The organism is Winogradskyella poriferorum (assembly GCF_036553625.1).
Classification (GTDB): Bacteria; Bacteroidota; Bacteroidia; order Flavobacteriales; family Flavobacteriaceae; genus Winogradskyella; species Winogradskyella poriferorum.
Genome location: NZ_JAZHOU010000002.1, coordinates 576,714 through 634,384 on the forward strand (window position 1 = coordinate 576,714; position 57,671 = coordinate 634,384).

65 protein-coding genes (1 of these 65 only partly in view) are annotated in these 57,671 nt (G+C 32.2%); 44 read left to right on the top strand and 21 right to left on the bottom strand.

From position 1 onward, the window contains the following. Window positions 1-12: 12 nt before the first annotated feature. The 11 genes from V1468_RS08760 to porX form a co-directional block, all read right to left on the bottom strand. Window positions 13-1,446 carry an MBOAT family O-acyltransferase gene (locus V1468_RS08760; RefSeq protein ID WP_331809857.1) on the bottom strand — a complete coding sequence of 478 codons (1,434 nt, stop codon included), beginning with the start codon at window positions 1,444-1,446 and terminating at the stop codon, window positions 13-15. 12 nt (window positions 1,447-1,458) lie between these two features. Further along, a complete protein-coding gene (locus tag V1468_RS08765; protein ID WP_331809861.1) occupies window positions 1,459-2,436 on the bottom strand; it encodes a hypothetical protein in 978 nt (325 codons plus the stop codon). Beyond that, window positions 2,437-3,534 (bottom strand): glycosyltransferase family 4 protein, encoded by a 1,098-nt coding sequence (locus V1468_RS08770; protein WP_331809862.1) that lies wholly within the window; start codon window positions 3,532-3,534, stop codon window positions 2,437-2,439. It lies immediately after the preceding gene. Between the two features lie 55 nt (window positions 3,535-3,589). Then, window positions 3,590-4,615 (bottom strand): acyltransferase, encoded by a 1,026-nt coding sequence (locus tag V1468_RS08775; protein ID WP_331809863.1) that lies wholly within the window; start codon window positions 4,613-4,615, stop codon window positions 3,590-3,592. Window positions 4,616-4,692: 77 nt separating this feature from the next. Beyond that, window positions 4,693-6,072 (bottom strand): nucleotide sugar dehydrogenase, encoded by a 1,380-nt coding sequence (locus V1468_RS08780; RefSeq protein ID WP_331809864.1) that lies wholly within the window; start codon window positions 6,070-6,072, stop codon window positions 4,693-4,695. Window positions 6,073-6,232: 160 nt separating this feature from the next. Further along, the gene (locus V1468_RS08785; RefSeq protein ID WP_331809865.1) at window positions 6,233-7,255 is read right to left on the bottom strand and encodes an NAD-dependent epimerase; all 1,023 of its coding nucleotides are present in this window, start codon (window positions 7,253-7,255) and stop codon (window positions 6,233-6,235) included. 81 nt (window positions 7,256-7,336) lie between these two features. Then, on the bottom strand, window positions 7,337-7,714 hold the full coding sequence (locus V1468_RS08790; protein WP_331809866.1) for a hypothetical protein: 378 nt from the start codon (window positions 7,712-7,714) through the stop codon (window positions 7,337-7,339). Window positions 7,715-7,727: 13 nt separating this feature from the next. Continuing rightward, window positions 7,728-8,927: an alanine dehydrogenase gene (locus V1468_RS08795; protein ID WP_331809867.1), complete on the bottom strand. Its 1,200-nt coding sequence runs from the start codon at window positions 8,925-8,927 to the stop codon at window positions 7,728-7,730. Window positions 8,928-9,035: 108 nt separating this feature from the next. After that, entirely contained in the window at window positions 9,036-9,590 is a 555-nt protein-coding gene (locus V1468_RS08800) for a hypothetical protein (protein WP_331809868.1), read from the bottom strand. 242 nt (window positions 9,591-9,832) lie between these two features. Then, complete coding sequence (tsaE, locus tag V1468_RS08805; protein WP_408647359.1) at window positions 9,833-10,297, bottom strand: tRNA (adenosine(37)-N6)-threonylcarbamoyltransferase complex ATPase subunit type 1 TsaE; 465 nt, start codon at window positions 10,295-10,297, stop codon at window positions 9,833-9,835. Window positions 10,298-10,394: 97 nt separating this feature from the next. Next, window positions 10,395-11,948, bottom strand: coding sequence for a T9SS response regulator signal transducer PorX (gene porX, locus V1468_RS08810; RefSeq protein ID WP_331809870.1), 1,554 nt, complete (start codon window positions 11,946-11,948; stop codon window positions 10,395-10,397). 33 nt (window positions 11,949-11,981) lie between these two features. On the opposite strand from porX, the gene V1468_RS08815 reads away from it, so the two are divergent. The 21 genes from V1468_RS08815 (at window position 11,982) to V1468_RS08915 (ending at window position 33,925) form a co-directional block, all read left to right on the top strand. Beyond that, window positions 11,982-13,211, top strand: a complete 1,230-nt coding sequence (locus V1468_RS08815) for an HD domain-containing protein (RefSeq protein ID WP_331809871.1) — start codon at window positions 11,982-11,984, stop codon at window positions 13,209-13,211. Window positions 13,212-13,262: 51 nt separating this feature from the next. Beyond that, complete coding sequence (gene lpxD, locus V1468_RS08820; protein ID WP_331809872.1) at window positions 13,263-14,291, top strand: UDP-3-O-(3-hydroxymyristoyl)glucosamine N-acyltransferase; 1,029 nt, start codon at window positions 13,263-13,265, stop codon at window positions 14,289-14,291. Continuing rightward, a complete protein-coding gene (locus V1468_RS08825) occupies window positions 14,278-15,684 on the top strand; it encodes a bifunctional UDP-3-O-[3-hydroxymyristoyl] N-acetylglucosamine deacetylase/3-hydroxyacyl-ACP dehydratase (protein ID WP_331809873.1) in 1,407 nt (468 codons plus the stop codon). The genes lpxD and V1468_RS08825 overlap by 14 nt, the downstream gene beginning before the upstream one ends. A gap of 90 nt (window positions 15,685-15,774) precedes the next feature. Further along, window positions 15,775-16,560, top strand: a complete 786-nt coding sequence (lpxA, locus tag V1468_RS08830) for an acyl-ACP--UDP-N-acetylglucosamine O-acyltransferase (protein ID WP_278005118.1) — start codon at window positions 15,775-15,777, stop codon at window positions 16,558-16,560. Window positions 16,561-16,580: 20 nt separating this feature from the next. Further along, the gene (efp, locus tag V1468_RS08835; RefSeq protein ID WP_331809874.1) at window positions 16,581-17,147 is read left to right on the top strand and encodes an elongation factor P; all 567 of its coding nucleotides are present in this window, start codon (window positions 16,581-16,583) and stop codon (window positions 17,145-17,147) included. Then, entirely contained in the window at window positions 17,148-18,083 is a 936-nt protein-coding gene (locus tag V1468_RS08840; RefSeq protein WP_331809875.1) for a UDP-3-O-(3-hydroxymyristoyl)glucosamine N-acyltransferase, read from the top strand. A 97-nt stretch (window positions 18,084-18,180) separates the two neighbouring features. Then, window positions 18,181-19,053, top strand: a complete 873-nt coding sequence (gene sucD, locus V1468_RS08845; protein WP_331809876.1) for a succinate--CoA ligase subunit alpha — start codon at window positions 18,181-18,183, stop codon at window positions 19,051-19,053. A 127-nt stretch (window positions 19,054-19,180) separates the two neighbouring features. After that, entirely contained in the window at window positions 19,181-19,927 is a 747-nt protein-coding gene (gene fabG, locus V1468_RS08850; RefSeq protein ID WP_331809877.1) for a 3-oxoacyl-[acyl-carrier-protein] reductase, read from the top strand. Between the two features lie 39 nt (window positions 19,928-19,966). After that, window positions 19,967-20,503: a hypothetical protein gene (locus V1468_RS08855; protein ID WP_331809878.1), complete on the top strand. Its 537-nt coding sequence runs from the start codon at window positions 19,967-19,969 to the stop codon at window positions 20,501-20,503. Window positions 20,504-20,513: 10 nt separating this feature from the next. Further along, window positions 20,514-22,547, top strand: coding sequence for a VWA domain-containing protein (locus V1468_RS08860; protein WP_331809879.1), 2,034 nt, complete (start codon window positions 20,514-20,516; stop codon window positions 22,545-22,547). A 10-nt stretch (window positions 22,548-22,557) separates the two neighbouring features. Further along, window positions 22,558-23,373, top strand: coding sequence for a prohibitin family protein (locus tag V1468_RS08865; RefSeq protein ID WP_331809880.1), 816 nt, complete (start codon window positions 22,558-22,560; stop codon window positions 23,371-23,373). 263 nt (window positions 23,374-23,636) lie between these two features. After that, on the top strand, window positions 23,637-24,494 hold the full coding sequence (gene hisG / locus V1468_RS08870) for an ATP phosphoribosyltransferase (RefSeq protein ID WP_331809881.1): 858 nt from the start codon (window positions 23,637-23,639) through the stop codon (window positions 24,492-24,494). A gap of 75 nt (window positions 24,495-24,569) precedes the next feature. Further along, window positions 24,570-25,889 (top strand): histidinol dehydrogenase, encoded by a 1,320-nt coding sequence (hisD, locus tag V1468_RS08875; protein ID WP_331809882.1) that lies wholly within the window; start codon window positions 24,570-24,572, stop codon window positions 25,887-25,889. Between the two features lie 2 nt (window positions 25,890-25,891). Beyond that, window positions 25,892-26,947: a histidinol-phosphate transaminase gene (hisC, locus tag V1468_RS08880; RefSeq protein WP_331809883.1), complete on the top strand. Its 1,056-nt coding sequence runs from the start codon at window positions 25,892-25,894 to the stop codon at window positions 26,945-26,947. 84 nt (window positions 26,948-27,031) lie between these two features. Further along, a complete protein-coding gene (gene hisB, locus V1468_RS08885) occupies window positions 27,032-28,165 on the top strand; it encodes a bifunctional histidinol-phosphatase/imidazoleglycerol-phosphate dehydratase HisB (protein WP_331810013.1) in 1,134 nt (377 codons plus the stop codon). An 85-nt stretch (window positions 28,166-28,250) separates the two neighbouring features. Next, entirely contained in the window at window positions 28,251-28,832 is a 582-nt protein-coding gene (gene hisH, locus V1468_RS08890) for an imidazole glycerol phosphate synthase subunit HisH (protein ID WP_331809884.1), read from the top strand. Between the two features lie 76 nt (window positions 28,833-28,908). Continuing rightward, entirely contained in the window at window positions 28,909-29,643 is a 735-nt protein-coding gene (hisA, locus tag V1468_RS08895) for a 1-(5-phosphoribosyl)-5-[(5-phosphoribosylamino)methylideneamino]imidazole-4-carboxamide isomerase (protein ID WP_331809885.1), read from the top strand. A 91-nt stretch (window positions 29,644-29,734) separates the two neighbouring features. Next, a complete protein-coding gene (gene hisF, locus V1468_RS08900; protein WP_331809886.1) occupies window positions 29,735-30,490 on the top strand; it encodes an imidazole glycerol phosphate synthase subunit HisF in 756 nt (251 codons plus the stop codon). 42 nt (window positions 30,491-30,532) lie between these two features. Further along, a complete protein-coding gene (gene hisIE / locus V1468_RS08905; RefSeq protein ID WP_331809887.1) occupies window positions 30,533-31,132 on the top strand; it encodes a bifunctional phosphoribosyl-AMP cyclohydrolase/phosphoribosyl-ATP diphosphatase HisIE in 600 nt (199 codons plus the stop codon). 95 nt (window positions 31,133-31,227) lie between these two features. Next, window positions 31,228-33,030, top strand: a complete 1,803-nt coding sequence (locus V1468_RS08910; protein WP_331809888.1) for a zinc-dependent metalloprotease — start codon at window positions 31,228-31,230, stop codon at window positions 33,028-33,030. Window positions 33,031-33,139: 109 nt separating this feature from the next. Beyond that, window positions 33,140-33,925: a tRNA pseudouridine synthase A gene (locus V1468_RS08915; protein ID WP_331809889.1), complete on the top strand. Its 786-nt coding sequence runs from the start codon at window positions 33,140-33,142 to the stop codon at window positions 33,923-33,925. Between the two features lie 57 nt (window positions 33,926-33,982). Here V1468_RS08915 and V1468_RS08920 read toward each other — a convergent pair whose 3' ends face one another. Together V1468_RS08920 and V1468_RS08925 are read right to left on the bottom strand one after the other, a co-directional pair. Continuing rightward, window positions 33,983-34,417, bottom strand: a complete 435-nt coding sequence (locus tag V1468_RS08920) for a hypothetical protein (protein ID WP_331809890.1) — start codon at window positions 34,415-34,417, stop codon at window positions 33,983-33,985. Between the two features lie 163 nt (window positions 34,418-34,580). Continuing rightward, entirely contained in the window at window positions 34,581-34,802 is a 222-nt protein-coding gene (locus V1468_RS08925; protein WP_138434016.1) for a hypothetical protein, read from the bottom strand. A 249-nt stretch (window positions 34,803-35,051) separates the two neighbouring features. On the opposite strand from V1468_RS08925, the gene V1468_RS08930 reads away from it, so the two are divergent. The 7 genes from V1468_RS08930 (at window position 35,052) to V1468_RS08960 (ending at window position 38,543) form a co-directional block, all read left to right on the top strand. Continuing rightward, window positions 35,052-35,543: a Dps family protein gene (locus tag V1468_RS08930; protein ID WP_331809891.1), complete on the top strand. Its 492-nt coding sequence runs from the start codon at window positions 35,052-35,054 to the stop codon at window positions 35,541-35,543. Between the two features lie 55 nt (window positions 35,544-35,598). Further along, window positions 35,599-36,501, top strand: coding sequence for a mechanosensitive ion channel family protein (locus tag V1468_RS08935; protein WP_331809892.1), 903 nt, complete (start codon window positions 35,599-35,601; stop codon window positions 36,499-36,501). A gap of 109 nt (window positions 36,502-36,610) precedes the next feature. Continuing rightward, window positions 36,611-36,775, top strand: a complete 165-nt coding sequence (locus tag V1468_RS08940; protein WP_331809893.1) for a DUF1328 family protein — start codon at window positions 36,611-36,613, stop codon at window positions 36,773-36,775. A gap of 45 nt (window positions 36,776-36,820) precedes the next feature. Continuing rightward, window positions 36,821-36,991 (top strand): hypothetical protein, encoded by a 171-nt coding sequence (locus tag V1468_RS08945; protein ID WP_331809894.1) that lies wholly within the window; start codon window positions 36,821-36,823, stop codon window positions 36,989-36,991. A gap of 7 nt (window positions 36,992-36,998) precedes the next feature. Next, window positions 36,999-37,211 carry a hypothetical protein gene (locus V1468_RS08950; protein ID WP_331809895.1) on the top strand — a complete coding sequence of 71 codons (213 nt, stop codon included), beginning with the start codon at window positions 36,999-37,001 and terminating at the stop codon, window positions 37,209-37,211. A gap of 41 nt (window positions 37,212-37,252) precedes the next feature. Beyond that, window positions 37,253-37,792, top strand: a complete 540-nt coding sequence (locus V1468_RS08955; protein WP_331809896.1) for a hypothetical protein — start codon at window positions 37,253-37,255, stop codon at window positions 37,790-37,792. A gap of 73 nt (window positions 37,793-37,865) precedes the next feature. Beyond that, a complete protein-coding gene (locus V1468_RS08960; RefSeq protein ID WP_331809897.1) occupies window positions 37,866-38,543 on the top strand; it encodes a DUF2461 domain-containing protein in 678 nt (225 codons plus the stop codon). On the opposite strand, the gene V1468_RS08965 is transcribed toward V1468_RS08960, so the two are convergent. Next, complete coding sequence (locus tag V1468_RS08965) at window positions 38,538-38,984, bottom strand: hypothetical protein (RefSeq protein ID WP_331809898.1); 447 nt, start codon at window positions 38,982-38,984, stop codon at window positions 38,538-38,540. The genes V1468_RS08960 and V1468_RS08965 overlap by 6 nt on opposite strands. 7 nt (window positions 38,985-38,991) lie before the next feature. Then, window positions 38,992-39,408, bottom strand: a complete 417-nt coding sequence (locus V1468_RS08970; RefSeq protein WP_331809899.1) for a glyoxalase — start codon at window positions 39,406-39,408, stop codon at window positions 38,992-38,994. Between the two features lie 179 nt (window positions 39,409-39,587). Between V1468_RS08970 and V1468_RS08975 the strand changes: the two genes are divergently transcribed. Together V1468_RS08975 and V1468_RS08980 are read left to right on the top strand one after the other, a co-directional pair. Beyond that, a complete protein-coding gene (locus V1468_RS08975; RefSeq protein ID WP_331809900.1) occupies window positions 39,588-40,481 on the top strand; it encodes a DUF72 domain-containing protein in 894 nt (297 codons plus the stop codon). Between the two features lie 48 nt (window positions 40,482-40,529). Continuing rightward, window positions 40,530-40,922 carry an acyl-CoA thioesterase gene (locus V1468_RS08980; RefSeq protein WP_331809901.1) on the top strand — a complete coding sequence of 131 codons (393 nt, stop codon included), beginning with the start codon at window positions 40,530-40,532 and terminating at the stop codon, window positions 40,920-40,922. On the opposite strand, the gene V1468_RS08985 is transcribed toward V1468_RS08980, so the two are convergent. Continuing rightward, window positions 40,919-42,157: a mechanosensitive ion channel family protein gene (locus tag V1468_RS08985; protein ID WP_331809902.1), complete on the bottom strand. Its 1,239-nt coding sequence runs from the start codon at window positions 42,155-42,157 to the stop codon at window positions 40,919-40,921. The genes V1468_RS08980 and V1468_RS08985 overlap by 4 nt on opposite strands. Further along, window positions 42,150-42,443, bottom strand: a complete 294-nt coding sequence (locus V1468_RS08990; RefSeq protein WP_331809903.1) for a DUF3817 domain-containing protein — start codon at window positions 42,441-42,443, stop codon at window positions 42,150-42,152. Before V1468_RS08990 ends, V1468_RS08985 begins: the two co-directional genes overlap by 8 nt. 167 nt (window positions 42,444-42,610) lie before the next feature. On the opposite strand from V1468_RS08990, the gene V1468_RS08995 reads away from it, so the two are divergent. From V1468_RS08995 to V1468_RS09010, 4 genes are all read left to right on the top strand, one after another. After that, window positions 42,611-43,066 carry a DUF4251 domain-containing protein gene (locus V1468_RS08995; RefSeq protein WP_331809904.1) on the top strand — a complete coding sequence of 152 codons (456 nt, stop codon included), beginning with the start codon at window positions 42,611-42,613 and terminating at the stop codon, window positions 43,064-43,066. A gap of 145 nt (window positions 43,067-43,211) precedes the next feature. Beyond that, on the top strand, window positions 43,212-43,772 hold the full coding sequence (locus V1468_RS09000; protein WP_331809905.1) for a fasciclin domain-containing protein: 561 nt from the start codon (window positions 43,212-43,214) through the stop codon (window positions 43,770-43,772). 119 nt (window positions 43,773-43,891) lie between these two features. Continuing rightward, window positions 43,892-44,371 (top strand): GyrI-like domain-containing protein, encoded by a 480-nt coding sequence (locus V1468_RS09005; RefSeq protein WP_331809906.1) that lies wholly within the window; start codon window positions 43,892-43,894, stop codon window positions 44,369-44,371. Beyond that, window positions 44,364-45,299, top strand: a complete 936-nt coding sequence (locus tag V1468_RS09010; protein ID WP_331809907.1) for a hypothetical protein — start codon at window positions 44,364-44,366, stop codon at window positions 45,297-45,299. Before V1468_RS09005 ends, V1468_RS09010 begins: the two co-directional genes overlap by 8 nt. A 4-nt stretch (window positions 45,300-45,303) precedes the next feature. Here V1468_RS09010 and V1468_RS09015 read toward each other — a convergent pair whose 3' ends face one another. Both V1468_RS09015 and V1468_RS09020 read right to left on the bottom strand, forming a co-directional pair. Next, window positions 45,304-47,526 (bottom strand): type IA DNA topoisomerase, encoded by a 2,223-nt coding sequence (locus tag V1468_RS09015; RefSeq protein ID WP_331809908.1) that lies wholly within the window; start codon window positions 47,524-47,526, stop codon window positions 45,304-45,306. A gap of 21 nt (window positions 47,527-47,547) precedes the next feature. Beyond that, window positions 47,548-48,480 (bottom strand): peptidoglycan DD-metalloendopeptidase family protein, encoded by a 933-nt coding sequence (locus V1468_RS09020; RefSeq protein ID WP_331809909.1) that lies wholly within the window; start codon window positions 48,478-48,480, stop codon window positions 47,548-47,550. Between the two features lie 157 nt (window positions 48,481-48,637). Between V1468_RS09020 and V1468_RS09025 the strand changes: the two genes are divergently transcribed. The 4 genes from V1468_RS09025 (at window position 48,638) to V1468_RS09040 (ending at window position 52,680) form a co-directional block, all read left to right on the top strand. After that, a complete protein-coding gene (locus V1468_RS09025; RefSeq protein WP_331809910.1) occupies window positions 48,638-50,191 on the top strand; it encodes a DEAD/DEAH box helicase in 1,554 nt (517 codons plus the stop codon). A 6-nt stretch (window positions 50,192-50,197) separates the two neighbouring features. Then, window positions 50,198-50,920 carry a hypothetical protein gene (locus tag V1468_RS09030; protein WP_331809911.1) on the top strand — a complete coding sequence of 241 codons (723 nt, stop codon included), beginning with the start codon at window positions 50,198-50,200 and terminating at the stop codon, window positions 50,918-50,920. Window positions 50,921-51,058: 138 nt separating this feature from the next. Then, window positions 51,059-51,430 (top strand): hypothetical protein, encoded by a 372-nt coding sequence (locus tag V1468_RS09035; protein ID WP_331809912.1) that lies wholly within the window; start codon window positions 51,059-51,061, stop codon window positions 51,428-51,430. A 194-nt stretch (window positions 51,431-51,624) separates the two neighbouring features. Then, on the top strand, window positions 51,625-52,680 hold the full coding sequence (locus V1468_RS09040) for an NAD(P)-dependent alcohol dehydrogenase (protein WP_331809913.1): 1,056 nt from the start codon (window positions 51,625-51,627) through the stop codon (window positions 52,678-52,680). A 53-nt stretch (window positions 52,681-52,733) separates the two neighbouring features. On the opposite strand, the gene V1468_RS09045 is transcribed toward V1468_RS09040, so the two are convergent. Next, window positions 52,734-53,177, bottom strand: coding sequence for a hypothetical protein (locus tag V1468_RS09045; RefSeq protein WP_331809914.1), 444 nt, complete (start codon window positions 53,175-53,177; stop codon window positions 52,734-52,736). Between the two features lies 1 nt (window position 53,178). Further along, the gene (locus V1468_RS09050; protein ID WP_331809915.1) at window positions 53,179-53,481 is read right to left on the bottom strand and encodes an HPF/RaiA family ribosome-associated protein; all 303 of its coding nucleotides are present in this window, start codon (window positions 53,479-53,481) and stop codon (window positions 53,179-53,181) included. Window positions 53,482-53,631: 150 nt separating this feature from the next. Between V1468_RS09050 and V1468_RS09055 the strand changes: the two genes are divergently transcribed. The 6 genes from V1468_RS09055 to V1468_RS09080 form a co-directional block, all read left to right on the top strand. Further along, complete coding sequence (locus V1468_RS09055) at window positions 53,632-54,093, top strand: DUF2452 domain-containing protein (protein ID WP_331809916.1); 462 nt, start codon at window positions 53,632-53,634, stop codon at window positions 54,091-54,093. Window positions 54,094-54,177: 84 nt separating this feature from the next. Beyond that, on the top strand, window positions 54,178-55,473 hold the full coding sequence (locus V1468_RS09060) for a GAF domain-containing sensor histidine kinase (protein ID WP_331809917.1): 1,296 nt from the start codon (window positions 54,178-54,180) through the stop codon (window positions 55,471-55,473). 69 nt (window positions 55,474-55,542) lie between these two features. Next, window positions 55,543-56,112: a DUF4251 domain-containing protein gene (locus V1468_RS09065; protein ID WP_331809918.1), complete on the top strand. Its 570-nt coding sequence runs from the start codon at window positions 55,543-55,545 to the stop codon at window positions 56,110-56,112. Window positions 56,113-56,181: 69 nt separating this feature from the next. Further along, the gene (locus tag V1468_RS09070; RefSeq protein WP_331809919.1) at window positions 56,182-57,054 is read left to right on the top strand and encodes a helix-turn-helix transcriptional regulator; all 873 of its coding nucleotides are present in this window, start codon (window positions 56,182-56,184) and stop codon (window positions 57,052-57,054) included. 92 nt (window positions 57,055-57,146) lie between these two features. Further along, window positions 57,147-57,548 carry a DUF5367 family protein gene (locus V1468_RS09075; protein WP_331809920.1) on the top strand — a complete coding sequence of 134 codons (402 nt, stop codon included), beginning with the start codon at window positions 57,147-57,149 and terminating at the stop codon, window positions 57,546-57,548. Window positions 57,549-57,551: 3 nt separating this feature from the next. After that, on the top strand, window positions 57,552-57,671 hold the beginning of the coding sequence (locus V1468_RS09080) for an anthrone oxygenase family protein (RefSeq protein WP_331809921.1). The gene runs 387 nt beyond the window's last position; only the first 120 of its 507 coding nucleotides appear in the window; its start codon is at window positions 57,552-57,554; the stop codon falls past the right edge of the window.

Sequence of the window (57,671 nt, forward strand, 5' to 3'; positions counted from 1 at the left end):
TTAAAATCAATTTTAAAATTGAAAATAAATAAACTCTTGTTGTTCACCGGTAAAGCTAAATATTAGGATTACCAGAAAAAAGTAGAAGCTCCATCGAATAGGTTTTTTCAAAAAGTCTACTTTTTGGATTGCATACTCACCAGATCTTCCTAACCATTCAATAGCTAAGAAGAAGATTAGCAGTCCTAAGATGGTCATAGGTAAAATCTCAGGTTTGGTAAATAGGTTAGCTGTAAACATGTTTTTTATATATATAAATGCATTGGTCACATTGTCTGCTCTAAAAAATATCCAAGCGATAAGGGTTATAAAAAAAGTTGTTGTCATCTGGAATAATTCTCTGAACGAAGGAAAATATTTTCCTTCAGCGACTAAATTGGTATTAACTCTATTTTTATTTAATAAAAGTAATGGTAAAAAATAAAGAGCATTCAACGCTCCCCAAACAACAAAGGTCCAATTGGCACCATGCCAAAATCCACTAACAATAAAAATAATGAAGGTGTTTCTTATCTTCATTTTAATACCTCCTCTACTGCCTCCCAAAGGGATGTATAGGTAGTCCCTAAACCAAGTTGATAGTGATATGTGCCAACGCCTCCAAAACTCAGCGATATCTCTCGAAAAATAAGGAAATGCAAAATTTCGCTTAAGGTTAAATCCAAACAAACGAGAAATACCAATAGCAATATCTGAATAACCAGAGAAATCACCATAGATTTGAAAAGCAAAGAAAAAGGCACCTATTAAAAGTGTGCTTCCTGAATAGTCATCTTGATTGTTAAAAATTGTATTGGCATAAACCGCGCAATTATCTGCAATAACGACTTTTTTGAACAACCCCCAAAGTACTTGGCGCAATCCATCTACGGCATGTTCATACACAAATTGTCTTTTTTTATGAAATTGAGGTAGTAGGTTAGTGGCTCTCTCAATTGGCCCGGCAACTAACTGGGGAAAGAAACTGACAAAAGCCATGAATCCTAAGAAATCTTTAGTAGGCTCCAATTTTTTATTGTATACATCAATAGTGTAACTTAAGGTTTGAAATGTATAAAAACTAATTCCGACCGGAAGTATTATATTAAGCGTGTTAATACTCAGTTGTCCACCAAAAAACGTAAATGATTCAACTAAGCTATCCACAAAGAAGTTATAATACTTAAAGAATCCTAAAAAGCCAAGGTTAACACAAATGCTAACCCATAAAAACACCTTGCGCTTGGATTGTTTATCTTCTGAATTGAGCTTTAGGCCAATGGTATAATCTACCAAAGAGCTAAATAGTATTAAAAATAAAAACCGCCAATCCCACCAGCCGTAGAATACATAGCTCGCAACGGCAATCAGTAAGTTTTGTTGCTTTATGCGATTATTACCAATAAGCCAATACAAAGTAAAGACAATTGGCAAAAAAATGAAAAATTCTAGTGAATTGAAAAGCATGGTTATCTTTAATTATTTTAATTGGTATTTTATAATATCAACAAGCTGTTGGCTCATTTTATTTGCGCCTTCTATATTTGCATGATGATAATCTGAAAAATCTTCATCCTTATATTTGAATAAACTTGTTTTGTAATGATTTAAATCATAGTAAGCAACATCTTTATAACTCCTCATATATTTTTTATAAAAATTTTCCTCATCATTATTATCACTTATTTTAAGTCGGGAAGGAGGATAAGGTGTTCTTAGCACTATTAGTTTAATTTTTTTAGTTTTAGTAAGATGGTATATCTTGTTAAAAAAATTTTTGAAACGTTCTTTGTTAAAGTCAGTATTACTAAAGTTTGGGGTAGGTTTTAAGTTGTTGATTTCTGTTTGAGTTATAATGGATTTTTCTTTTAGGTAACCTTTATACCAGTCTTTTTCTTGTTTTCTTTTGACCTTAGGTTTATTTGAAAAAACAGATATTAAGTCTTGCTTTATGTAATTGTTAAACTTCATTAATGGTACTAAGTAATTGGCTATTCCCTTACTACCATAACCTTTCGTAATCAAATCAAATTTATTCTGTGTGGAATTAAAAAAAGAAGCATTTGAGAAAATTTGATAATAATCATGATTATTATCTGATAAATTAAGAAAAGTTCCAAGTACGATGTACTTAGGTTTTTGATAATCTAATATCTCTCGCAGAGCGTAATATGATTCTGCAATATCTTGAGCAGAAGTCCCCATATTGAAGGACTGTATATCTAACTCTGTGTCAATAATCTTAGGATTAAATCCTGTGTAGCATCTACTAGATCCTAGAACTATCAATTCATAAGTATTTTTATTGGTATGAATACTGTTCCATTTCAAATAGTTTTTATGGGTTTTGTTTTTTATAGCTTTATAGGCAGGGTATTCGTATATTAATAATATCAAAAGGTTTATAAGCACAAAGAATAATAGACCGTAGGTAATATGTTTCAGAAATTTTTTCATTTAGAGATGTTGGTTAATTATAGTCTTCCATTTTTCTGTCACTTTTTTGCTTGTGTAATTTAAAGATGTCTCAATAGCATTTTTTTCAAAACTCTTTTTTAAGTCGTCATCCTTAATGAGCTCATCAATTTTTTGAACTAAAATATCCTGATTGTTTACGGGGACTAAAAATCCGTCTTTCCCGTTTGTAATTAAATCAGAAGGACCATAGTTACAGTCAGTAGAGATGCATGGTAAACCAAAATGCATGGCCTCTAATAGAGCATTAGGAAAACCCTCAGCTTTTGAAGTGAAAACAAATATTGAGGCTCTCAAATAATAATCATGAATGTTCTTAATATCAGATAAAATTTCTATTTTATTTGACAAATTAAGATTTTTAATAAGATTATTTAACTTCTTTTTATTTGGGCCTTTTCCTATAATTATAACTTTCCAATCTTCTAGATTAAGTGAATAAATAGCTCTAATTAATTTATCTTGTCTTTTATCGTTATTAAGTCTACCAACAGTTAGGATTATTTTTTCTCGTTTTATTTCATTTTTTCTTAGCTCAGATAGATCTGAAGAAATAGGGTTAGGTAAAACCACTATGTTTTTATGCCTGAGCATATTAGAATATATAGTTTTTACTTTTTCCGTCTGTACTATTAAACTATCTGATTTAGGGTAAACAAATTTTCTTAACATTACCCAAAAACGAGGAATATCTTTTTTTAAAGGGTCATTTCTTTCACTAATTAAACTTGGAATATCATTTTTTAGAGCAGCTAAAGTGGCAATTATATTGGCTGAAGTTATAAAGCCTATCAGTAGATCTATTTGTTCATTTTTTACAACTGAACTAACCTTTTTAAAGATGGTATAGTTTAGTTTTATAGACCCAAATATCGAGGTAGGTTTATTAATTTGTTCAAAACAAGAGATAACCTTAACTCTTTCATCTAGTCTATAAAAGGGATTTGATTTTTTAAATGTAATTATTGCAACATCAAAGTCTTTTACCAATCCATTACTTAGGGTAGATATGACTCTCTCAGCTCCTCCTGGTGTTAAAGCTCCGATAACAAACGCTATTTTCTTTTTTTTATTTGTCATAAATCTCTGTAGAATTATTTCTATTGAGAATTTTTAATAACTTAATTAAAAGTACCTATTTAGAGCCTATCAATTCTCTTCCTGCTTTACTTTTTAATATAATTTTTGCTAGAAATATTGATATACTAATAGATACTATAAATGCTAATGGTATCCCTATAATTGGTGAAAATTTCTGTACAAAAAGAAATGTAAAATATACCTTCAATATTGGTTGATGAATTAGATATATGTAATAACTTGTATTATTTATTAACCTTATGCTAGGATTAATTTTTGAAAGAAAACCTCGATATTTTTGAACAAAAAAATCTAAAAATCCATAAACAAAACACAACGCTAGCAAACTTAAAATTAATAGCATTTGTTTATTGGCTATTAGTAAATATTTGTTTTCCAAAACATTACTTAAATAAAAGTATGTGCTAAATAATAGCAAATGAATTGAAAAGATATAAAAAACTTTGCCTTTGAGTAATTTTAAAATAGTTAAAGAGTTTTTACTAAAATAATTTCCTAAAAGAAAGAATATGAAATATCTACTAACTCTGCCGATAGGCTGAAAATTATATGCTATTAAAGGCGTAGATATTATGTACAGAAAAGCTCCTATAAGAATCCCTATAATAATATTATTGTTTATTAAGAAATTCTCAAATTTGTAATACAAGAGGAACATTATGTACATCATTAATAAAAACCATAAATGACCACTGTCAGTCCAGAGGTGCGCCAAAAATGTTTTCAATGATTCGAAATCTAAAAAAAAGTAAATATAAATAGGCGCAAGTATGATATAAGGGACTATTAATCTTCTAGACTTTTTTTTGAATAAAATTTTATAATTTGAATATTTACCCAAATAGGCCTTAAGAAAATAATAGATATAACCAGAAATAAATACAAACAAAGGCATAGAAATTGTTGATATATAGCTTCCTATATAATCAACAGTAAGACTATAGTCATAAAACTTGCTAACATCCCAGCTACCTCTGTAAGGTGAAAAAGAATGTCGTAGGACAACTAAAGATATTCCAACAGCTCTTAAAACGTCCATATGGTTCAAATCTTTTTTCAAATCAGAGAATAGTAGTTTAGAGGTTAGTAATAGAACTAACCTTATTTTTTGTATTTATTTCAATATAGATGTATTATTTACTTTCCAATAGAAGAATATTCAAATCCTATATTAGCCATTTCATCTTTGTTAAGTATGTTTCTACCATCAAAAATAAAAGCTGGCTTTTTCATTAGATTAAAAATCTTTTTCCAATCGTAAGTTTTAAACTCATCCCATTCTGTCATTATAGCAATAGCATGTGAATCTTTTACAGCATCATAAGGATCGTCAAAAGTTTCTACTAAATCTTTATTCTCTTTTTCAGTACGTGTTTGTAAGTAATCTAAATCACCGTAAACTTTTTTACTTGGTACTTTTGGGTCATACACTGCAATATTAGCTTGCTCACTTAATAAATGATCAGCTACATAGATTGCTGCAGACTCTCTTGTGTCATTTGTATCCTTCTTAAATGCCCAACCAAGCATAGCAATTTTCTTACCAGATACAGTATTATATAATGTACTGATTAAATTATCAGAAAATCTTCTTTTTTGATGATCATTAAGTATAATTACTTGTTCCCAGTAGTCAGCAACTTCATTTAACCCGTAGCTTCTAGCGATGTACACTAGGTTTAATATGTCTTTCTGAAAACAAGATCCACCAAAACCAATAGAAGCGTTTAAGAATTTAGAACCAATTCTAGAATCCATTCCAATAGCTCTTGCTACTTCGCTTACATCAGCTTCTGTTCTTTCACAAAGTTCAGAAATAGCATTAATTGAAGAGATACGTTGTGCTAAAAACGCGTTTGCAGTTAATTTAGATAACTCAGAAGACCATACATTAGTCCTTAAAATTTGATCTTGAGGTACCCAACTACCATAAATATTTGCTAAAGCCTCAATAGCTTCTTCTGACTCACCACCAATTAAAACTCTATCAGGATTTAATAAATCTTGAATAGCAGTACCTTCAGCTAAAAACTCAGGATTTGATAAAATATCAAACTTTACATCACTTCCTGTATTGTGTAAAATACTTTTTATGGCCTGAGCTGTCCTAACAGGAAGCGTAGATTTCTCAACTACTATCTTATCTGTTTTAGCTACATCTGCAATGTTTCTGGCACAAAGTTCTACATATTTTAAGTCTGCTGCCATTCCTTTTCCTTTACCATAAGTTTTGGTTGGAGTATTAACTGAAATGAATATCATTTCAGACTCATCAATGGCTTTATTTATTTCTGTTGAAAAGAATAAATTTTTTCCTCTGGTTTCTGCAACTATTTCGGCTAATCCAGGCTCATATATTGGTAATTTTGAAACATCTTCATCATTCCATGCAGCAATTCTTTCTTCATTAATGTCTACGATAGTAACTTGAATGTTTGGATTCATTTTAGCGATTACAGCCATTGTAGGTCCACCTACATATCCAGCTCCAATACAGCAAATTTTTGAAATTTTCATTTTAAATTTATGTGTTTGACTCGGGTTAATTTATTTAGCTTAACAAAAGTGTGGGAATTATTTAATTATCTGCAAATTAATATATCAACGACTAGTTTTTACGATAAACTTCATTCAATGTATATAGAAGTGTTTATAATATTGTTATAAGTCATTAATATTATTTGCTATAATATGACTTATACCAGTTTACAAACGACTTAACTCCTTCTTTTATAGAGGTATTAGGTCTATAATCATAGTCTTTTATGAGTTGGTCTACATCTGCCCAAGTTTTTTCTACATCACCTGGTTGTATTGGCATCATATTCTTATCTGCTTCTTTACCAAGATTAAACTCTATTTCTTTGATAAAGTCTAAAAGTTTAACAGAGTTATTATTTCCAATATTGTAAACTTTATATAGTGCTTTTGTATCTAATCGCTCTTGTGTTGACTTCTCACAAATACGAACAACACCTTCAACAATATCATCAATATAAGTAAAGTCCCGCTCCATTTTACCATGATTAAAGACTTTAATAGGTCTGTCATTTACAATGGCATCTGTAAATAAAAACATGGCCATATCAGGTCGTCCCCATGGGCCGTAAACGGTAAAAAATCGTAAACCAGTAGTTGGTATATTGAATAAGTGACTGTATGTATGCGCCATTAATTCATTGCTCTTCTTTGTAGCAGCATACAAGCTGATAGGATGGTCTACATTATCATCTGTAGAAAAAGGAATCTTTTCATTTAAACCATAAACACTAGAACTACTTGCGTATACTAAATGTTTAATATTGTTATGTCTACAACACTCAAGAATATTCAAAAATCCAACTAAGTTAGAGTCTATATATGTTTCTGGGTTTTCAAGGCTGTATCTAACGCCTGCTTGCGCAGCAAGGTTACAAACAACATCAAATTTTTCTTGTTCAAAAAGTTTTGGTAATGCTTCTCGGTCTTCAAGATTCATTCTTACAAATGAAAAGTTGTCATTTGTACTTTTACATAAATTATTGAAGTTTTCAGCGTCCCTTTTGTTAATCCCTAATTCCCCTAATCTTGAAAATTTAAGGTTAACATCGTAATAGTCATTAATATTGTCTAGGCCTACAACTTCATGTCCTTTTTCTAGTAGTACTTTTGATGTGAAAAAGCCAATGAATCCTGCAGCACCAGTTACAAGTATTTTCATTTTTTTGGTAGATTTAAGTTTAGAATCCAAATATTACAATTAAATATTTAGATTGGATATTTATACTATGAAACTATAATTTTATTCGTTAATGTAACTCATAGCTAATATTTTAGCTATAGAATCACAATTTTCAATACGCAGAAGGATGTCTTTATCTTTATATAAATTATCTATATGATAAATCTTACAAGAATCTAGTTTAGTGTTACTCTTCGAAAAATCTACATTTCCATATTTAATAAGGTTTATAACCGTTGATGAATCAATGGAATTATTAATTACAAAATTTGAAACCTCATTAGAGTAATTAATAGTCTTTGAGCTTATATTTTTTACTGTTCTTGCGTTAGGGCCATAATCACAAGAGGCATCTTTACCATTTAGAAAAAACATTAATATAATTAGACCTATTGAGAAGCCGCCTAGATAATAGGCTAAACGTTGAGTGAATTTCATGTATTTTACTTAATTAGAAAATTAATAAGTTGACATCATTATAATCTAACCCAAACCATTCAGCAACAGATTTGTTAGTTAAGATACCGTGGTAAAAATACAATCCATTTTTTAATCCTCTATCAAAACGCAAGGCATTTTCTAAACCTCCATGTTCACCAATTTCCAGAAGATAAGGTGTGAAAATATTGCTAATAGATACAGAAGCAGTCCTGGAATATCTTGCGGGAATATTTGGAACACAATAGTGTATAACTCCATTATATTCAAAAGTAGGATGGTCGTGTGTAGTAACTTCACTAGTTTCAAAACAACCTCCCATGTCTATACTAACGTCGATGATTACCGAACCTGGTTTCATGTGCTCTACCATAGTCTCAGTTACAACTACTGGTGCGCGATTACTTCCTCTAACAGCACCAATAGCAACATCACATCTTTTTAATGCTTTAAGTAAGTTTTTTGGTTGCATGGTAGATGTATATACGGATCTACCCAGATTATTCTGAATACAACGCAGTTTAGTTATAGAACTATCAAATATTTTAATATTAGCACCAAGTCCAATAGCAGATCTGGCTGCAAACTCACCAACAGTTCCTGCTCCAAGTATAAGAACTTCTGTTGGTGGTACTCCATTAATATTACCCATCATTAATCCGTTACCACCATTAACGTTAGAAAGCAACTCTGAAGCAATTAATATAGATGCTGTGCCTGCTATTTCACTAAGAGAGCGAACTGCAGGATAAGCACCATCTTCATCTTTAATATATTCAAAAGCTAGAGCGGTAATTCGTTTTTTAGCTAATGCTTCAAAATAGGCTTTACTTTGCGTTTTTATTTGTAATGCCGAAATTAATATAGTTTGTGGATTAATAAGTGATATCTCATCTAATGATGGTGGTTCAACTTTTAGTACCATAGGGCAGGAGTATACCTTTGCGGTATCTTTGGTAACTTCTGCACCAGCATCACTATAATCTTTGTCTTTAAAATTGGCACCTTCGCCAGCTCCAGACTCAAATAGAACACGATGACCATTAGCTGTTAACGCAGAAACTGCATCTGGTGTAAGACAAACTCTACTTTCTTGAAAATGGGTTTCTTTAGGAATACCAATAAATAATTCCCCTTTTTGCTTAAAAATTTCTAAAGTCTCTTCTTGTGGGAGTAATTGAGCTTTAGTAAATGGTGATAACGATTTACTCATTAAGTTAGTAATTGACTTAGTTATTGCAAGATAATAAAACACAATCTTGCATTACTAATTTATCTAACTTTTAAATTACAAATTAAATTTTAATGAATAAAATATAAGCTAAAAATACTGCTTCACCTTACCCCAAAATGTTTTTGGTTTAATCATAAACTCTTCCTCGAGCTCCTCCATGGTTTTGTCTGCATCGTTTATTTGATCAAACATTTTAGCTCTTATAAGATAAATTGAAGGAAAAACGATAGCCATTATTGGTAGTAAATAGATTATATGGAATTCATCCATAAATCTAATGTCATCATTTAAAGCACCAATACATTGAAATGAAAACATTACAATTGGAATGATTAGAACATGATACCACCAATGGCGACAGGTAAAGAACCAAATTAAAGAAAGTAATAATGGGATAACTTTAGTCATTAAGACCCATATACCAGTTTTAACACTTTCATATTCTAGGCTTGTGTATGTGCCAAAAATTGTATCCCAACTAGGTTCTTCAGGTACATACTCATATAAATAAAATAAAAAAGGAGTACCAGCTATTATTGTAGCAATGATACTCCCAGTAATAATCTTACGACTATAGGTTTTCTTATCCGTGTGTAGGGATTTTGATTTTTCTTTTGTCAACTTTTGTTGTTGTTTGTCCATCTAAGTCGATAATGTTAGTTGCTTGAGCAGTGAATAACACTCCGCCGAAGATTGCAATTGCTAGTACTAGTTTTTTAGCTTTCATAATTTAAGGGATTTAATTAATTAATTTATTACAAATTTAGAGTGATAGTATTCCCTGTAAAAATCAATTAATGTTAAAATCCATCAAATTATAAGATTGTGTTTACGGTTTTTCCGTAATCACATTATTCTTCGGTAGGATGTAAGTTGAAATTTGGTTAGAATTTCGGTTCTGTCATAGCTTTATTTTCGGTTAAAAGTTTATTGTTTATGGTTAATTTGAGGGATCTTTTGTTATTGTCTATCTTAGTAATGGTAATAGTTTGGGTGTTTTCTGGTAATAATTCTTCTATACGATCTGGCCATTCAATAAATAACCAATGATTACTGTATAAGTAATCTTCTACTCCAAAGTTATAAGCTTCTTCAATAGATTCTATTCTATAGAAATCAAAATGATAAATTTTGTCATTTGGTAACTTATACTCATTAACAATAGAAAATGTAGGGCTGGTTGCAACATCATCACTTTTCATTGCTTTTAACAAAGCATTAATTAATGTTGTTTTTCCGGCACCCATCTCTCCGTTAAACAAAATCACTTTAGACTCTAAAAGATTAAGCACTTTTAAAGCTGTTGCGTTAATTTCATTTAAATGGTATGTTAATTCAATATTATGCACACTCACCTATTACTAATTATGATACAATGTTAGTAATTAAATATTGAAAATCCTAGTAAAAAGTGTATTTCGTCGGATTTTTATGCTTTTTACGGATTTATTTAGGGTCCAAAACCACAAATGGAATTATCATTTCTTCTAATGAAACGCCACCATGTTGATAGGTGTTTCTGTAATAACTTACATAGTGATTATAGTTGTTTGGATAAGCTAAGAATAAGTCTCCTTTAGCAAATATAAATGAGCTACTCATAGTTAATGAAGGTAAATGAACAGACTTTGGATTTTTGATAGCCAATACATCTTTATCTTGATAGGTAAGACTACGACCTGTTTTATACCTTAAATTAAGACTTGTATCTCTGTCTCCAATAACTTTAGATGGTGCTTTTACATTTATAGTTCCATGATCTGTGGTTAAAATTAATTTAAAACCTAGTTGTTGAGAAAGTTGAATCATTTCTAATAAAGGAGAGTTTTTAAACCAGCTCTGCGTCAAAGATCTATATGCTTTATCATTAGAAGCTAATTCTTTAACAACTTCCATCTCGGTTTTAGAGTGGGAAAGCATATCAACAAAATTGTATACAATAACACTTAAATCGTTGTTTTTTAGACTCTTGAAGTTGTCTACGAGTTTTTTGCCAGATTTTAAGTTAGTGATTTTATGGTACTCGTATTTAATATGGTTTAAACCTAATCGCTTTAATTGTTCTCTCAAAAAATCATCTTCGTGCAAATTTTTACCACCTTCATCTGTATCGTTTTTCCAATACTTAGGAAATAATTTTTCCATATCAGCAGGCATTAATCCTGAGAATATAGCATTTCTGGCGTATTGCGTTGCTGTCGGTAAAATACTATAAAATGACAATTCAGATGCTTTCTTGTAGTAGTTATTTACAATAGGTTCAAAAGCTTTCCACTGATCATAACGCAGATTATCTATCACAACCATAATTGTAGGTTGTTTATCGCTTAATTCAGGCACAACCTTTTCCTTAAATAGCGTGTGAGACATTATAGGAGCATCAGAATTGGGTTGAAACCAGTCTTCGTAATTTTTCTCAATAAACTTTCCGAATTGTAAATTTGCTTCTGTTTTTTGAGATTCAAGAATATCTGTCATTCCAACATCTTCAATATCTTCGAGTTGAAGCTCCCAGTAAATGAGTTTTTGGTATAAATCAGCCCATTCTTCATAAGAATTAACCATAGACAAATCCATAGCAATTTTTCTAAACTCCTGTTGATAATTGGATGTTGTTTTTTCAGATACTAAGCGCGAATGATCTAAATTCTTTTTTAAGCTTAATAGAATTTGATTTGGATTAACTGGTTTTATAAGATAATCGGCTATTTTACTTCCAATAGCTTCTTCCATAATATATTCTTCTTCACTTTTTGTAATCATTACCACAGGAAGATTAGGACGACGCTCTTTAATTTCGTTTAATGTTTCTAGACCAGTGAGGCCAGGCATATTTTCATCTAAAAAAACGATATCAAAATTGGTATCATTAATAATCTCTAAAGCTTCTGTACCGCTTTGACATTTAGTTACCTTATATTGTTTTTGTTCTAAAAAGAGAATATGTGGCTTTAATAAATCAATTTCGTCGTCTACCCAAAGAATATTTATGTTGTTCATGTATATTTGTTTTCTAATTAATGAATTTTCAATTTGAAGTCTAATAATAAACTCAAAATATTTAACGATCCAATTTACGGATTTATTACGATTCCTAATTCGTTAATTTTCGACCTTATTCAGCATAAATACTTTCAGAGACTACGTAGAATTACGCAAATGGGATTATCTTATTTAGTATATCCAGGCGCACATCATACGCGTTTCCATCATGCATTGGGAAGTATGCATTTAATGCAAAAAGCTATCAATGTCCTTCGTTTTAAGGGAGTTTCGATTTCTAATGAAGAAGAAAGTGGATTACTAATTGCAATTTTATTGCATGATATTGGACATGGTCCTTTTTCTCATGCGATGGAACATAGTATTGTAAATGATATTTCTCACGAAGAAATTTCGCTTCAATTTATGGAAAAACTCAATGAAGAGTTTAACGGAAGTTTAACGTTAGCGATTGCAATTTTCAAAAAAGAGTATCCACGTAAGTTTATGTGTCAGCTTATATCTAGTCAGCTAGACATGGATAGAGCAGATTACCTGAAGCGAGATAGTTTTTACACAGGTGTTGCTGAAGGTAATATTAACAGCGAACGTTTAATTACAATGCTTAATGTGGTTAATGATGAGTTGGTTGTAGAGGAGAAAGGTATTTATAGTGTCGAAAAGTTTTTGGTCGCAAGACGTTTTATGTATTGGCAAGTATATTTACATAAAACAGGAATAGCAGCAGAACAATTACTAACTAGAATCTTAAAAAGAGCAAAAGAATTGGTTCAGCAAGGAGAGCGATTAAATTGCAGCGAACCTTTAAATTTCTTTTTAACATCCGAAGTTAATTTTAGAAGTTTTGATAATGATACTTTGGCAATATTTGCAAAACTTGATGATTATGATATTGTTGCTGCCATGAAATTATGGAGAAATCATACAGATTTTGTGCTTAGTAATCTTTGTCAAATGATTCTTGATAGAGATTTATTAAAAATAAAAATTAAGAATAAGCCGATTAAAATTTCAGATTTAGAAACGCATCATAAAGTATTGATGAATAAATACAGTATTTCTAAAGAAGAAGCAGATTATTTTGTCTTTAGTGGTGAAATAACCAATGTGGCATATCAGAGTAAAAAACAGCATATTAACATTCAATTAAAGTCTGGTAAAATAAAAGATATTGTAAAAGCATCGGATCAACTCAACCTAAAAGCACTCAGTAAACCTGTTACCAAATACTATATGTGTTATCCTAAAAAGAAAATGTGATACATTTTTTCTATTTTTGCGGAAACCAACTATGATCATAAAATCAAATAATTGAAGTTTACAGCAGAACAAATAGCAGGTATTTTAGAAGGTACAGTCGTTGGTGATCCAAATATTGAAGTTTCTAAACTTGCTAAAATAGAAGAGGGAACAGAAGGGTCTTTAACCTTTTTGGCTAATCCTAAATATAAGTCTTATATATATACCACAAAATCATCTATTACAATAGTTAATTCAGATTTTGAGCCAGAGGAAGACTTAACCACAACACTTATTAAAGTAGATGATGCTTATGGAGCATTTACAAAACTCTTAGAGTATTATAACCAAATAAAACTCAATAAATCAGGTGTAGAACAACCTAGTTTTATATCAGATTCAGCAAAAATTGGTGAGGATATATACATAGGAGCATTTACATATATAGGTGATAATGTAAAACTAGGAAAAAACGTAAAGATATTTCCAAACTCATATATAGGAGATAATGTTACAATAGGTGATAATACTATAATTTTTTCTGGAGGTAAAGTTTACTCAGATTGTGTTATAGGAAATAATTGTGTTGTCAATTCAGGTGCTATTATAGGCGCAGATGGTTTTGGTTTTGCACCAAATGAAAAAGGTGAATATTCTAAAGTGCCTCAAATCGGAAATGTAATTCTAGAAGATTTTGTTGATATAGGAGCGGGTACTACAATAGATAGAGCTACTCTAGGTTCTACAATTATTAGAAGAGGAGTAAAGCTAGACAATCAAATACAAATAGCACACAACGTAGAAATAGGAAAAAATACTGTAATTGCAGCGCAAACAGGTGTTGCTGGTTCTACCAAAATAGGCGAAAATTGCCAGATAGGTGGACAAGTTGGTATTGTTGGGCATATTTCTATAGGAAATAATGTGAAAATCCAAGCACAATCGGGTATTGGTAGACATGTTAAAGATAATGAGGTTTTGCAAGGATCTCCAGCATTAACATATGGCGACTTTAATAAATCTTATGTGTATTTTAAGAATTTACCTAAGATTGTAAAAAATATAAATGAAATTGAAAAAAAAGTAGATGGCAATAATTAAAACAGAAATAAGACAGAAGACCATTGAAAAAGAAGTGAAACTTCATGGAGTAGGGCTTCATACAGGTGCTGATGTAACATTAGTATTTAAACCTGGTGCTGAAAATTCTGGTTATTTATTTGAGCGTATAGATTTAGAAGGAAACCCAAAGATTGAAGCTGATGCAAATTATGTAACCAATACGCAACGTGGCACATGTTTAGAAAAAAATGGTGTAACCATACAAACATGTGAGCATGTATTAGCGGCATTAGTTGGTTTAGATATAGATAATGCAGTTATAGAATTAAACGCATCAGAGCCACCAATAATGGATGGATCTTCTAAGTTTTTTGTCGAAGCTATTGAAAAGGCTGGTATTGTAGAGCAAAATGCTTTTAGAGAAGAATACGTTGTAAAAGATGTAGTTTCTTATGCAGACGAATCTACAGGTAGTGAGATTATTCTTATGCCGTCAGATACGTATAAGATAACAACTATGGTGGATTTTGGGACTAAAGTATTAGGTACTCAAAATGCTACTATGAATTCTGTATCAGATTTTAAAGATGAGATTTCAGATTCAAGAACATTTAGTTTTTTACATGAGCTCGAAATGTTATTAGAGCATGGTTTAATTAAAGGAGGTGATTTAAATAATGCAATAGTTTATGTAGATAAAGAATTATCTGAAGAAACTATGGATAAACTCCGTAAAGCCTTTGATAAAGAGAGTATTGCAGTAAAACCAAACGGAATCTTAGATAACTTAACGTTACATCATCCTAATGAAGCTGCACGTCACAAACTATTAGACGTTGTTGGTGATTTAGCATTAATAGGAACACGTATACGAGGTAAGGTTATCGCAAATAAACCAGGGCACTTTGTAAACACACAGTTTGCTAAAAAGATGTCTAAAATTATAAAGAACGAAAGACGTAATAATGTTCCACAAATAGATTTGAATTCTGCACCATTGATGGATGTAAATCAAATTATGAACATGTTACCTCATAGACAGCCTTTCCTATTATTGGATAAAGTTTATGAGCTTACAGAGAACCATGTAATTGGTATGAAAAATGTTACTATGAATGAAGAATTTTTCAAAGGACATTTTCCAGGAGCGCCAGTTATGCCAGGAGTACTCATAGTAGAAGCTATGGCTCAAACAGGTGGTATATTAGTTTTAAGCACAGTTCCAGACCCTGAAAACTATTTAACGTTTTTCATGAAAATGGATAATGTAAAGTTCAAACAAAAAGTAGTTCCTGGTGACACACTAATATTTAAGTGCGAACTTATAACACCTATAAGACGTGGTATATGTCACATGCAAGGTTATGCTTATGCTAATGGTAAGCTTTGTGCAGAAGCCGAGTTAATGGCGCAAATAACAAAAGTTAAGTAATGAACCGAGCGAATAATAATTTCAAATCGTTCATAATATGTTAATAGGCGAACATATTTTCACCTATTTATAAAAAATTAAATTCAGAAAATGAATCAACCTTTAGCATACGTACATCCTGGTGCAAAAATTGCAAAGAATGTAGTAATAGAACCTTTTACAACTATACACAACAATGTGAAAATCGGTGAAGGTACATGGATTGGGAGTAATGTTACTATCATGGAAGGTGCCCGAATTGGTAAAAATTGTAATATTTTTCCTGGTGCTGTTATTTCTGCAATTCCTCAAGATTTAAAGTACAATGACGAAGACACAACTGTAGAAATCGGTGATAATGTAACCATTAGAGAGTGTGTTACCATTAACAGAGGTACTTCAGATAAAATGAAAACTGTAATTGGCAACAATTGTTTAATCATGGCTTATAGTCATATTGCACACGATTGTATAGTAGGTAATTATTGTATTTTTTCGAATAACACGACGTTAGCAGGCCATGTTACTATTGGAGACAATGTAGTATTGGCAGGTATGGTTGCAGTACATCAGTTTGCATCGGTTGGTAATCATGCTTTTGTTACAGGTGGTTCTTTGGTAAGAAAAGACGTGCCTCCTTATGTTAAGGCAGCAAGAGAGCCATTGTCTTATGTAGGCATCAATTCCGTAGGATTAAGAAGAAGAGGATTTACAACCGAAAAAATTAGAGAGATTCAAGATGTTTACAGAATTCTCTATCAAAAAAATTATAATAACACACAAGCTTCAGAAATTATTGAAGCAGAAATGGAAGCCACACCAGAACGTGATGAAATTCTTCAGTTTATAAAGAATTCTCATCGTGGAATTATGAAAGGCTATTTTAAATCAAATTAATAAAGAAAATAAACTAAGTAATGGCAAATACATCAGATATTCGCAACGGATTATGTATTAGATACAATCACGATATTTATAAAATTATAGAATTTTTACATGTAAAACCTGGTAAAGGTCCTGCATTTGTAAGAACAAAACTAAAAAGTGTTACTACCGGAAAAGTAATTGATAATACTTTTTCTGCAGGTCATAAAATTGATGATGTAAGAGTAGAGACACATAAGTTTCAATATTTATACAATGATGGTGAATACTATCATTTTATGAACGAAGCAGATTACACTCAAATTCAACTAACCGAAGGTGCTTTAGATAGACCAGATTTATTAAAAGAAGGAGAGATAGTAACCATTCAAATTAATACAGAGGATAACATGCCGTTGTCAGTAGATATGCCTGCAACTGTTATTTTAGAGGTTACCCATACTGAGCCAGGAGTAAAAGGTAATACTGCTACTAATGCGACTAAACCTGCAACAGTTGAGACTGGTGCTGAAGTTAATGTCCCTTTGTTTATTAATGAAGGTGATAAAATTAAAGTAGAAACTGAAAAAGGTACATACAAAGAACGCGTTAAGGAATAAATGAAATTTCCAAAGCCACACACTCTAAAAGAAATTGCCAATTTAATCGATACAGATTATGTTGGTTCTGATGATTTTCCTGTTTTAGGAATGAATGAAATTCATGTTGTAGAACCTGGAGATATCGTTTTTGTAGATCATCCTAAATACTATGATAAAGCATTGCAGTCTGCTGCTACAATTGTCTTAATCAATAAAGAGGTAGAGTGTCCTGAAGGTAAAGCGTTATTAATTTCTGATGATCCTTTTAGAGATTTCAATAAGTTAACACTTCATTTTAAGCCATTTAAATCATCTAATGTTTCTATTGCTGAGGATGCTAAAATAGGTGAAGGAACAATTTTACAACCTAATTGCTTTGTTGGAAATAATGTGTATATCGGAAAAAACTGCGTGATTCATTCTAATGTAAGTATATATGATGATACCGTCATTGGTGATAACGTTAACATACATGCAAATACAGTTTTGGGTGGAAGCGCATTTTATTACAAAAAGAGGCCTGAAGGTTTTGACCCTTTAATTTCTGGCGGTCGAGTTGTCATAGAAAATAATGTTGATATAGGTGCTGGTTGTACCATAGATAAAGGTGTAACTGGCGATACAACCATAAAAGAAGGGACCAAAATTGATAACCAAGTTCAAATAGGTCATGATACTGTGATTGGCAAAAAATGCTTAATTGCTTCTCATGTAGGCATTGCTGGTTGTACAGTAGTAGAAGACGAAGTTACAATTTGGGGACAAGTAGGTATTACTAGCGGAGTAACTATTGGTACCAAGGCTGTGATTTCTGCAAAAGCTGGTGTAAGCAAGTCTTTAGAAGGTCATAAAAATTATTTTGGTATTCCTGCAGATGATTTTAGGTCTAAATACAAAGAGATTGCATCGATTAAAAAAATACCCGAAATTCTTCAAAAATTAAAAGATTTATAATTCCCAACAGAAAAAATAAAAAGGGCTCGTAAATACGTTTCAAAAGACTTATTTTTGTCCAACTAAATTTATAAAAACTTAAAAATAACAATATCAAATGAGCGTTTTAGTAAATAAAGATTCTAACATCATTGTTCAAGGTTTTACAGGTAGTGAAGGTACGTTTCATGCTGGTCAGATGATCGAGTATGGTACAAATGTAGTTGGTGGTGTAACACCAGGAAAAGGTGGGCAAGAGCACTTAGGAAAGCCAGTTTTTAATACAGTTGCTGAAGCTGTGGAAAAAGCAGGAGCAGATACAACTATTATTTTTGTGCCACCAGCATTTGCTGCTGATGCAATAATGGAAGCGGCTGATGCAGGAATCAAAGTTATTATTACGATTACTGAAGGAATTCCTGTAGCTGATATGGTAAAAGCTGCAGATTATATTAAAGACAAAGACTGCAGGTTAGTTGGTCCTAACTGTCCAGGTGTTATTACTCCCGGTGAAGCTAAAGTTGGTATTATGCCAGGATTTGTATTTAAATCTGGTAAGGTTGGTATCGTTTCAAAATCTGGTACATTAACTTACGAAGCTGCAGACCAAGTTGTAAAACAAGGATTAGGTATTACAACTGCAATTGGTATTGGTGGTGATCCAATAATTGGAACAACTACTAAAGAGGCTGTTGAACTTTTAATTAACGATCCAGATACAGAAGCTGTTGTAATGATTGGTGAAATTGGAGGGCAGTTAGAAGCTGATGCGGCTAATTGGTACAAAGCAAGTGGAAGCAAAAAACCTATCGTAGGATTTATAGCTGGTGAAACGGCACCTGCAGGACGTACAATGGGTCATGCTGGAGCTATAGTGGGTGGTAGTGATGATACTGCGCAAGCAAAAAAGAAAATTATGAGAGAATGTGGAATTCACGTTGTAGATTCTCCTGCTGAAATAGGTAAGAAAGTAGCTGAAGTTTTAGGCTAATAACTTTCTTACAAACTGTTAAAAACCTTACAAAATCTTGTAAGGTTTTTTTATTTGGTGCAATTTGTAATTATTATATTTGAATGACATCCAAGAAAGTAAACATAACTAATCAACAATATTAAAAATGAAATTATTAGAAGGTAAAACAGCTATTATTACAGGTGCTAGTAGAGGTATAGGTAAAGGTATAGCTGAAATTTTCGCTGACCATGGTGCTAATGTTGCATTCACATACAGTTCTTCTGTTGAAGCTGCTAATGAACTAGAAAAAGAGCTTAATGGTAAAGGCGTAAAAGCAAAAGGTTATCAAAGTAACGCTGCAAGTTTTGATGAAGCGCAAAAACTTGCAGATGATGTTGTCGCAGAGTTTGGTTCAATAGACATTTTAGTAAATAATGCAGGTATTACTAAGGACAACTTATTAATGCGAATGGGTGAAGAGGATTTTGATAAAGTTATTGAAGTAAATCTTAAGTCTGTATTCAATATGACTAAGGCTGTTCAACGTACTATGCTTAAGCAGCGTAAAGGTTCAATCATTAACATGAGTTCTGTAGTTGGAGTAAAGGGTAATGCAGGTCAAACAAACTACGCTGCTTCAAAAGCTGGTATTATTGGTTTTTCTAAGTCTGTTGCTTTAGAATTAGGTTCCCGAAATATAAGAAGTAATGTAATTGCTCCAGGTTTCATAGAGACTGAAATGACCGCAAAATTAGATGAAGACACAGTTAAAGGTTGGAGAGCTTCTATTCCTTTAAAACGAGGCGGAACTCCTGAAGATATTGCAAATGCTTGTGTTTTTCTTGCAAGTGATATGAGTGCGTATGTTACAGGTCAAACTTTAAATGTGGATGGAGGAATGCTAACTTAATTTTTAAACAAGAGGATATTAACCATTAAATTTTATACTATGAAACTATTTATAACGTCCATCTTTTTGTTTGTTTTTGCTTCTACATTAACGGCTCAAAATTGGGAAAAATATAAATCTGAAGAACTTACTTTTATAGCTGAATTTCCAGGAACACCAGAAAAATCCGTACAGCAGATACAGACGGCTATAGGTGAATTAGATATGCATATGGTTATGTATTCTCCTTCATCTGGTGATGACAACGCTGTATATTCCGTAATTCGCTCAGATTATCCAGAGGCACAGTTTGAAAATGCTGACGAGTCATACAATAATCAAGTGCTTAATGGAGCAGTTCAAGGTGCGGTTTCTAATGTACAAGGGACTTTGCTTTATGATAATAAAGTTAAATTCAATGGTTATCCTAGCAGAGATGTTAAAATTGAAATAACTGGAGGTTTTATATATATTAAGGCATATTTAGTAGAAAACATAATATTCATCACCCAAGTTATTTGCACTGAGGATAAGGATGGTAATGAAAGTATTAAACGTTTTCAAGATTCTTTTGATATTATAAACGTGAAACAATAAAAATAAATCGTTGACGGAGAGTAGTATAATTTATATTATCCTGGCATTTATAACAGCGCTTTTATTGGCGCTGTTTCAATATATTTACAAGTCTAAACTTAATACCAAGTTAAAAATAGTATTAACCGTATTAAGAACAGTTTCAGTATTTGGTATACTTCTGTTACTCATCAATCCTAAATTTGAATCAAAAACTTTTTATGATGAAAAACCTACACTAGTTATTGCTGTAGATAATTCAGAATCGGTTTCATACCTTGAGCAAGACCAAAATGCAAAGAAAACATATCAATTATTAAATGGTAATTCTGAAATTCAAAAACGATTTAATGTAAAAACATTTAGCTTCGGGAAAGCCTTAACAACACTCGATTCTTTAAACTTTTCAGAACAACAATCCAATATTTCTAGCGCACTAAAACAAATAGGAGAAGTGTACTCTAATCAAGTAGCTCCAATAATTTTATTGAGTGATGGTAACCAAACTTATGGCGCAGATTATAGCTTTATAAGTAATGCTGTAAAACAACCGATTTACCCTGTAATTTTGGGAGATTCTACAATCTATACAGATGTTAGCATTAAACAACTCAACGTTAATAGATATGTGTTTTTAAAAAACAGATTTCCTGTTGAAGTAATTGCCAATTACAGTGGTAATGAAGCAGTAAATACCGAACTAAAAATATGGTTTGGTAACAGTTTAGTTTTTAGAAAACCTATTCAATTTAGCGCAGAAAAAACATCTGAAATAGTTTCAACAACTTTACTCGCAAACTCAGTTGGAGTAAAAACATATAGAGTAGAATTAACACCGTTGAATCAAGAAAAAAATACAGTAAACAATACTAAAAATTTTGGAGTAGAAGTTATAGATCAGAAAACAAATATTGCTTTAGTATCTGATATTTTGCATCCAGATCTAGGTGCTTTAAAAAAGTCAATAGAGAGTAATGAGCAACGAAGTGTTTCTATTTTAAAACCTAATGATTACCTTGGTAAAATAAATGATTTTCAATTAGTTGTAATTTATCAACCAAACAATAGATTTAATGAGGTTTTAAGTAGCATCTCTGATGAAAACTTAAATAGTTTTATTATCACAGGTAATACCACCAACTTTAGTTTGCTCAATAATTTACAAGCGGCTTTTAGGCAAACGGTAACAAATCAATCTGAAGATTATCAACCACAATTAAACCGAAATTATAGTACCTTTATCATTGATAATTTAACTTTTGAAGATTATCCACCATTACAATCAGAATTTGGAGAAATTGAATTCTCTGTACCTAATGATGTTATTTTATCTAAATCTGTAAACGGTATAGGTACTAATCAGCCGATGTTATCAACCTTTGAAGTAGGTGGAGCAAAGCATGCTCTATTATCTGGTGAAGGCATATGGAGATGGAGAGCACAATCCTTCTTAGAGTCTGAGAGTTTTAATGATTTTGATAATTTTATTGGTAAATTGATACAATACCTAAGTACCAATAAAAAGAGAAGTCGACTCAATATTGATTATAAATCGTTTTACAACGGAAATGACGATGTTATTATATCTGCGCAGTACTTCAACAAAAATTATGAATTCGATAATTCTGCAGCGCTTACTATAGTATTAAAGAATGAAGAAAATAATAGCGCTAGAGAAGTTCCACTTCTGTTAAATAACGGTAGTTATAGTGTTGATCTAAGCGGAATCTCTTCTGGTTCTTATAGTTTTACAATAAAGCACAATACAGAATCCGTTGCAGCTTCAGGTAGTTTTGAAGTTTTAGAATATAATGTTGAGCAACAGTTTCTAAATGCAGATATAGAAAAGCTTCAATCGTTAGCTAAAAATAGTGATGGAAATGCAGTTTTCAATACAGAAATAGAAAATCTAATTTCAGAATTATTGACAGATTCCAGATACGCTGCCATTCAAAAAAGCACTAAAAAAATTGTACCTTTGATAGACTGGAAATATCTTCTTGGTCTTATAGCCTTGAGCTTATTTGCAGAGTGGTTTATTAGAAAATATAACGGTTTAATTTAAATGTACTCAAATGGAAAAATTACCAAAAATCGGTTTGCCGATCTTAATAGGAATTGTGCTATTAATAATAATTGTAGCTAAATCTGCTGTAACGATAGGTTCTGGTGAAGCAGGTGTTTTATATAAAACTTTTGGAGGTGGTGTAGTTACCGACGAGCCTCCTTTAGGTGAAGGATTTCATATAGTGGCACCATGGAACAAAGTATACGTTTACGAGGTGCGTAGACAAGAAATTTTTGAAAAAATGAAGGTTTTATCATCTAATGGATTAGATATTCAATTAGACGCTTCTGCTTGGTATAAACCAGATGTTAAGAATTTAGGAAAGTTACACCAAGAAATAGGTGATAACTATTTACAACGTATTATCTTGCCAACTATAAGATCAGCTGCACGTAGTGTCGTGGGGCGTTATACGCCAGAACAGTTATATTCTAGTAAAAGAGATGCTATTCAACGTGAAATCTTTGAAGAGACCAAAAAAATTGTTGATGACCAATACATTGTTTTAGATGAGATTTTGGTGCGTGATGTGACATTACCACCAACTATTAAAGATGCTATTGAGCGTAAACTTAAACAGGAACAAGAATCTTTAGAATATGAGTTTAGATTGGTCACTGCAGAAAAAGAGGCCGAACGACAAATCATTGAAGCAGAAGGTAAAGCTCAAGCTAATAAAATTTTAAGCGCTTCTTTAACAGATAAAATTCTTCAAGATAAGGGTATTGAAGCCACTAATAAATTAGCAGAATCACCTAATAGTAAAGTAGTTATAATTGGTTCTGGTGAAAGCGGAATGCCTATAATTTTAGGTAACCAATAATAATTAAATTAATTTTAACATTTCACTATTTGGAATTGTAAATATTAATTTACAATCTTTGTACAGAACAAAACTAGACATGACTTTTATTCAATTACATCATCATCATTTTCATACTTGCACTCAAGCGAGCTAGAAATGTATTGAATAAAACCAAAATATTTTTAAAACCGTTTGAGTAAATCAAGCGGTTTTTTTATTCCTGTAAAAACAGGAATCTTACCCAAAAAGATTTACTCAAACACTTTAACAAAAAAAGAAAAATGAGTAAACTAAAAATTGCAATTCAAAAATCAGGACGATTAAACGAGGATTCTATGAAAATCCTTAAAGATGTTGGTATTTCTATCGATAACGGTAAAGACCAACTTAAAGCATCAGCTAAAAACTTTCCTCTAGAAGTTTTTTATTTGCGTAATGGAGACATTCCTCAGTACTTAAAAGATGGTGTTGTAGACGTCGCTATTATCGGTGAAAATGTCTTGGTAGAAAAAGGACAAGACATCACTATTGCAGAGAAATTAGGTTTTTCAAGTTGTAAAGTGTCTGTAGCGATTCCAAAAGGAAAAAGCTACAATTCCATTAAAGATTTGGATGGAAAACGAATCGCGACGTCGTATCCAAACACAGTCAATCAGTTTTTAAAAGACAACAACGTTAACGCCAATTTACACATCATTAATGGCTCTGTTGAAATTGCGCCAAATATCGGTTTAGCAGATGCGATTGTAGACATCGTTTCTAGCGGAAGCACCTTATTTAAAAACAATCTTAAAGAAGTTGAAGTCATTTTAAAATCAGAAGCTATATTAGCTGTTTCACCTCAAATTTCTTCTGAAAATCAAGCGATTTTAAACAAGTTACAGTTTAGATTACAATCGGTTTTAAAAGCTAGAAACTCACGCTACGTGTTACTAAACGCGCCAAATAACAAAGTGGATGATATTATAAATATTTTACCAGGAATGAAAAGTCCAACCGTTTTACCATTAGCTGAAGAAGGTTGGAGTTCACTACACTCGGTAATCAATAAAAACGATTTCTGGGAAATTATAGACGAATTAAAAGCGAATGGCGCAGAAGGTATATTAGTTTGTCCAATTGAAAATATGGTGCTCTAAATTCCTGCACAAGGGATCTAATATTTAAAATTAATGTCTGGCTGAGCGCAGTCGAAGCCTAATTAAGGAGAAAAAATGAAAACAATAAAATACCCAAATAAAAACACGTGGTCAGAAATTTTAAAACGACCAACACAAACCGTTAACGATATAGAAAGTACAGTTAATCAAATTTTTGAAGACGTACAACGCAATGGTGATGCAGCAATAAAAAAGTATACTAGCTTATTTGATGGCGCAGATTTACAATATATTCTTGTAACTGAGCAAGAAATTAAAGACGCATCTGCAGAATTATCTACAGAATTAAAATCTGCGATTAACCAAGCAAAGTCAAATATTGAAACATTTCACAAAGCACAAAAAACAGAAAGGGTAAGCGTAGAAACATCTGTTGGAATTACTTGTTGGCAAGAAAAACGTGCCATTCAAAAAGTTGGAATTTATATTCCTGCTGGTACAGCACCTTTATTTTCAACAGTTTTAATGTTGGCAATTCCTGCAAATATCGCTGGTTGTAAAGAAGTTGTGTTATGTTCGCCACCAAATAAAGACGGTAAAATTGCTAACGAAATTTTATATGCAGCTCAACTTTGTGGTGTGACTAAAATTGTAAAAGTTGGTGGCATTCAAGCGATTGCAGGATTAACATTTGGAACAGAAACTATTCCGCAAGTCTATAAGATTTTTGGTCCAGGAAACCAATTTGTAACTGTTGCTAAGCAATTAGCAACAAAATATGGTGTCGCTATCGATATGCCTGCAGGACCAAGCGAATTGTTGGTTGTTGCAGATGATAGCGCCAATGCAAGTTATGTAGCTTCAGATTTATTAAGTCAAGCAGAACATGGAACAGATAGTCAAGTCATTTTAGTATCAACGTCTGAAAATTTGATAAATGAAGTTGAAACTGAAATCAACACACAAATCAAAGCATTACCAAGACAAGACATTGCACAACAAGCTATCAATAATTCAAAATCTATTTTAGTAAAAACTAATGAAGAAGCATTAGATTTAATCAATGATTATGGACCAGAACACTTTATTGTAACGACTAATAATAACGATTTTTATGTTGATGGTATTCAAAATGCAGGTTCTGTATTTATAGGTAATTACACACCAGAAAGTGCTGGAGATTATGCATCTGGTACCAATCACACCTTACCAACCAATGGGTTTAGTAAAGCGTATTCTGGCGTAAATTTAGATAGTTTTACAAAAGCAATTACATTTCAAAACATCACAAAAGAAGGTTTGAAAAATATAGGAAACACCATAGAACTAATGGCAGAAGCTGAAGGTTTACAAGCGCACAAAAACGCAGTTTCAATTAGATTAAAAGATATCATTCCTGCGCAGGCAGGAATCTCAACCTCGAAAACAGAATAATAATGAGAAGTAAAGATTTTGATTTATTGAAACTGGTTAGACCAAACATCGCAGCCTTAAAACCGTATTCTTCGGCGAGAGATGAGTTTAAAGATGCGACATCAAACCAAATGATTTTCTTAGATGCAAATGAAAATCCGTTTGAAAATGGTGTAAATCGTTATCCAGATCCTCAACAAAAAGATGTAAAATCGATGTTGTCAAACATAAAAAACATTCCAACCGAAAATATCCTATTAGGTAACGGAAGTGATGAAGTGTTAGACTTAATCTTTAGAGCCTTTTGTGAGCCAAATCAAGATAATGTTATCACATTACCGCCAACTTACGGTATGTACGACGTATTAGCAAATACAAATGCTATCGACGTTTTAAAGGTTGAATTGGATACAAATTTTCAACCAAAAGTAGACGACATTTTAAACACACAAAATAGCAACACCAAACTATTGTTTTTATGCTCGCCAAACAATCCAACAGCGAATAGTTTTGAAGCATCAAAAATTGAAAAATTATTAACTAATTTCAATGGAATTGTAGTAATTGATGAGGCATATATCGATTTTTCAGAAGACGAAAGTTGGATATCAAAATTATCAGATTTTCCAAATTTAATAGTTACACAAACGCTATCTAAAGCTTACGGAATGGCAGGGATCAGACTAGGGATTTGTTATGCATCTACCGAAATTATTTCAATTTTAAATAAAATAAAACCACCATATAACGTCAATCAACTAACGCAGCAAAAGGCAATTCAACGTTTAGAAAAGCAACAAGAGGTTCAAAACGAAATTCAGAATATAATTTCAGAAAGAAGCTTGTTAATTAAAGCCTTAAAGTCGATTACTTGGATTGATATTATATATCCAACACAAGCCAATTTTGTGTTAGTAAAAGTTGATGATGCGACTAAAAGATACAATCAGTTAGTAGAAAAAGGCATTGTTGTTCGTAATAGAACCAATCAACCACTTTGCAACAACTGTTTGCGTTTTACTGTTGGCACAAGTGAAGAGAATGAGAAATTGATTGCAGTATTAAAGAAATTAAACTAAGGTTGTCATTCCGCACTTGTTGCGGAATCCACATTGAACATAAATTAATAAAAGATTCCTGCCTGCGCAGGAACGACAAAGATGATGAAAAAAGTACTATTTATAGACCGTGACGGCACGTTAATTAAAGAACCAGCAGATGAGCAAATCGATAGTTTTGAGAAGTTGGTATTTTACCCAAAAGTCTTCACGTATTTAAGTAAAATCGCTAAAGAATTAGATTTTGAAATCGTAATGATTACCAATCAAGATGGACTGGGAACAGATGTTTATCCTGAAAACACATTTTGGCCTGTTCATAATTTTGTGCTTCAATCTTTTGAAAACGAAGGTGTTATTTTTGAAGAACAATTTATCGACAGAACTTTTGCTAAGGATAACGCACCAACTCGAAAACCAAATACAGGTCTGTTAACCAAGTATTTTAGCGAAGATTACGATTTAGAAAATTCGTTTGTCATTGGTGACCGTTTAACCGATGTTGAATTAGCTAAAAATCTGGGTTCGAAGGGTATTTTTATTAACGATAATACCAATTTAGGAACGGACGAAATTACGGTAAAACGAGACGCTTTAGAACAATTTATCGCTTTAGAGAGTAACGATTGGGAAGAAATTTATAAATTCTTAAAAGCTAAAGAACGCTCAGGAAGCATCGAGCGAAACACCAATGAAACCAAGATTAAAATCGATTTAAACCTTGACGGAACAGGACAAAGTAATATAGATACTGGCATTGCTTTTTTTGACCATATGTTGGACCAAATTGCACGTCACGGACAATTAGATTTAAACATCAAGGTTGACGGTGATTTAGAAGTAGACGAGCATCACACGATTGAAGATACAGCAATTGCTTTAGGTGAAGTGTTTGCAACGACTTTAGGAAACAAATTAGGTATAGAACGTTACGGTTTTAGCCTACCAATGGACGATTGTTTTGCGCAGGCTGCAATAGATTTTGGTGGTAGAAACTGGTTGGTTTGGGAAGCCGATTTTAAACGTGAAATGATTGGTAAAATGCCAACCGAAATGTTTTTTCACTTCTTTAAATCCTTTACAGATGGTGCAAAATGCAACCTAAACATTAAAGCAGAAGGTACAAACGAGCATCACAAAATTGAAGCGATTTTTAAAGCATTTGCAAAAGCAATAAAAATGGCTGTAAAACGCGATGTTGAAAAAATGATTTTACCAAGTACAAAAGGAATGTTGTAGTACTTGTCATTCCGTACTTGATCCGGAATCTAAAAAAAATGAACAATAATTAATAATATTCCTGCCTTCGCAGGAATGACAATAAATGAAAATAGTCATCATAAATTACGGTGCAGGAAACATCAAAAGCATTCAGTTTGCTTTTAAACGCTTAGGTTTTGAAGCGTTGTTAACTAATAATCCTGATGAAATTAAAGCTGCAGATAAAGTGATTTTTCCTGGTGTAGGCGAGGCGAGTAGTGCTATGCAAAAGCTAAAAGAATCAGGATTGGATCGTTTAATTCCACAGTTAAAACAACCTGTTCTAGGGATTTGTTTAGGTATGCAGCTAATGTGTAAATCTACAGAAGAAGGACATACAAAAGGCTTAGGTATTTTTGATGTAGATGTAAAACGCTTTTCAAACACAGTAAAAGTGCCACAAATGGGTTGGAATACGATTAATAATCTTCAATCAGATTTGTTTAAAGATATTAAAACAAATGAGTTTATGTATTTGGTGCATAGCTTTTATGCAGAACAATGCCAAGAAGCAATTGCAACAACAACTTATGAAGTAGAATACGCTTCAGCTTTACAAAAAGATAATTTTTACGGTGTGCAATTTCATCCAGAAAAATCATCTTTAGCAGGTGAACAAATTTTGAGAAATTTCATCAATTTATAAAATAAAAATGTCAGGCTGAGCGCAGTCGAAGCCTATATATTAACTAAAAAGATTCCTGCCTACGCAGGAAATAATTATGAGAATAATACCAGCAATAGATATAATAGAAGGAAAGTGCGTAAGATTAACTAAAGGCGATTACAGCACCACAAAAATGTACAATGAAAATCCGCTAGAAGTAGCCAAGCAATTTGAAGATGCAGGTATAGAATACTTGCATATGGTAGATTTAGAAGGCGCTAAAGCAGACCACGTAGTCAATTATAAAGTGTTAGAAAAGGTTGCGACAAAAACCAATTTAAAAATCGATTTTGGTGGCGGACTTAAATCCGACGACGATGTATTTATAGCATTTAATTCTGGTGCTAAACAAATTACAGGTGGTAGTATAGCTGTAAAAAACACCGACACTTTTTTACGATGGATTAATAAATACGGTACCCAAAAAATTATCCTTGGTGCCGATTGTAAAAACGAAAAAATCGCTATTTCTGGTTGGTTAGAAGAAAGTAGTTTAGAGGTTGTTCCGTTTATTCAGGAATATCAAAAAAATGGTATTCAGTATGTGGTTTGTACAGATATTTCAAAAGACGGAATGCTTCAAGGTCCATCCGTAGATTTGTATAAAAAAATAATTAACCAATGTACTAATGGTAGCTCAGATCAATCTATAAAGCTAATCGCTTCTGGTGGAGTAACAACTATTGAAGATGTTGAAGTTTTATCTGAAATTGGATGCGATGGTGTAATAATTGGTAAAGCCATTTACGAAAACAGAATAAGTTTAAAAGAATTAGAACGCTTTTTATAATAAAAAATTAATGTCATTGCGAGCGTAAGCGTGGCAATCTCATTCTTTGTAAAAGATTGCTTCACTATGTTCGCAATGACGAATAGAATTTATGCTAACAAAACGAATCATACCTTGTCTAGATATCAAAAACGGTCGTACCGTTAAAGGCGTTAATTTTGTTAATTTAAGGGACGCAGGCGATCCTGTAGAATTAGCAAAACAGTATGCGGTAAAAGGTGCAGACGAATTGGTGTTTTTAGATATATCTGCAACTTTAGAAGGTAGAAAAACAATGATAGAAATGGTGCTTAAAGTCGCCGAACAAGTCAATATTCCATTTACCGTTGGTGGCGGAATTTCAAGTGTTGAAGATGTAGATGTACTTTTAAAATCTGGTGCAGATAAAATATCTGTCAATTCATCTGCTGTAAAACGACCAGAATTGGTAAACGAATTGTCAAGTAAATTTGGTAGTCAATGTGTTGTGGTTGCTATAGATGCCAAACAAGTTAATGGACAATGGAAAGTGCATTTAGCTGGTGGAAGTATTCCAACCGAATTAGATTTATTTGATTGGGCAAAAGAAGTTGAAACAAGAGGCGCAGGCGAAATCCTGTTTACCTCTATGAATAACGACGGAACAAAAAACGGATTTGCAAATCAAGCTTTGGCTAAACTATCAGAGACTGTAAATATCCCGATAATTGCTTCTGGTGGCGCAGGAACTATTCAGCATTTTACAGATACCTTTAAAGTAGGAAATGCAGATGCTGCTTTGGCTGCAAGTGTATTTCATTTTGGTGAAATAGAAATAAAAGACTTAAAAGAAGAATTAAAACAGGAAGGTGTTTCTGTAAGAATATAACCTATCATTTCGCACTTGATGCGGAATCCCAAAAACAACATTATGAACATAAATTTCAATAAAAATAACGACGGATTAGTTCCTGCAATCATTCAAGATGCAACAACTAAAAATGTGTTGATGCTTGGCTATATGAATGAAGAAGCGTTTAAAAAGACACAAGATACGAAGTTAGTGACCTTTTTTAGTCGTACCAAAAACCGACTTTGGACTAAAGGTGAAGAAAGTGGTAACGTTTTAAACTTAGTAGATATTAAATTAGATTGCGATAAAGATACTTTGTTAGTAACTGTAAATCCAAAAGGACCAACGTGTCACAAAGGAAGTGATACCTGTTGGGATGAAGCTAACACCGAATCTTACGGATTTTTAACCCAATTAGAAAACACCATACAAAGTAGAGTAGAAGCTGGTAACACAAAAAAATCTTATGTAGCTTCATTATTTGCAAAAGGTATCAATAAAGTGGCTCAAAAAGTTGGTGAAGAAGCTGTAGAAGTTGTTATCGAAGCTAAAGACAATAATGACAACTTATTTTTAAATGAAAGTGCTGATTTGTTGTTTCACTATTTAATGTTACTGCAAGCTAAAGGGTTTAGGTTGAAAGAAGTTGTATCTGCTCTTAGAGAAAGACATAAATGATTACTTTTATCGATTAAACGTAAATATTTACGATAAAATGTTGTTTTTTGTTGAAAATGTGTATATTGCAACACTTAATTTTAACCAAAATCTCAATGAAAAACTTTACAATTTGTACTGTAATGGTATTCTTTTCTTTATTTACTTATTCTGTTTTCGCGCAGCAATGTGCGTTCGATAAACAACGAAAAGAACTACTACAAAACCCTAATTATGTTCAGCAAGAGCAATTGGCTGAGCAAAAGATTCAAAACTTTATTTCAAATAATGAATTAGCTCAACGAAATGGTACTATTTACACCATACCTGTTGTTGTACATGTGCTGCATTTAGGTGAAGCAGAAGGATCAGGATCGAATATTTCTGATGCTCAAATTCAAAGTAGTATCGATAATCTTAATGATTTTTATAGAGGTCTAACTCCTGGTAGTTCAGTTGATTTTGAGATTGAATTTGTCTTAGCTCAAAGAGACCCTAATTGTGCAGCTACTACAGGAATAAATAGAATTGACGCCTCTGGAATACCAGGTTATGCTAGTAATGGTGTTAATGTGGCGGATTCAGGTGGTGCTGATTATGAAACTATAAGAGATTATATAAGTTGGCCTTCTACAGATTATTTAAATTTTTGGATTGTTACTGAATTAGATAATAATGGTGGTGGTTTTGGTTATCAAGGTTACGCTTATTTTTATAATGAATTTAGCAATTACTATGGCTCTGTAATGATGACTTCCGTTTTTGGTTACGATCCAGGAAACACTAATGGTTGGGGCTTAAATTCTAACGGAGATAATAGTACTGTAGTTCATGAAGTTGGTCATTTCTTACATTTATATCATACATTCCAAGGTGATGACACCAACAATGATGGTGTTGCGGATACGTGCCCAGCAGATGCAACAGTAGGTACTGATAGTGATGGTTGTGCAGATACTGTACCACATCAAAGAGAAACAAGTACTTGTCCTGCAAATAATACCTGTACAGGAAATCCATGGGTAGATAATAATACAATTAATAATGTAATGAGTTATTACTTTTGTACTGATAGATTAACAGAGGATCAGAAAACAAGATCAAGAGCTGCCATGACTGGTACCAAAATAATAGACTCTAAAGGAGGCGAATCACCAGTAGCTGGTTTTGTTGCTCCTACTGCTGTTTGTTCTGCAAATTCACCAGCAGGTACTAATGTCGCTGGTATACTGAGTGTAGAACTAAATAATACTACATTAGTTTCATCTACAACAGATGATGATGGTGGTAACTTAGATAGAAGTGTTAATTGTAGTGGTCTTTTTAATATTGATACAGATAATCCATATACAATGAATGTTGAAATTACTACAGGTAATTTTCATCAATTAGCTGTTTGGATAGATTGGAATAACGATGGTGATTTTGATGATGATGCAGAAGTGCAGCATTATTCTGAAGATATTCCAGGAAACACAATAGTTCCTGTGGCCTTAACATACCCTACAACTATACCTTATGATAGCTATGTAAGAATTAGATTGATGACAGATGTTGATAATAGATACGGAGGTGTAAATACTATAAATTCACCTTGCTACACGTCATTAGCTTATGGTCAGTCGGAAGACTATGCGTTATATATTGAGCCAGGCACATTATCTATTGAAGATGTTGATGCCAGTAAGTTAAGTATTTTTTCAGATGATTCTAATAATCAGTTAGTTGTTAAGGGGCAATTACTAGAAACTTCAACAGCCAACTTATACGATATACAAGGTAGATTGGTTAAGAGTGAATTATTAAATAGTTCTTCTACAAGAAACATTTTAGATGTATCAGGACTAAGTAGTGGAATTTATATTGTGAAAGTTTCAAACAGTATTCAGTCAAAAGTTAAGAAAGTTGTTTTAGATTAAATAAATAGTTAGTTAGTAATGCTTAAAAGGCTGTCAATATTTTAGTTGACAGCCTTTTTTGTTTATCTTAAATCTTTGGATTCTTCAATAAAATAACGTTCTTGCTACAATGTTTAACAAACGTTATTATTACCTCATAAAAATTCAATATTTAGGCTATCGATTTCACGGTTGGCAAAAACAACCAGATGTAAAGACATTGCACCTAATGATCGATAGAACCTTAAAATATATTCTAGGAGACGTAAGATTTAAAACACTTGGTGCTGGTAGAACAGATGCTATGGTTTCTGCTAATGAAGCGGCATTAGAATTATTTATTTATAATGATCCTATTACTGACTTTGATGAATTCTTATTACTGTTTAATCACAATTTACCACAAGATATAAGAGCTTTGTCTATTGAAGAAGTAGATAAGGATTTCAATATTATTCAAGATTCTAAAATAAAGGAATACCACTATGTGTTTTCGCATGGGCAAAAAAACCATCCATTTTGTGCGCCTATTTTAACGACTATTTTAGAACCTCTTAACATAGATTTAATGAAAGAAGGAGCTAAGTTGTTTCAAGGTTTTCACAACTTTAAAACCTATTGCTACAAAGCCACAAATAAAGGTGAATATAAGAGAACGATAGAATATTGTGAAATCATAGATAATAATATATATAAAGCTAATTTCTTTCCACAAGAATCTTATGTTTTTATTATAAGAGGAAAAGGTTTTATGCGAAACCAAATTCGTTTAATGATGGGTTGTCTTATTAAGTTAGGGCGCGGTGAGATTACACTAGATTATATTAAAGAGACACTCAAGGAAGATAGTAATGAAAAAATGGATTATATAGCACCAGCATCTGGACTTATACTACATCAATTAAAATTTGAATAAAAAAAGGAACTAACAAACGCTAATCCCTTTTTTACTTTTGGTTGGTTATTCATTAAATTAATGTATCCAGCCTTTTTTAGCAGAATGGCTTGAAAACCACACTAAAAATAATGCAAATACAATAATCATGTATGCCATAATTTCATTGGCACTAAAATCTACACCCTTTAAATCTGCAATAAACAAGAAATAAACCATTTGTATAGTTGCAGCAATAAAAGATAAAATAAGTAGCAATTTCGCAGCTCTTTTTCTTAATAACAAAAGTATACAGCCTATTGCGCCAGAAAAAACAGCAGTAGCAAATAATGCTGTGTACCATGCAGGAAGTGTAGACATCACTTCTAATTGATCTTTCGTGTAGGCGTCAGTGTAAGCAGATAATTCGTAAGCCTGGCTTATATAACCATGCACTCCAAGGGCATTCCAAACAAGAGCAATCACGCTCACAATCCAAAACCAAATAGGTGGTTTTTGTAATAAATTCGTCATAATAAATTGATTTAATTAGTTAGTTTTTAAACAGGGATAATCTGTTATTCAATTAACAATTTATAAAAAAAATCATAGACTTAAACCTCAGACTATAATTTAAGACAAATAAAAAAGGGTGAAATTTATAAATTTCACCCTTTTTAATCTTTGTATATTTTAGTTATTCTACTACATGTAATTTCGGTTCTTTCTCAACAAATTTTCCGTTTACGGATTCACCTAAAATAAGTACTTCTTTAGAACGTTCGTACATTTTTATTGCTCGGTGCATTTGTAATTTAGTGCCACTATATAGTTTAACACCCGATTTAGAACCTTTGTTTCTGATTTCAATATAGAAACCATCTTTAAGCTTTGTTGGTCTTGTTGCTGGTCTACCCATAAAATTAGTGTATGTTTTTTAAAAGTACCGCATTATACTGAAAATTATAGCAACTCACAAGTTTATTTTTAACAATTCTAATTTAAAATATTAACACGTTAAAATCTATTAACATTTACAAGAGTCTTTAACAAAATATTATGTTAATAACTCTCTGAAATGGTTAAAGCCTGTTAAGTCCCTTGACAGGAGCGCATATGCCTATTAGATTGAATGGAAACGAAACCAAATAAAATTAAAACAATAGTTATGAGCTACTTAAATATGAATGACGAAAAATTATTACCAACTGTTGTAGAATTAAACACTTTACTAGCTGACTACCATGTGTACTATCAAAATTTAAGAAATTTCCATTGGAATATCTTAGGTGATAATTTTTTTGAATTGCACGAAAAATTTGAAGAATTATATACAGATGCAAGAGTTAAAATCGATGAAATAGCAGAGCGTATCTTAACATTGAGATACCATCCTATGAGTAATTTGAAGGATTATTTAAAAGCTTCTTCGATTGAAGAAGTATCTTCAAAAAAAACAGATAAGGAAATGGTAGAATCTATCTTAAACAATCATTCCGTACTGTTAAAACAGATGTCTAAAGTTATTGACAAAGCAGAACAAACTAACGATGAAGGTACAATAGACCTTATTGGAGCCTATATTAGAGAACTAGAAAAAAGCAGTTGGATGTTAGATGCATTCACCAAAGAAACCGCATCACAATTAAATGAGGTATAAATGGCTTAAACTTTAAGCAAATAAAACAACATTTAATAATTAAAAACATCTAAAAATGAAAGAGCAATTTAATACTGCCCTTGGGAATCTAGTTACTAAACTTGAGGGCTGGTTCAATACAATAATAGAATATATACCCAATTTTATACTAGCCATTTTGGTTATGGTAGCCTCATATTTTGCTGCTAAGTATATCAGCAAATTTGTGAGTAGATTGGTTTCTAAGAAAGTTAATCAACAATCAATAACCACAGCTATCGCAAGAGTAACAGCTGTAATAGTTGTAGCATTAGGATTATTCGTATCACTTGGTGTTATGAATTTAGGTAAAGCTTTGACCTCACTGTTAGCTGGTGCTGGTGTAGTTGGTTTAGCAATAGGTTTAGCTTTACAAGGAACGCTTGCTAATACTTTTGCAGGACTTATATTATCATTTAGAAAGAAAATTCAAATAGGTAATTGGGTAGAGACCACTGGTTATTCGGGTGAAGTTATAGACATTAATCTTAAAGATTTTACATTAAAGGAAGCCGATAACAATATTGTTATTATACCAAATAAAACAATTTTAGAAAACCCACTAAAAAATTATTCTCTTACTACGAGAATGCGAGTGTTCTTAGAGTGTGGAGTAGGATACGAGTCTGATTTAGAAAAGGTAGAACAACTAACAAAAGAAGTTATCGCTAAATCCTTTGATCAGGTTGAAAAACCAGAAGACGTAGAATTCTATTACACAGAGTTTGGGGATAGTTCAATAAATTATTTATGCAGATTTTGGATTGATGCCGAAAGTATGCTCGAAAAATTAAGAGCTAAAACTAAAGCCATTATAGAAATTAAAAAGGCTTACGACAAAGAAGGTATTAATATTCCTTTCCCTATCAGAACACTACAGTTTGATAACAAGCTAAGTGTAAAGTCACCAGACTTACAAGAAGCATTTTCAAACAACTAAACCTAACAAATCCTACACACTATTATCTATTCAGTGAGAGTCACTGAAAGAACCATAGTTTCTGAAAGTCAGAAACTAAAAAACACTAATCATTTAAAAATTTAAAATTATGTTACGTTGGACAATCACATTTGTAATTATTGCAATCATAGCCGGAATCTTAGGATTTGGTGGAATAGCAGGAGGAGCTGCCACAATAGCAAAAATATGTTTCTTCCTATTCTTAGTACTATTTGTTATATCTCTTTTTAGAGGATCAACAAAAAAGCTGTAAGCCAGACATAGTAAGACAAAATATTAACCACTAAAATTTAAAACAATGAAGAAGTTCACATATATATTTATAGCATTATTTAGTCTAAGTTTATTAACTACTAGTTGTAGAGAACAAAAGTCTACAGGAGAAAAAATAGAAGAAGCAGTAGATGATACTGGTGATGCTATTGAAGATGCTGCAGACGATGTAGAAGATGCAGTTGATAACAAATAAAACAAAGATGAAAAAAATATCATATCTGTTTTTAGCACTATTCAGTTTAAGTATTTTAATAACTAACTGTAGAGAGCAAAAAACACCAGACGAAAAAGTTGAAGAAGCATTAAATGAAGTAGGAGAAGAGCTAGAAGATGCTAGCGATGATGTAAAAGATGCTGCTGAAGACTTACAAGATGAAATAGAAGAGGTTAAAGAAGAAAATGGTGGTAAGTAATACCACAGACTTTAATCACAGAATAAAATAAATCACACAAGATGAAAATTAAAATATTAGTCTTGGCACTTACAATGTTTGTGAGTGTCCAGGCTCAAAAAGAAAATAAAGACAAAATAGTTGAGACCAAAACCAGAGTCATTAACGTAAAAGAGGACGGTAAAATGATAGAAAAAAAGGTTATGGTAAAAACTACCAAAGAGCAAAAAATTAAAACAGATCCTAGATACAAAGGCAAACTTAATGCTCCAAGGGTTTTACCCGCTACCAAAGTTTCTAAAGTAATATATATAGACAATGATAATGATCCATTTTATGACGAAACGGCAAAAGTGACTTATTATCAAAAAGACGGAATGGTTTATAATTTTAATCCAACTGATTCTGGGTTTGAAATTGTAGACAATAAGTCTAAAAAAATGATAGGTAATGCCAGATTCTCAAATAATGCTGAAGTCTACCTGTTTAACACTAGTGATTATAGTGGAATAGGATACTTTAAAGACAATATGTTTGTTGTTGAGTATTATGATGATGAAGGTACCCTAATCATTGAAAAATTTAATGACAGTAAACTATAATTTACGGAATACATAACTACAGAAAGCCATCAGAATTGATGGCTTTTTTTTTATTTTTATACAAACAAAAAATATGAGTGTTACTATACCAAAAGAGACGTTTTCTTTCTTAAATAAATTAGCTAAAAACAACAATAGAGACTGGTTTAATGAGCGCAAACCAGAATTTAAAGCTATTGAAGCTAAAGTAAAATCTGCGTATAACCATCTAGGAGAATTAATGGCCGCACATGATCAGATAGAAAAGATTAAAATCTTCAGAATCTATAGAGATGTTCGTTTTTCAAAAAACAAGTTACCATATAAAACACATTTTGGTGGTTCTTTTACAAGAAAAAAACCAGAGCTAAGAGGTGGTTATTATCTTCATATTCAACCCAATAACGAATCGTTTATTGCTGCAGGTTTCTGGGAGCCTAATAAAGAAGATTTGCTTAGAGTTAGAAAAGAATTTGAAATGGACGATAGTGAAATGAGAGCTATTCTTAATAATAAAACTTTTAGTGAAACTTGGGGGAATTTTGTTGGTGATGAGCTTAAGACAGCACCAAAAGGTTTTGATAAAGCACATCCTGCAATAGACCTCATTCGAAAAAAACAATACATATTCATCAAAAAATATTCAGATAAAGAAGTATTGCAAGATGATTTTCTTGAAAATGTAAATGATGCATTTAAGAAAATTAGACCTTACTTTGATTATATGAGTGATGTGCTTACTACAAATCTTAATGGGGAATCTTTACTATAATATAGCTTTAATCTCATAAGATTTTTCATTAAACTGAAATTGGTAACCCACAGACTTAGATTTAATAAGCTGTCCTATTGGTGACTGAATTGAGATAATATAGTAATCCTCATCGCAAACAGTAACTTTTCCTTTACTTATAGCTATGTAGAAGTTGATGCTATCTGTTTTCACAATACTTCCCAAAACAACGTTTTGAGAAATAACATTAGGTTTTACCAAATTAAGATAGTCTTTAACCTTCTGAGCTTCGTTAAGGTAATTTAGGTTCTTTTCTAAGTCTTCTAACAATTGAGAATTACCAGATTCACCTTCCTCATCGCTAACCTTATCGTTACTTTCTATAGACTCTTTTATAAAGGATATTTCGTTTTTGTAGTGCGAAATTCTTTTGCTTACATCCTGTAAACAAATATCCAGTAGTTCTTGTTTTAATTTCATTTGGAGATTAAACCGCCTTTAAAACTTCAGGCTTTACAAATGCTTGTATACTGTCTAATAAGCGTTCTTTTACAATATTCATCATACGCTTATTTAAAGCTGATGAATTTTTGATATATAGCGCATATTCTTCTTCTGTAAATTGTCCAATAATCATACCTTTTACAGAATTTCTAAACTTCATATCCTTATGAATAGCATTATCTATATAACCCATTTGTTTAGCCAAAGTCAGCTCGTAAAAAACGTTTTTGCGTTTAGCTATATAATTTTTAAAAACAGCAATAAACAGGTCGTGCTGCATTTTTATAATTGGTCGTAATGTTTTGTTTTGAAATAACTCATCAGAACTCATTGAATCATAAATTTTAGCCGATGAAATTACTGGTCTAATAGATAACAAATACTCAGTGCGTGTAGCCATGGTTAAGTCATTTAAGATTAAATTCAATTTAAATTTAGCCAATAAGACTGTCTTTAATTAGAGTAGGTGATATTGTTGTTAACGTTGTTATTAACATTTAAGATTTTGCTATTATTAAATCTAATTCAAAATACTATTTCAACTCACGATTAACTGCTATCTTTGAGAAAACTGATTTTATGAAATTCGGAAGTGTTGACCATCCAGAAGAAATAGATTTTACTCTGCCAAAAGATCATCCAGACACGATAAAAACACTGCAAAAAAATCCTTCAGACCATACACAAGTGTTTGTTGGTTGTGCTAAGTGGAACAAGGCAGATTTAAAAGGATTCTACCCAAGAGGAACAAAAGACGAGTTAGAGTATTATTCGCGTCAGTTTAATTCTATTGAGCTCAACGCAACGTTTTATAGAATTTTTCCACCAGAGCAATTTGAAAAATGGTACGATAAAACACCTGCTGATTTTAAATTCTTTCCAAAGCTAAATCAAGAAGTTAGCCATTGGAAACGTCTAAATGATGATGTAGCTCCTGTTGTAGACAATTACCTTTACAGTGCGGTTAACCTCAAAGAAAAGTTAGGTTGTATCTTTTTACAGATGCATAACAATTTTGCACCAAAAGACTTTGATCGTGTGATAAATTTTGTTGAAGGTTGGCCAAAAGAAATTCCGTTAGCTGTAGAGTTTAGACATACCGATTGGTACAATGACAAAGCCATTGCAGAAGATTTGTATCAACTTTTAGAGGCAAACAACGTTTCAAATATTATTGTAGATAGTGCCGGACGACGCGATATTATGCACATGCGTTTAACTAATTCCAGAGCATTTGTACGCTATGTTGGTGCAAATCACCCAAGTGATTATACACGTTTAGATGATTGGGTAGAGCGACTAAAGTATTGGAAAGATAATGGTCTTGAGCATATCAACTTTTTTGTTCATCAAAATATTGAAAAAGAATCGCCATTACTTTCAGCATATTTTATAAAAAAGCTAAATGCTGAATTAGGAACAGATTTAAAGATTCCTAATGAAGATACTGACGGACAACAAAAATTATTATAGACTATATTAAAACGAAAAGTATACTATATACTATTAATTACTTAAAACATGAGATTCCACACACGAAAATGGGTAAAACCCGAAGATTTAAATCCTAATAGCACACTTTTTGGAGGTCAACTTTTGGCATGGATAGACGAAGAAGTGGCCTTGTATACTGTTATTCAGTTAGAAAATCCTAAAGTGGTTACCAAATATATGTCTGAGATTAACTTTATGGCTTCAGCTAAGAAAGGTGACATAATTGAAATTGGAATTGAGGTTATAAAATTTGGTAAAACATCATTAACAGTGAAGTCTGAGGTCCGTAATAAAATGACCAGAGAAACCATACTCACCATAGATAAAATTATTATGGTAAATCTTGGTCCAGATGGCAAGCCAAAACCTCATGGTAAAACAGAAGTAGAATTTGTAAAGGACAGACTAGAAAACAATTAGTTTCCGTGGGTCAGTGTGAGTTCGTAGATTTCTAAATCAAAATACTTTACAGAGGCTAATACGTGGTCAAAAACATCGCCAATGATGTATTCGTAATTTTCCCAGCGAATATCACTACTAAAAGCATAAATTTCCATAGGAATGCCTTGAGGAGTTGGCTCTAGTTGACGGACCATTAAAGTCATATCTTTGTTAATAGCAGAATGGTTATCCATGTAAGTTTGAAGGTACTTTCTAAAAACACCAAAATTTGTAAGGTTTCTTCCATTAATTAAAATAGATTTATCAACACCTTTTTCGGTATTAAACTTCTTTATTTCTTTAGAGCGTTGTTCTATATAATTAGATATTAACTCAATGTTCTTAAAACGTTCGATATCCTCATCAGATAAAAACTTAATGGTAGAAGCTTTAATAATTACAGATCGCTTTATACGTCTACCACCAGAATTCATCATTCCTCGCCAGTTTTTAAACGAGTCAGATATCAGTGCATAAGTAGGAATAGTAGTTATCGTTTTATCCCAATTCTGAACCTTTACTGTGGCTAAATTAATCTCTATAACATCTCCATCTGCACCATACTTTTCAAACGTTATCCAGTCACCTATACGAACCATGTCATTAATAGTAACTTGAATACTTGCCACAAAGCCAAGAATAGTGTCTTTAAAAATCAATAGAATTACTGCAGAAGCTGTTCCCAGAGAAATAGCAAATTTTATAAACGTAACACCAGTAAGAATAGAGAAAATAGCAAAGATGCCTAGTATCCATGCAAAGATCATAAATACCTGTATGTAGCTATCTATAGGTTTGTCCTTATAACGAGGTAGTGTTTTAAGGTAATCTTTTATTGAATTAAAGAAACTTCTAATAATCCTTAAAGTCAATAAAATAGCTATAATCTTTAGCGTTTTTTCAACTATATTTTCAAAATAGTCAAAGTCTGAAAATACATCTGGAACAAACTCAATAAGGATAATGAGAGGTATAATATGAGCAACATTTCTAGGTAGTTTGTTGCTTATCAATATGTTATCAAAGTTAGTTCTTGTGCGATTGGCAATTGTTGAAGAAAATTTCCAGAGAATACGTTTGGTAATGTAGTCTATAATAAAAGCTAGAATAAGTAATGCAACCAACAAACTCAACATGTTTAAGTATTGAGCTGTTTTGTCATGAACACCTTGTTCTATAAGCAAATCGTAAATAAAATGTCTAATACTAAGCATTTACCGATTTTAGATATTTTTTGTCAATGTAAAATGTACCGAAAGGAATGATAGAAGCAACTAGTACTATCATTAAAGTTTTACCATCCCATTTCATGTCTTTACTCATTAATACAGCCATAACCACGTAAGCAATAAATAAAAGACCATGTGGCATTCCTAACATTCTTACGTACTGAGGGTCATCAGCAAAATATTTTAGTGGTGTGGCTATAAAAAGCAATAAGATATAAGATACACCTTCTAAAAGCGCTACGATTCTAAATGTTGGTAATAATTTAGACATATATAAATTTTTATGCAAAAGTACTGTACAACTAAGATATAACCATAGCATTTTAACAGCTTTTAAGAATTAAAATATTGAGCTTATTTATTCATTATAATTGAATTAATCTTATTAAGAACCATATGAATTATAAATAGTATTATCTTAGAGCCAAAATAAGAATTATGAAGAAGCTATTTATACTTTGTTTATTGTTTGTATTAGCAATGCCATCTGTTGGTTTTTCTCAAAATCCTTTAACAAAAGAAGAAAAGGTACAGGCCATGTACGATTTAAATAAGAAATTGATTAAATCTCAAAATTTCAGTTTTATAGCCACTTGGGTTATTGGTGAAGATAATAGAAGTGAGGTTTCTGGAAATGAAAATACGATTACAATCAATGGCTCTAATATTTATGGTCCGCTTTCTACATTAGAGGCTGATAAGCCAATAATTTTAAAAGGTGGTTTGGAGAATTATACAGTGAATTTTAATGATGACACTCATGTGATTACTGTTAATTTTAAGATTGGATCATATACTGCTAAAATAGAGGTGAAGTCAACCGGAAACGCTTTCTTAGAACTTAATAATATGAATAGCGGTAAACAACTCACATATAAAGGAGGCATAAAGTAAAGCCTAATTATAATCTTCTAAAAGAAAGGCTATTATCTGTTAATGATGATAGCTTTTTTTATTTTATTCAATTTAAAAAAAAAAAATAAAACCCTACCTAACAAATCTTCGTAAGTAGAGAAACAATTCATTAAAACTTACAACTATGAAGATTAAAAATTTAATTCCAACATTGACATTCGCATTAGTAGTTTTGTTCCATACAAATGCTTTTGCACAAGACACAAAAATGGTAGGTGGTGCAGAAATGTATCCTACAAAAGATATCGTGTCTAATGCAGTAAACTCTAAAGATCATACAACTCTAGTTGCTGCGGTAAAAGCAGCAGGTTTAGTAGAAACCTTACAAGGAGATGGTCCTTTTACTGTTTTTGCACCTACAAATAGTGCATTTGAAAAACTACCAGAAGGAACAGTTTCTACACTACTTAAAAAAGAAAATAAAGAGAAATTACAGGCAGTATTAACATACCATGTTTTAGCAGGAAAATATAATGCAAAGGCTATTGCAAAAGCCATTAAAAAAAGTGATGGGAAAGCTGTATTTACAACAGTAAATGGATCTGAATTAACTGCTATGATGGATGGAGATAATATTGTTTTAAAAGATACATCTGGAAATACATCTACGGTTACCATTGCAGATGTTAACCAGTCTAACGGTGTTATACATGTTGTTGACACTGTTGTAATACCAAAAATGTAAAATATTAGGTTGATTGATTAGTTAGTTGGATTAGTGTTAGCTAGTGCTAATCCCAAAAGCGTAAGACAAATGTCTTACGCTTTTTTTTATACTTTTATGTTTTTGAAAAAGACGCTTAAATGACAATACAAATAGTTCAGGTTTCAGAGATGTTGGTTGTAGGTATTCCTGTTAACATGCAACGGCACGAAACTCATAAAATAAAGACTTTGTGGCAGCAGTTTTCTCCAAGAAAAGGTGAAATAGCTAACTTAGTTAATAGCAAGTCTATTGCCTTGCAAACGTTTAGCTTAGATCAAAAAGGAGAGCCAAATAAAGACTTTAATATGTGGGCTTGTGTAGAAGTATCTAACCTTTCTGCTGTGCCAAGCGATATGAAGGGTTATACAATACCAAAAGGGGAATACATAAAAGTACTTCATAAAGGCATGGATGCTGGCAAAACATATCAGCGAATAATAACAGAATGGTTACCAAATTCTGGATATACTATTGACCATAGACCACATTTTCAGGTGATGGGAGACAAATACAAAAATGGAAGTCCAGATTCTGAAGAGGATTTTTATATACCAGTAAAGAATGTGTCGAATGAGTAACGTTAAAATAATTGTTTTAGCTTTTTTGTTAATCTTAATTCCGAAAACTATTTCTAGTCAAGAAAATATATGTGATTGCTGCTCTTACTCGTCATTACAATACCAACAAGATTATGATGAAATATTTAATCCATCTTTGATGAAGTCGTATGGATTTAAAGAGGTTATGGTGAAAACAGAATCGAAGAGTGCCTTAGATTCAATTTATTCCAATAAATATCGTGAGATGAAGTTTAAATTTAATGATAATGGACTCGTTGTTTTAAAAACGCATTACAATCGAATGGGTAAACCACACTCAACATATGAGCTTAAAAGAAATAGATATGGAAAAGTATCTCAGCAAATTTTCAATTATATTGATAGTTTAGAACAAAAAGCTAGTTTTTTTAGTTCAGAAATAATTGATTATACATACGATACAAGAAAGAAGTTGATAAAAATAAAAGAAAGAGACTATAAAGGGGATATTTTACCAGACAAAAAAGCCAAGTATACTCAATTAAGGTATGATTCAAAGGATAGAATTATTAAAGTTATAAATCATAGAAACTATAATAATATATCATCATTTTCTATAACAGAATATGAGTATTCTAATGACTCATTAAGTTCAACATTTCAAATTATTAGAGATGAAAAGCTTAGTGCTTCAGGTAAAAATAAATATGATGATAATTGGAAAGAAGTATCTAGTACATTATATAATGAAGACTTAAAAAGTTACGCTTTTCAATATTATTATGAATATGATAATGATGAAAGGTTAATTAAATTTCAATCTATTTCTGGACCTGGTTCATTTAGTGAATGTCCTGAAAACGATAGTTTTATAGATATTTATACGTATGATATTAATGGTTTTCTATCAAGTATTGAACATAGATTTGCTGGAAATATATGCAAAATGACATTTGAGTATCAATAGTTATTTAAAAAGGCTTACGATAATCACAACCTGTTTTATAATTGCTACAACCAAAAGCCGTTTTTCCTTTTAGAATTTTACCAGTTTTACATTTTGGGCATGTATCACCAACTTTAATTTGAGGTTTAGGAGTTTGCTTAGGTTCTAGTTTAAGTTTAAAGTTATCATCAAATCGCAATAAGCCTTCAATTGATTTTCCATCAATTTTGAAACCTTTAAGATTAACCGTAGAGCCCTTGTCTAACAATCTTAAATATTGATTTTCAGATATCTTTTTATCACCAAATTTAAAAGGTAAAACAAAATCACAACTTTTTCCATAAAGGTTACAGCCATATGCTGATTTACCTTTAATTAATTGACCTTTTTGGCATTTAGGACATGTATAACCAGTAATTGCTTTAGTGCTTCCCTTAGTCTTAGATTTTGCTTTTTTAGTAGTAGGCTTATTGTTAACAGCAGAAATACGTGTTTCCACTTTTTCGCTTCGTACTTCGTAGACTAAAGCATCAACCATACGCTTCATTCCTTTAATAAACGTATTCGCGCTTATTTCGCCCTTTTCTATATCTTTTAATTGCTTTTCCCAAGTACCTGTTAGTTCTGCAGATTTTAATAATTCATTCTGAATTGTATCTATCAACTGAATTCCAGTAACTGTTGGTAAGATTTGCTTTTTGTTTCGCTTTATATATTTACGCTTAAAAAGGGTTTCAATAATATTAGCTCGTGTAGATGGTCTTCCTATGCCATTTTCTTTCATCAGATCTCGAAGTTCATCATCATCTACCTGCTTGCCTGCTGTTTCCATTGCACGTAGGAGAGAGGCTTCTGTATATTGTTTGGGAGGCTTGGTTTGTTTTTCTAAAAATGAAGGCTCGTGTGGTCCTTTTTCTCCTTTTGTAAAAGTAGGTAGAATAGATTCTCCTTTGGTTTTAGAGCCATCAGATTCAAACACAACACGCCAACCTTTTGATAAAATTTCCTTACCTGTTGTTTTAAAATTAACATCATCTGCTTTACCTATAACTGTTGTGTTAGACACCTTACAATCATCATAAAAAACAGCGATAAATCGCTTTACAATAATATCATAAACCTGCTGTTCTGCTGGTTGCAAATGTGTTTGCATTCCAGTGGGTATAATAGCATGGTGATCTGTAACTTTTTTGTCATTAAAAACCCTTGAAGATTTCTTTATCTTTTTATTTAAAATAGGTTGTGTAAGATTTGAGTAATCAGTCAGTTTAGATAAGATACCTTTAACCTTTGGGTAAATATCATCTGGTAAAAATGTAGTATCTACTCTAGGATAAGTAACTACCTTTTTTTCATAGAGTCGCTGTGCTATTTTTAAGGTGTCATCTGCTGAAAAACCAAACTTAGTATTGCAATACACCTGTAATCCTGTAAGATCAAAAAGTTTAGGTGCATATTCTGTACCTTTCTTTTTGGTAATAGACACTATCTCAAACTCATGTTCTTTTACTTTATTTGCTAATTTTTCGCCATCTTCCATTTTAAGGAAACGACCTTCTTCATAACTAAACAAAGTATCTCTGTATAAGGTTTGTAGTTCCCAATAAGGCTGTGGCACAAAGTTTTCGATTTCTTTATAGCGATTTACCAACATGGCAAGGGTAGGAGTTTGAACTCGTCCAACAGATAGTACTTGTTTGTAACCACCATGTTTTACAGTATATAGTCGAGTAGCATTAATGCCTAAAAGCCAATCTCCAATAGATCTAGAAAATCCTGCATAATAGAGGTTATCATAATCTTCAGCAGGTTTAAGATTTTCAAAACCTTCTTTTATAGCTTCTGTAGTAAGCGATGAAATCCACAAACGCTGAACTTTCCCTTTGTATTTAGCTTCATTAATAACCCAACGCTGAATCAATTCTCCTTCCTGGCCAGCATCACCACAGTTTATAACCACATCGGCTTTATCAAACAAATTCTTTACAATGTTGAACTGCTTTTTTATGCCTTTATCATCCGATACTTTAACCTTAAATTTTTCAGGAAGCATCGGTAAATTGTTAAGATCCCAACTTTTCCAATACGGTTTATAGTCACTAGGTTCGCAAAGTGTGCAAAGATGTCCAAAAGTATAGGTTACAGCATAACCATTACCTTCAAAATAGCCGTCGCGTTTGGTTGTGGCACCAAGAACAGAAGCAATTTCTCTTGCAACACTAGGTTTTTCGGCAATGCAAACTTTCAAAATAAAATGTATTTAATGCAGCTAGAGCTCTAAAATTAATTTCTGACCAATTTTTAAAGTCGAGGTACGTTTTATCTTATTGGTTCTGCAAATGGCAGCAATACTTGTGCGATTACGTTGAGAAATACGAGATAAAGTGTCTCCTTTTCTCACCACATAAACCTTACGCTGCTTCTCAAGACTTGCTAACGCGTCTTCTTTAGTTTCAAAAAGTGCAAGTTTTGACAATTTTCTGGAGCTATGATAACTTGGTCTGGTCCATTTTCGGGTTACCCAAATATTCTGGGAACGTATTGTATTGGTGTCATCAAAATTGAATAAATAATCAGGATGAATATATTCTCCTCGATAACTCGTAACCAAATGTAAGTGACTACCTCTTGAGCGACCTGTATTACCACCTTTACCTAAATATTGTCCTTTAGATATGGTATCGTTAGCCTTAACTGCTATGTGAGATAAATGTGCATACGTTGTTTCTAATCCGTTGTAATGTCTAATAACAACGGTTTTTCCATGACCACTACTATAACGCGCAAAACGCACAATACCATCTAATACGGAAACGACAGAATCACCTGTAACCAAATCTATATCAATACCTTTATGAGGTCTTCCGCGTCTCCAGCCATAACGAGACGTTACAACTTTTGGATGCGAAACAGGAGAGGAGTAGGTACTGTCTTTAAATGTAAGTTCTAGAGGAAACTCGGTAACAACATTTCTATAAGGATTATAAACCGTAGTATCCCAATACTCAGCTTTTATATCTATAACTTCTGTGTCTTCTGAAGACGAATTGCTTTCAATTGGGATTTCAACTTCTTTAATAATGAAGCTTTTTCCATCAACAGTTGGCATTTTTAACTTTATTGAATTGTTTTGAGAGTCTTCCTGCGCAAAAGTTATGCATGCACTAAACAAAAATCCAATGCAAAAAAGTCTGTATTTCATGTATTTATAAGAAATTTTATATTTAATTTTTTATAACGGTGACGTAAAAATAATATTGTTTATCAGATTACATTTGGGAGGCTTCAGAATTTATTAACAGCTATTGTAGAAAAGTATCGTAAATTTGCACTTTCCTTAAAAAAAATTAAATCCATTTATGTCTGACACAAATCAAGCTGTTCAAGAAAAAAAAACCGACAAAGAATTATACGATTATCAACAAGGAGCGATAAGCCAAATTTTTGAAAAATTTGATAATGCTCCTGATGATTACCACTTACTATATCAGTTACCTACAGGAGGTGGAAAAACGGTTATCTTTTCTGAAATGGTGCGCCAATACCTTAAAAACCATGACAAGAAAGTCTTGGTGATGACGCATCGTATTGAGCTTTGTAATCAGACATCTAAAATGCTGACTAGTTTTGGTGTTACCAACAAGGTGGTGAACAGTAAAGCGAATTTAGATGACCAGGCAGAATACTCATGTTTTGTGGCAATGGTTGAAACGCTGAATAACCGTTTGAATGATGACAAACTAGACATTTCAGATGTTGGTTTAGTAATTATAGATGAGGCGCATTACAATTCGTTTACCAAACTGTTTAAGTTTTTTGAAAACTCATTTATTCTCGGTGTTACTGCAACACCATTGAGTTCTAATAAAGAACTTCCAATGAAAAAGAACTATGATGAGCTTATTACTGGTGAAACTATAGAAAATCTTATAGAAAATGAATTCCTAGCACGTTGTGAGACGTATGCCTATGATATGGGCTTAACATCGCTTGAGGTAGGCTCTAACGGAGATTATACAGTAAAATCTTCTGAAGATTTATACACCAGTCCTGCAATGCTTCAAAAAACAGTCGATGCTTACAAAAAGCATTCGTTAGGGAAGAAGACCTTAATATTTAATAATGGTATCAATACTTCAATAAGTGTGTATTATGCGTTTAGAGAAGCAGGATTACCAATTATGCACTTAGACAATACAGCAACCAAGAAGCAGCGTAAACAGATTTTAGATTGGTTTCATGAAACACCTAATGCTATTTTAACGTCAGTAAGTATTTTAACTACTGGTTTTGATGAACCTACAATAGATACTATTATCTTAAACAGAGCTACAAAATCATTAACCTTGTACTACCAGATGATTGGTCGTGGCTCTCGTATTTTAAACAACAAAGAGAAGTTTACGGTCATAGATCTTGGTAATAACTTATACCGCTTTGGTCCTTGGGGAGCAGATTTAGATTGGCAATTAATTTTTAAATCGCCGAACTGGTACACGGATCGTATTAAGGACGATGAGGCTATTGAGGCTACTTTTAAGCACGATTTAGATGACGAAATTAAGGATGAGTTTTCTAAATCTGAAAACACCTATTTTGACATAAGACAAACCTACAAGGACGCTGTTACTGCTGGTGAATCTTCAAAAGTTGTATTGGAGCGCTCAATAGAGCATCATGCCAAAATATGTATAGAAAACAGTGAGGATGTTTATGATGCTTTGGCTTTAGCAAAATTGCTTAAAGACGATATTAATCAACGTATCGAAATCTATGCAAAATGTATAAGCAAAAGCACTCATAATTTCTTAAAATGGTTAAAGGATGATTACCAAAAGAAATTAAATTCGTATCTACGTACTAACTTTGATGAAAAGTTTGAAGAAATTCATGGTTATCCACCAGAAGATTAAAAGTATATGAGAATTTTTAATATCTCTAGATTCAAAATGCTTAAAAACCAACGTTTAAAGAATTATGTGCTTTATGCTTTTGGTGAAATTATTTTGGTTGTCTTGGGTATTTTAATTGCGCTTAAGGTAAATAACAACAATCTTCAAAATCAAAAACAGCAACAGGTTTTAAGCTCTGCAAATAGAGTACTAGAGCTAATGCAAAAGGATGATTCCGATATTAATGGAGTTCTTAATCATTGGGCTAATGTCGAAAAAACTATTGATACGGTTTTAGTAATAACCAAAGCTAATGAGCCTATTATTAATTGTGAGTCTTGCTTAGACTTACTTTTAAGCATTAAACTTCCTGAGTTAGATGATGAAATTGTACAATTAATTTCTAATGAAGACTTATCAAATTCTGAATTAGACAACATCTTGAAAGCTATTGCAAAGGATTATAAAAGCATATTAATCACAGCAAATTTCTACAAAGAGTCATCAACAGAAGTTTTAAAAGATCACCTTAATCATTTAAAAGAAAACTATTCTTGGTTTGCACAATATTTATACAACGGAATATGTGATGAAGCGTGCCAAGAATATCATAATAATAGCTCAGATTACAGAAATAAAGTGGCTTATCTAAACTTTATTCTTTATGATAGTTACCAATATGATTTATTACTTTTTAAGGATAGATTAAAAAAACATATATTAAAATTAAAGTCTGAGTTAAGTATTTGATATAAAGTATTTTAATGGGATTATTTAATCTTTTAATTTACTGTTAAAGTTAGTCAAATGATGTTAAGGTCTCTTAAATTATTTGACATCAGCCATAATGTTAGTTATATTATTGTAAATCAAAATATTACAAGACATATGAAAACTTTACTATCAATATTTTTTATAACATTTTCAATACTAGGTTTTTCTCAAGACCCAATAATTCAAAGTAATAATGAAACGTTAGAATCTGTAGCTACGAGTATTACCGACAAGTATAACGATGAGTTAGCCCTTGATGCCAAACAGTTTATGTTGTTTCAAAAAAAGGTGGAAGAATTTTTAATCAGAGAAGAAAAAATCCATCAAGACTATGAAGGAGAAGAAAAGCTAAACAAGTTGTATAAATTGCGTAAGGCCGAAACATTAGAGATGAGAAATGTTCTTACTAAACCACAATTTAATTTATACAAACGATTAAAACCCCAAATTCAGCCTTTAGCAGTAATTGAAACTGAAAAATCTTAACTAAAACTAAACACTAATTTTAAAGAGATAGCTTTTATAAAGTTGTCTCTTTATTTTTTATAAAAATATCAGGATGGTAACTCAACCATCATTGGTCTAGAGATATAAGATAAAAAACTAATATCACCGAAAATATTACGTAAATTTATAACAAGATTTTACAAAAGATATAACTACTATATACCAAGAAAAACATGAAAACAAAACAAGTAAAAGCCTACGGAACTCAATCACCTGAAGCAGATTTAAAAGAACTAAACATAGATAGAAGAGAAGTGCTTGCGAGCGATGTAGAAATTGATATTTTATATTGTGGTGTATGCCATTCAGATTTGCATTTTGCACGTAATGATTGGGGAATGACACAATATCCAGTTGTACCTGGTCATGAGATTGTTGGTAAGGTCACCAAGGTAGGTGATGCAGTCTCTAATCATAAGGTAGGTGATATTGTTGCTGTTGGTTGTATGGTAGATTCCTGCAGAACCTGCGATAGTTGTAAAAATGATCTTGAGCAATATTGCCCAGATTGGGTAGGAACTTATGGTGGTTTTGATAAGCATTTAGAAACCAATACTCATGGTGGCTACTCAGAAACCATAGTGGTAGATCAAGATTTTGTTTTAACCGTACCAGAACACTTAGATTTAGCTGGTGTGGCACCAGTGCTTTGTGCTGGGATTACAACTTGGTCTCCATTGCGTCATTGGAATGTTAACAAAGACAGTAAAGTCGCTGTTGTTGGGTTGGGTGGTTTAGGACACATGGCACTAAAATTAGCGCATGCATTAGGTGCACATGTAACATTGTTTTCAAGATCAACAAACAAAATTGAAGATGCCAAAGCACTAGGCGCACACGACGTTATAATTTCAACAGACGACGCTCAGATGGAAAAGGCTATGGGACAATTTGATCTTATTTTAGATACTGTACCTTATGAACATGATTTTAATCCATATATCAGCACTTTAAAAACTAATGGTACATTGGTTGTTTTAGGTTATTTAGGACCGTTAGATCCACCTCTAGTTACTGTGCCAATGATTATGGGACGAAAATCTATAGCAGGATCTCTTATTGGAGGTATTGCAGAAACACAAGAACTTCTCGATTTTTGTGGTAAGCACAATATTACTTCCGATATAGAAGTAGTTAACATACAAGACATTAATACTGCTTATGAGCGTATGCTAAAAAGTGACGTAAAGTATCGTTTTGTCATTGATATGAAATCACTTAAGAATTAGTATATCATTATTTGGAATAAAAAAACCTCAGATTTTATTCTGAGGTTTTTTAGTTATATAAATTGTTCGTTTTTCGTTTGCCGTTTGGTTGTTGGCGATTCTGTATGCATTGTTTTTTCGAGACCAGCAGAATCTACATTAAAGAAATTAAGTAATTCAGTGTATCTTTCAATATGTATTACAGTCTTGTCTTCCATCACTACAGCACCTATCATAGCTTTTGGATACTGAGCCAAAATCTTTACTAAACTCTCTTCTGAATAGTCGGAGGTTTCATCAAAATCTTCTATTTGTTGTAAATCAATAAATGATTTTAAAGAAGTATCTAATTTCTCAGCAATATCATGCCATATTGTATCAGAAGGCATAGTTTTGCAAATATCAATAGCATGTACATCCTTTTTTGTAGCTTCTAATAAAGCTTCTAATTGAGCACTAAATTGGGTGCCACTTGCATATATACAGTTAATCAATCCTTTTTTATTCTCTATAATCATATTAATAAGTTTTCATGGTTTCTTTTCGTTTTGAAAGCTGACGTTGTAATTCTTCAACACATTCACTTACAGCATCTCTAAAATTAGATTTTGAAGCTTCTGCAAAAAGTCTTGGTCCAGGCGCACTGAGACGTATACCTGCAATCATGCCTGTATCAACACTTGTTGTATTTTCAGTTTTAAAAAACACATCTGCTCTAATTACAAATTCGTTGCGGTCAAATATTTTGGTCAATTTTTTCTCAGTGTAATCTTCTAAACTGTCACTTTTTGTAACATCGTGATATTCATAAATGATCTTCATATATTCTCTTTTTGGTTTCTTTTAATTTAATCTAAAAACTCTTTAAAAGCAAGGGCTTTAATAGTATTTTAAGAAAATGAACCTAAATGTTAAGGCTATTGTAAATTAAAAATTGGTCTATAACAAAATCTTAAAAATGAGTATTTTTGTATGGCTATGACGCAAAAAGAAAAAAACACAAATTCAGATAAAAAACCAGACTTAGTAGTCTTCGATGAGGAAAAGCAACGTTATGATGCTGCATTTAGACCATATGCAACTAGTGTTGGTGCACCTCAGATAACGTTTCCAAATAATGGAACTTGGAAGAGTTCTCAGATATACAAGGCAAACAAACATCTTAAGGCTAAGTATGAGGCCATTAAAGCTGAGTATGATGAGTTGTTAAAAGTAATGGAGTATAATGAGTTGGTAACCAATGCCAAGTTCACATTTGAACCTCTAATAGGTGAGACATATCATTTATACAATAACTCAAAGCAAGAACCATTTCTTTCTATTATAGAACCCAACAGTTGTAATTTTGAGTATTTAGGTAGTTTCCGCTTAACATCAGATTACCTTTGGGAAAAGGTTACACATCAAAATGGGTCTTCAGTCGCTAATACCTAAGTACAGCACTGTATTTTCTTTAAAATTTATTTTTAAAAATAAAGGATATATAGTACTTTGTTCAATCGAACAAAGTCTTTAACTATGCCTTTACAAAAAGATGAAATCATTCAACGACAGCTACGGTTTCAAGAGCTGTTAATTAGTATTTCCACAACTTACATTAATGCAGATATATCAGATATAGATCAACTTATTCATAAATCACTGAAGCAAATAGGTGAGTTTGTTGAGTCTGACCGTAGTTACATCTTTTCTTACGATTTTGTAAATAACACCACAACAAATACATACGAATGGTGCGCTGATGGCATTACACCAGAGATTGATAACCTTAAGGATGTTCCTGTAGATTTTATTCCGCAGTGGTTAGAAGCGCATCGTAAAGGTGAAGCATTTTGGGTAGAAGATGTTAGTGCATTACCAGATGATGGAGAATTAGGACTTAAAGCTATATTAGAACCTCAAGGCATTAAAAGTTTAATCACCATTCCTAAGTTTAAGAAAGATGAACTTATTGGTTTTATTGGTTTTGATTCAGTAAAGAAACTCAATAAATATAACGATAACGAAAAAGAGATTCTTTTTGTTTATGCCAACATGCTGGTGAATCTTAGACAACGTAAAGAGTACGAAGAGCGTATAAAAGAGCAAGAGGCTAAAAAACAAGAACTTTTAGAACACTTATCGCAGCAAAACAAATCATTAAATGAATATGCGCACGTGGTGTCTCACGATCTTAAAGCACCACTTATTAATATTCACACCTTGGTGAGTTGGTTTATGGATGATAATAAGGATAAAATCACAGACAAAGAGTTTTATCCTCTACAGCAAGTTCTGTTTAACGTAGAGAAGATGGATTTGCTTATTAAGGGTATTTTAGACTATTCTACCATAGACCGAATAGATACAGGAGATAGTTTAGTAGACCTAAATGTAGCTATAAACGAAGTCTTACAAACCTTACTCATACCAGAGCACATTACAATTAATGTTCAAGAAGGTTTGCCAACTTTATTTGGTAATACTTGGAGGTTTAAACAAGTGTTTCAAAATCTTATTCAAAATGCAGTAAAATATAGTGATAAAGATGGTGGAAGGGTAGATTTTGGTTACACCGAAAACGAAGAAAACTATCAGTTTTTTGTAAAAGACAATGGTGTTGGTATTAACCCTAATTACTTCCACAAGATTTTTAAAATCTTTACGAAGCTAGAAAGTACAGGATCATCATCTGGTATTGGTTTATCTATTGTAGAAAAAATTGTAAAATTTTATAAGGGTAATATTTGGGTTGAGAGCGAAGAAGGTGTAGGTGCTACATTTTATGTAACCCTTCCAAAATCTGTAGTTTCTAAAGAAGTAGAAGAAGCATAGAAAGCTATAGCTAAAAGGATGTTAATGTTCTGGTAATCGTGCTATTCATTAGTTATCTTTAGAATAGTTATGAAAAATCATGTTTTTATAAGGTTTCTTTGGTTAATACTCTTAAGTACTTTTATCGTAGTGTCTTGCAAATCTTCAGAGTCTACAGTCGAAAGTAGACAGGCACTTAATGAGCTTGAGGCTATACTCAATAGTAAAAATTTTAAAATAGATGTCAACACCGTTTTACCATTCAATACTGCTGCTACAACACAAGTCTTAAATCAACTTATGCGTAATACAGGTAATACTGCCAACCACATTTCTGTAAGTGGCTACGATATTACATTTAAAAATGATAGCATTTCGGGACAATTACCATACTACGGAGAACAGCAAATAAGCAGTGGAAATTACAATGGTCGTTTAGGTATTGAGTTCAATGACATACCACAAGACTTTAGTATGACCAAGCACAAAAATAAAGATGCATACATTATAAAGTTTAATATAGATGACATAGAAAATACATCTGAAAACCTCCGAATTATTATCACATTATTTTCTAATAAAGCAACAAATATCAATGTTACCACATCATACCGAACCAATATTGGATACAGAGGACAATTAGTTGATATCGAAGAGTAGCTAACAAGAAAACATTCTGAAAAATTTTAATTCAAATTTGAAAAACTATTTTTTAAATTTGAATACCACATGACCAGGGACATCATCAATATAAATGACTTCATCATTTTGGTGGAGGAAGCTAAAGTTGACACCAATATTAATGATATAGTGTCAGAATCTAGCCCTTGTTCTTTTGATGAACCAGTCATTGCAGTTGCCTTTTACGGCTCTGGCAATGTTGATCTTACAGTAAAATATGGTAAAAAGGAAAAGGAATTCAATTACACTAAAGGTCTAGCATTGTCTTTTTATGCTGATGAAAACGTTGTGTTCGATCATACAGTTGAGAATGACAAACCACTCGAGTGCTTACTCATTGCAACCACAACCAGTGCTATAGACAAGCTACCGAACCAGGAAGGGGAGCTGTTCGGAGAAATGCTCAATGAGCTAGTCAATCCGTCTGATCATTATGTAGAAGGTCCAAGTTTTATCATGACACCACAAATGCAAACCATAGTAGACGGACTATTCAATATTCAATACGAAGGCAAAACCAAAATGATGTTCTTTCGTAGTCAGGTTACAGCATTATTATCGCATTTCTTTGGAGAACTCGCCAAACTAAAAACCGAAAAGCTAAAAACACCAGAGCGGGAAAAACTTAATCAAGCTAGAGATATTCTATTAAACAATATCGACAATCCTCCGTCCTTAAACGAAATATCAAAACGCATAGGACTGAATACCTTCAAACTCAAAAAAGAGTTCAAAGAACTATTTGGTGTACCAGTTTTCAAATACCTCCAAAATCAACGTCTTACTATAGCACATAAGATGATTAGAAATCAAGATGCTACAGTACAGGAAGCCGCTTGGCACGTTGGTTACGATAGTTTAAGTTCTTTTTCTAATGCTTTCGAAAAAAAGTTCGGCTACAGACCAAGTCAAATCAAGTAAATTCCGTTTCAAACAAATCATAATCCTTTTTAAACAAGTCAACCCTTTGCCTTAGATATAGCTTTGTCCAGAATTTAAAAACCAAAAAGGACATGAAAACAAAATCAGCTATCGTAATAGGGTTTATCATTTGGATGATAGCCATTCTATGCTACACAATAGCAGGCAGTATAGCAGCTTCACAACAGTTGGAATACCTTCCGGGAACCGTGTTGTTCATAGTTGTTATGCCGTTGGTATGGTTTGGAGCAGATTACTATTACAAAAACGACAACAAAACCCATGGTTATTGGGTAGGGCAGACTATGTTATTAACAGCTGCAGCCTTAGACGCACTCATTACAGTACCAGTTTTTATTTTACCAATGGGAGGCAGCTACTACAGCTTTTTTACTGCTTCAGAATTCTGGATTATCGCGTTTGAATTTTTAGCTGTAGCAACACTGTACTACTACATACGTGTGTATCCTAAAAATACAACCTCAAAAGCTTAAGTCATGAACGTCTCTATAGAAAATATAGCAATCATAGTATTTATAATACTAACAGGTTTATCAGCTGGATTGTGCTTTACATGGTCTAACTCCATTACTTCTGGGCTTGGACGATTGGATGAT

What these genes read in the sequence shown, in the direction of transcription:
- V1468_RS08760 (WP_331809857.1), bottom strand. Translation starts at nt 1,446, where the DNA reads ATGCTTTTCAATTCACTAGAATTTTTCATTTTTTTGCCAATTGTCTTT.
- V1468_RS08765 (WP_331809861.1), bottom strand. Translation starts at nt 2,436, where the DNA reads ATGAAAAAATTTCTGAAACATATTACCTACGGTCTATTATTCTTTGTG.
- V1468_RS08770 (WP_331809862.1), bottom strand. Translation starts at nt 3,534, where the DNA reads ATGACAAATAAAAAAAAGAAAATAGCGTTTGTTATCGGAGCTTTAACA.
- V1468_RS08780 (WP_331809864.1), bottom strand. Translation starts at nt 6,072, where the DNA reads ATGAAAATTTCAAAAATTTGCTGTATTGGAGCTGGATATGTAGGTGGA.
- V1468_RS08785 (WP_331809865.1), bottom strand. Translation starts at nt 7,255, where the DNA reads ATGAAAATACTTGTAACTGGTGCTGCAGGATTCATTGGCTTTTTCACA.
- V1468_RS08790 (WP_331809866.1), bottom strand. Translation starts at nt 7,714, where the DNA reads ATGAAATTCACTCAACGTTTAGCCTATTATCTAGGCGGCTTCTCAATA.
- V1468_RS08795 (WP_331809867.1), bottom strand. Translation starts at nt 8,927, where the DNA reads ATGAGTAAATCGTTATCACCATTTACTAAAGCTCAATTACTCCCACAA.
- V1468_RS08800 (WP_331809868.1), bottom strand. Translation starts at nt 9,590, where the DNA reads ATGGACAAACAACAACAAAAGTTGACAAAAGAAAAATCAAAATCCCTA.
- porX (WP_331809870.1), bottom strand. Translation starts at nt 11,948, where the DNA reads ATGAACAACATAAATATTCTTTGGGTAGACGACGAAATTGATTTATTA.
- V1468_RS08825 (WP_331809873.1), top strand. Translation starts at nt 14,278, where the DNA reads ATGGCAATAATTAAAACAGAAATAAGACAGAAGACCATTGAAAAAGAA.
- lpxA (WP_278005118.1), top strand. Translation starts at nt 15,775, where the DNA reads ATGAATCAACCTTTAGCATACGTACATCCTGGTGCAAAAATTGCAAAG.
- efp (WP_331809874.1), top strand. Translation starts at nt 16,581, where the DNA reads ATGGCAAATACATCAGATATTCGCAACGGATTATGTATTAGATACAAT.
- V1468_RS08840 (WP_331809875.1), top strand. Translation starts at nt 17,148, where the DNA reads ATGAAATTTCCAAAGCCACACACTCTAAAAGAAATTGCCAATTTAATC.
- sucD (WP_331809876.1), top strand. Translation starts at nt 18,181, where the DNA reads ATGAGCGTTTTAGTAAATAAAGATTCTAACATCATTGTTCAAGGTTTT.
- fabG (WP_331809877.1), top strand. Translation starts at nt 19,181, where the DNA reads ATGAAATTATTAGAAGGTAAAACAGCTATTATTACAGGTGCTAGTAGA.
- V1468_RS08855 (WP_331809878.1), top strand. Translation starts at nt 19,967, where the DNA reads ATGAAACTATTTATAACGTCCATCTTTTTGTTTGTTTTTGCTTCTACA.
- V1468_RS08865 (WP_331809880.1), top strand. Translation starts at nt 22,558, where the DNA reads ATGGAAAAATTACCAAAAATCGGTTTGCCGATCTTAATAGGAATTGTG.
- hisG (WP_331809881.1), top strand. Translation starts at nt 23,637, where the DNA reads ATGAGTAAACTAAAAATTGCAATTCAAAAATCAGGACGATTAAACGAG.
- hisD (WP_331809882.1), top strand. Translation starts at nt 24,570, where the DNA reads ATGAAAACAATAAAATACCCAAATAAAAACACGTGGTCAGAAATTTTA.
- hisC (WP_331809883.1), top strand. Translation starts at nt 25,892, where the DNA reads ATGAGAAGTAAAGATTTTGATTTATTGAAACTGGTTAGACCAAACATC.
- hisB (WP_331810013.1), top strand. Translation starts at nt 27,032, where the DNA reads ATGAAAAAAGTACTATTTATAGACCGTGACGGCACGTTAATTAAAGAA.
- hisH (WP_331809884.1), top strand. Translation starts at nt 28,251, where the DNA reads ATGAAAATAGTCATCATAAATTACGGTGCAGGAAACATCAAAAGCATT.
- hisA (WP_331809885.1), top strand. Translation starts at nt 28,909, where the DNA reads ATGAGAATAATACCAGCAATAGATATAATAGAAGGAAAGTGCGTAAGA.
- hisF (WP_331809886.1), top strand. Translation starts at nt 29,735, where the DNA reads ATGCTAACAAAACGAATCATACCTTGTCTAGATATCAAAAACGGTCGT.
- hisIE (WP_331809887.1), top strand. Translation starts at nt 30,533, where the DNA reads ATGAACATAAATTTCAATAAAAATAACGACGGATTAGTTCCTGCAATC.
- V1468_RS08910 (WP_331809888.1), top strand. Translation starts at nt 31,228, where the DNA reads ATGAAAAACTTTACAATTTGTACTGTAATGGTATTCTTTTCTTTATTT.
- V1468_RS08915 (WP_331809889.1), top strand. Translation starts at nt 33,140, where the DNA reads ATGTTTAACAAACGTTATTATTACCTCATAAAAATTCAATATTTAGGC.
- V1468_RS08920 (WP_331809890.1), bottom strand. Translation starts at nt 34,417, where the DNA reads ATGACGAATTTATTACAAAAACCACCTATTTGGTTTTGGATTGTGAGC.
- V1468_RS08925 (WP_138434016.1), bottom strand. Translation starts at nt 34,802, where the DNA reads ATGGGTAGACCAGCAACAAGACCAACAAAGCTTAAAGATGGTTTCTAT.
- V1468_RS08930 (WP_331809891.1), top strand. Translation starts at nt 35,052, where the DNA reads ATGAGCTACTTAAATATGAATGACGAAAAATTATTACCAACTGTTGTA.
- V1468_RS08935 (WP_331809892.1), top strand. Translation starts at nt 35,599, where the DNA reads ATGAAAGAGCAATTTAATACTGCCCTTGGGAATCTAGTTACTAAACTT.
- V1468_RS08940 (WP_331809893.1), top strand. Translation starts at nt 36,611, where the DNA reads ATGTTACGTTGGACAATCACATTTGTAATTATTGCAATCATAGCCGGA.
- V1468_RS08945 (WP_331809894.1), top strand. Translation starts at nt 36,821, where the DNA reads ATGAAGAAGTTCACATATATATTTATAGCATTATTTAGTCTAAGTTTA.
- V1468_RS08950 (WP_331809895.1), top strand. Translation starts at nt 36,999, where the DNA reads ATGAAAAAAATATCATATCTGTTTTTAGCACTATTCAGTTTAAGTATT.
- V1468_RS08955 (WP_331809896.1), top strand. Translation starts at nt 37,253, where the DNA reads ATGAAAATTAAAATATTAGTCTTGGCACTTACAATGTTTGTGAGTGTC.
- V1468_RS08960 (WP_331809897.1), top strand. Translation starts at nt 37,866, where the DNA reads ATGAGTGTTACTATACCAAAAGAGACGTTTTCTTTCTTAAATAAATTA.
- V1468_RS08965 (WP_331809898.1), bottom strand. Translation starts at nt 38,984, where the DNA reads ATGAAATTAAAACAAGAACTACTGGATATTTGTTTACAGGATGTAAGC.
- V1468_RS08970 (WP_331809899.1), bottom strand. Translation starts at nt 39,408, where the DNA reads ATGGCTACACGCACTGAGTATTTGTTATCTATTAGACCAGTAATTTCA.
- V1468_RS08975 (WP_331809900.1), top strand. Translation starts at nt 39,588, where the DNA reads ATGAAATTCGGAAGTGTTGACCATCCAGAAGAAATAGATTTTACTCTG.
- V1468_RS08980 (WP_331809901.1), top strand. Translation starts at nt 40,530, where the DNA reads ATGAGATTCCACACACGAAAATGGGTAAAACCCGAAGATTTAAATCCT.
- V1468_RS08985 (WP_331809902.1), bottom strand. Translation starts at nt 42,157, where the DNA reads ATGCTTAGTATTAGACATTTTATTTACGATTTGCTTATAGAACAAGGT.
- V1468_RS08990 (WP_331809903.1), bottom strand. Translation starts at nt 42,443, where the DNA reads ATGTCTAAATTATTACCAACATTTAGAATCGTAGCGCTTTTAGAAGGT.
- V1468_RS08995 (WP_331809904.1), top strand. Translation starts at nt 42,611, where the DNA reads ATGAAGAAGCTATTTATACTTTGTTTATTGTTTGTATTAGCAATGCCA.
- V1468_RS09000 (WP_331809905.1), top strand. Translation starts at nt 43,212, where the DNA reads ATGAAGATTAAAAATTTAATTCCAACATTGACATTCGCATTAGTAGTT.
- V1468_RS09005 (WP_331809906.1), top strand. Translation starts at nt 43,892, where the DNA reads ATGACAATACAAATAGTTCAGGTTTCAGAGATGTTGGTTGTAGGTATT.
- V1468_RS09010 (WP_331809907.1), top strand. Translation starts at nt 44,364, where the DNA reads ATGAGTAACGTTAAAATAATTGTTTTAGCTTTTTTGTTAATCTTAATT.
- V1468_RS09020 (WP_331809909.1), bottom strand. Translation starts at nt 48,480, where the DNA reads ATGAAATACAGACTTTTTTGCATTGGATTTTTGTTTAGTGCATGCATA.
- V1468_RS09025 (WP_331809910.1), top strand. Translation starts at nt 48,638, where the DNA reads ATGTCTGACACAAATCAAGCTGTTCAAGAAAAAAAAACCGACAAAGAA.
- V1468_RS09030 (WP_331809911.1), top strand. Translation starts at nt 50,198, where the DNA reads ATGAGAATTTTTAATATCTCTAGATTCAAAATGCTTAAAAACCAACGT.
- V1468_RS09035 (WP_331809912.1), top strand. Translation starts at nt 51,059, where the DNA reads ATGAAAACTTTACTATCAATATTTTTTATAACATTTTCAATACTAGGT.
- V1468_RS09040 (WP_331809913.1), top strand. Translation starts at nt 51,625, where the DNA reads ATGAAAACAAAACAAGTAAAAGCCTACGGAACTCAATCACCTGAAGCA.
- V1468_RS09045 (WP_331809914.1), bottom strand. Translation starts at nt 53,177, where the DNA reads ATGATTATAGAGAATAAAAAAGGATTGATTAACTGTATATATGCAAGT.
- V1468_RS09050 (WP_331809915.1), bottom strand. Translation starts at nt 53,481, where the DNA reads ATGAAGATCATTTATGAATATCACGATGTTACAAAAAGTGACAGTTTA.
- V1468_RS09055 (WP_331809916.1), top strand. Translation starts at nt 53,632, where the DNA reads ATGGCTATGACGCAAAAAGAAAAAAACACAAATTCAGATAAAAAACCA.
- V1468_RS09060 (WP_331809917.1), top strand. Translation starts at nt 54,178, where the DNA reads ATGCCTTTACAAAAAGATGAAATCATTCAACGACAGCTACGGTTTCAA.
- V1468_RS09065 (WP_331809918.1), top strand. Translation starts at nt 55,543, where the DNA reads ATGAAAAATCATGTTTTTATAAGGTTTCTTTGGTTAATACTCTTAAGT.
- V1468_RS09070 (WP_331809919.1), top strand. Translation starts at nt 56,182, where the DNA reads ATGACCAGGGACATCATCAATATAAATGACTTCATCATTTTGGTGGAG.
- V1468_RS09075 (WP_331809920.1), top strand. Translation starts at nt 57,147, where the DNA reads ATGAAAACAAAATCAGCTATCGTAATAGGGTTTATCATTTGGATGATA.